The 55,387-nt window shown below is 74.6% G+C and carries 61 protein-coding genes and 1 pseudogene (1 of these 62 cut by a window edge); 29 read left to right on the forward strand and 33 right to left on the reverse strand.

What is annotated here, in order from left to right; all coding sequences use genetic code 11:
• Positions 1-342: integrase core domain-containing protein (locus tag BLS67_RS16705; protein WP_131801769.1), on the forward strand; the 342-nt coding region annotated here is incomplete at its 5' end.
• Here BLS67_RS16705 and BLS67_RS24900 read toward each other — a convergent pair.
• From BLS67_RS24900 to BLS67_RS16735, 8 genes and pseudogenes are all read right to left on the reverse strand, one after another.
• Positions 339-494: a benzoate/H(+) symporter BenE family transporter gene (locus tag BLS67_RS24900; protein ID WP_207500678.1), complete on the reverse strand. Its 156-nt coding sequence runs from the start codon at positions 492-494 to the stop codon at positions 339-341. The two genes, BLS67_RS16705 and BLS67_RS24900, sit on opposite strands and share 4 nt — an antisense overlap.
• Positions 495-514: 20 nt before the next feature.
• Positions 515-661: pseudogene (locus BLS67_RS25005) on the reverse strand (benzoate/H(+) symporter BenE family transporter); the annotation flags it as partial.
• A gap of 19 nt (positions 662-680) precedes the next feature.
• Complete coding sequence (locus tag BLS67_RS24790) at positions 681-935, reverse strand: benzoate/H(+) symporter BenE family transporter (protein WP_207500679.1); 255 nt, start codon at positions 933-935, stop codon at positions 681-683.
• A gap of 165 nt (positions 936-1,100) precedes the next feature.
• The gene (locus tag BLS67_RS16715; RefSeq protein WP_091247278.1) at positions 1,101-1,922 is read right to left on the reverse strand and encodes an alpha/beta fold hydrolase; all 822 of its coding nucleotides are present in this window, start codon (positions 1,920-1,922) and stop codon (positions 1,101-1,103) included.
• Positions 1,919-2,950 carry an alpha/beta hydrolase gene (locus BLS67_RS16720; RefSeq protein WP_091247280.1) on the reverse strand — a complete coding sequence of 344 codons (1,032 nt, stop codon included), beginning with the start codon at positions 2,948-2,950 and terminating at the stop codon, positions 1,919-1,921. Before BLS67_RS16720 ends, BLS67_RS16715 begins: the two co-directional genes overlap by 4 nt.
• Positions 2,951-2,994: 44 nt before the next feature.
• On the reverse strand, positions 2,995-5,868 hold the full coding sequence (locus tag BLS67_RS16725) for a dipeptide ABC transporter ATP-binding protein (RefSeq protein ID WP_091247282.1): 2,874 nt from the start codon (positions 5,866-5,868) through the stop codon (positions 2,995-2,997).
• Entirely contained in the window at positions 5,865-6,815 is a 951-nt protein-coding gene (locus tag BLS67_RS16730) for an ABC transporter permease (protein WP_207500680.1), read from the reverse strand. Before BLS67_RS16730 ends, BLS67_RS16725 begins: the two co-directional genes overlap by 4 nt.
• Before the next feature lie 4 nt (positions 6,816-6,819).
• Complete coding sequence (locus BLS67_RS16735) at positions 6,820-8,421, reverse strand: ABC transporter substrate-binding protein (RefSeq protein ID WP_165617630.1); 1,602 nt, start codon at positions 8,419-8,421, stop codon at positions 6,820-6,822.
• A gap of 115 nt (positions 8,422-8,536) precedes the next feature.
• Between BLS67_RS16735 and BLS67_RS16740 the strand changes: the two genes are divergently transcribed.
• From BLS67_RS16740 to BLS67_RS16755, 5 genes are read left to right on the forward strand one after another with little or no spacing between them, the layout of a single operon-like run.
• On the forward strand, positions 8,537-9,562 hold the full coding sequence (locus BLS67_RS16740) for a LacI family DNA-binding transcriptional regulator (RefSeq protein WP_091247287.1): 1,026 nt from the start codon (positions 8,537-8,539) through the stop codon (positions 9,560-9,562).
• Between the two features lie 49 nt (positions 9,563-9,611).
• Complete coding sequence (locus tag BLS67_RS23885) at positions 9,612-10,625, forward strand: polysaccharide deacetylase family protein (protein ID WP_165617631.1); 1,014 nt, start codon at positions 9,612-9,614, stop codon at positions 10,623-10,625.
• A 59-nt stretch (positions 10,626-10,684) separates the two neighbouring features.
• Positions 10,685-11,980 carry a sugar ABC transporter substrate-binding protein gene (locus BLS67_RS16745; RefSeq protein WP_165617632.1) on the forward strand — a complete coding sequence of 432 codons (1,296 nt, stop codon included), beginning with the start codon at positions 10,685-10,687 and terminating at the stop codon, positions 11,978-11,980.
• On the forward strand, positions 11,977-12,912 hold the full coding sequence (locus BLS67_RS16750; protein ID WP_091247289.1) for a carbohydrate ABC transporter permease: 936 nt from the start codon (positions 11,977-11,979) through the stop codon (positions 12,910-12,912). The genes BLS67_RS16745 and BLS67_RS16750 overlap by 4 nt, the downstream gene beginning before the upstream one ends.
• Positions 12,909-13,760 (forward strand): carbohydrate ABC transporter permease, encoded by an 852-nt coding sequence (locus BLS67_RS16755; RefSeq protein ID WP_207500681.1) that lies wholly within the window; start codon positions 12,909-12,911, stop codon positions 13,758-13,760. The genes BLS67_RS16750 and BLS67_RS16755 overlap by 4 nt, the downstream gene beginning before the upstream one ends.
• Positions 13,761-13,763: 3 nt before the next feature.
• Here BLS67_RS16755 and BLS67_RS16760 read toward each other — a convergent pair whose 3' ends face one another.
• Together BLS67_RS16760 and BLS67_RS16765 are read right to left on the reverse strand one after the other, a co-directional pair.
• On the reverse strand, positions 13,764-15,185 hold the full coding sequence (locus BLS67_RS16760; RefSeq protein WP_165617633.1) for a YcaO-like family protein: 1,422 nt from the start codon (positions 15,183-15,185) through the stop codon (positions 13,764-13,766).
• A gap of 43 nt (positions 15,186-15,228) precedes the next feature.
• The gene (locus BLS67_RS16765) at positions 15,229-15,690 is read right to left on the reverse strand and encodes an Lrp/AsnC family transcriptional regulator (protein WP_207500683.1); all 462 of its coding nucleotides are present in this window, start codon (positions 15,688-15,690) and stop codon (positions 15,229-15,231) included.
• Positions 15,691-15,822: 132 nt separating this feature from the next.
• Here BLS67_RS16765 and ald point away from each other — a divergent pair, with 132 nt between their 5' ends.
• Together ald and BLS67_RS16775 are read left to right on the forward strand one after the other, a co-directional pair.
• A complete protein-coding gene (gene ald, locus BLS67_RS16770) occupies positions 15,823-16,944 on the forward strand; it encodes an alanine dehydrogenase (protein ID WP_091247293.1) in 1,122 nt (373 codons plus the stop codon).
• Positions 16,945-17,135: 191 nt separating this feature from the next.
• Positions 17,136-17,459 (forward strand): hypothetical protein, encoded by a 324-nt coding sequence (locus BLS67_RS16775; protein ID WP_091247295.1) that lies wholly within the window; start codon positions 17,136-17,138, stop codon positions 17,457-17,459.
• A 42-nt stretch (positions 17,460-17,501) separates the two neighbouring features.
• On the opposite strand, the gene BLS67_RS16780 is transcribed toward BLS67_RS16775, so the two are convergent.
• From BLS67_RS16780 to aceB, 7 genes are all read right to left on the reverse strand, one after another.
• A complete protein-coding gene (locus BLS67_RS16780) occupies positions 17,502-18,281 on the reverse strand; it encodes an aquaporin (RefSeq protein WP_091247296.1) in 780 nt (259 codons plus the stop codon).
• Entirely contained in the window at positions 18,278-18,505 is a 228-nt protein-coding gene (locus BLS67_RS16785) for a hypothetical protein (RefSeq protein ID WP_091247298.1), read from the reverse strand. Before BLS67_RS16785 ends, BLS67_RS16780 begins: the two co-directional genes overlap by 4 nt.
• A 194-nt stretch (positions 18,506-18,699) precedes the next feature.
• Positions 18,700-19,206 carry a MarR family winged helix-turn-helix transcriptional regulator gene (locus BLS67_RS16790; protein ID WP_242654141.1) on the reverse strand — a complete coding sequence of 169 codons (507 nt, stop codon included), beginning with the start codon at positions 19,204-19,206 and terminating at the stop codon, positions 18,700-18,702.
• Entirely contained in the window at positions 19,196-20,011 is an 816-nt protein-coding gene (locus tag BLS67_RS16795; protein ID WP_242654142.1) for an SDR family oxidoreductase, read from the reverse strand. The genes BLS67_RS16790 and BLS67_RS16795 overlap by 11 nt, the downstream gene beginning before the upstream one ends.
• Positions 20,012-20,079: 68 nt before the next feature.
• Entirely contained in the window at positions 20,080-21,009 is a 930-nt protein-coding gene (locus BLS67_RS16800; RefSeq protein ID WP_165617634.1) for an ATP-binding protein, read from the reverse strand.
• A gap of 169 nt (positions 21,010-21,178) precedes the next feature.
• Positions 21,179-22,372, reverse strand: a complete 1,194-nt coding sequence (locus BLS67_RS16805) for a DUF6986 family protein (RefSeq protein ID WP_091247305.1) — start codon at positions 22,370-22,372, stop codon at positions 21,179-21,181.
• Positions 22,373-22,455: 83 nt separating this feature from the next.
• Positions 22,456-24,042 carry a malate synthase A gene (gene aceB, locus BLS67_RS16810; RefSeq protein ID WP_091247307.1) on the reverse strand — a complete coding sequence of 529 codons (1,587 nt, stop codon included), beginning with the start codon at positions 24,040-24,042 and terminating at the stop codon, positions 22,456-22,458.
• A gap of 43 nt (positions 24,043-24,085) precedes the next feature.
• On the opposite strand from aceB, the gene uraD reads away from it, so the two are divergent.
• From uraD to pucL, 4 genes are read left to right on the forward strand one after another with little or no spacing between them, the layout of a single operon-like run.
• A complete protein-coding gene (gene uraD / locus BLS67_RS16815) occupies positions 24,086-24,580 on the forward strand; it encodes a 2-oxo-4-hydroxy-4-carboxy-5-ureidoimidazoline decarboxylase (RefSeq protein WP_242654143.1) in 495 nt (164 codons plus the stop codon).
• Positions 24,577-24,894, forward strand: a complete 318-nt coding sequence (gene uraH / locus BLS67_RS16820; RefSeq protein ID WP_091247310.1) for a hydroxyisourate hydrolase — start codon at positions 24,577-24,579, stop codon at positions 24,892-24,894. Before uraD ends, uraH begins: the two co-directional genes overlap by 4 nt.
• A gap of 11 nt (positions 24,895-24,905) precedes the next feature.
• Positions 24,906-25,367, forward strand: a complete 462-nt coding sequence (locus tag BLS67_RS16825; protein ID WP_091247312.1) for a nuclear transport factor 2 family protein — start codon at positions 24,906-24,908, stop codon at positions 25,365-25,367.
• Between the two features lie 48 nt (positions 25,368-25,415).
• Positions 25,416-26,306 (forward strand): factor-independent urate hydroxylase, encoded by an 891-nt coding sequence (pucL, locus tag BLS67_RS16830; protein ID WP_091247313.1) that lies wholly within the window; start codon positions 25,416-25,418, stop codon positions 26,304-26,306.
• Positions 26,307-26,326: 20 nt separating this feature from the next.
• Here the strand turns inward: pucL and BLS67_RS16835 are convergent, their stop codons facing one another.
• Positions 26,327-26,701 (reverse strand): PIN domain-containing protein, encoded by a 375-nt coding sequence (locus tag BLS67_RS16835; protein ID WP_091247315.1) that lies wholly within the window; start codon positions 26,699-26,701, stop codon positions 26,327-26,329.
• On the reverse strand, positions 26,698-26,946 hold the full coding sequence (locus BLS67_RS16840; RefSeq protein ID WP_091247317.1) for a type II toxin-antitoxin system Phd/YefM family antitoxin: 249 nt from the start codon (positions 26,944-26,946) through the stop codon (positions 26,698-26,700). Before BLS67_RS16840 ends, BLS67_RS16835 begins: the two co-directional genes overlap by 4 nt.
• A 216-nt stretch (positions 26,947-27,162) precedes the next feature.
• On the opposite strand from BLS67_RS16840, the gene BLS67_RS16845 reads away from it, so the two are divergent.
• From BLS67_RS16845 to BLS67_RS16860, 4 genes are read left to right on the forward strand one after another with little or no spacing between them, the layout of a single operon-like run.
• A complete protein-coding gene (locus tag BLS67_RS16845) occupies positions 27,163-28,191 on the forward strand; it encodes a LacI family DNA-binding transcriptional regulator (RefSeq protein ID WP_165617636.1) in 1,029 nt (342 codons plus the stop codon).
• 18 nt (positions 28,192-28,209) lie between these two features.
• Positions 28,210-29,088, forward strand: coding sequence for a carbohydrate kinase family protein (locus BLS67_RS16850; RefSeq protein ID WP_091247319.1), 879 nt, complete (start codon positions 28,210-28,212; stop codon positions 29,086-29,088).
• Positions 29,085-30,008: a pseudouridine-5'-phosphate glycosidase gene (locus BLS67_RS16855; RefSeq protein WP_091247321.1), complete on the forward strand. Its 924-nt coding sequence runs from the start codon at positions 29,085-29,087 to the stop codon at positions 30,006-30,008. Before BLS67_RS16850 ends, BLS67_RS16855 begins: the two co-directional genes overlap by 4 nt.
• A 4-nt stretch (positions 30,009-30,012) precedes the next feature.
• A complete protein-coding gene (locus BLS67_RS16860) occupies positions 30,013-30,519 on the forward strand; it encodes a phosphoribosyltransferase (protein WP_091247322.1) in 507 nt (168 codons plus the stop codon).
• Here the strand turns inward: BLS67_RS16860 and BLS67_RS16865 are convergent.
• Positions 30,516-31,613, reverse strand: coding sequence for a class I SAM-dependent methyltransferase (locus tag BLS67_RS16865; RefSeq protein WP_091247324.1), 1,098 nt, complete (start codon positions 31,611-31,613; stop codon positions 30,516-30,518). The genes BLS67_RS16860 and BLS67_RS16865 overlap by 4 nt on opposite strands.
• 74 nt (positions 31,614-31,687) lie before the next feature.
• On the opposite strand from BLS67_RS16865, the gene BLS67_RS16870 reads away from it, so the two are divergent.
• Positions 31,688-32,110 (forward strand): hypothetical protein, encoded by a 423-nt coding sequence (locus tag BLS67_RS16870; RefSeq protein ID WP_131801771.1) that lies wholly within the window; start codon positions 31,688-31,690, stop codon positions 32,108-32,110.
• Between the two features lie 19 nt (positions 32,111-32,129).
• On the opposite strand, the gene msrA is transcribed toward BLS67_RS16870, so the two are convergent.
• Entirely contained in the window at positions 32,130-32,786 is a 657-nt protein-coding gene (gene msrA / locus BLS67_RS16875) for a peptide-methionine (S)-S-oxide reductase MsrA (protein WP_091247328.1), read from the reverse strand.
• A 73-nt stretch (positions 32,787-32,859) separates the two neighbouring features.
• On the opposite strand from msrA, the gene BLS67_RS16880 reads away from it, so the two are divergent.
• A complete protein-coding gene (locus BLS67_RS16880) occupies positions 32,860-33,867 on the forward strand; it encodes an NADP-dependent oxidoreductase (RefSeq protein WP_091247329.1) in 1,008 nt (335 codons plus the stop codon).
• On the opposite strand, the gene BLS67_RS16885 is transcribed toward BLS67_RS16880, so the two are convergent.
• The gene (locus tag BLS67_RS16885; RefSeq protein WP_091247332.1) at positions 33,857-35,641 is read right to left on the reverse strand and encodes a putative bifunctional diguanylate cyclase/phosphodiesterase; all 1,785 of its coding nucleotides are present in this window, start codon (positions 35,639-35,641) and stop codon (positions 33,857-33,859) included. The genes BLS67_RS16880 and BLS67_RS16885 overlap by 11 nt on opposite strands.
• Before the next feature lie 104 nt (positions 35,642-35,745).
• On the opposite strand from BLS67_RS16885, the gene BLS67_RS16890 reads away from it, so the two are divergent.
• From BLS67_RS16890 to BLS67_RS16905, 4 genes are read left to right on the forward strand one after another with little or no spacing between them, the layout of a single operon-like run.
• On the forward strand, positions 35,746-36,435 hold the full coding sequence (locus BLS67_RS16890) for an alpha/beta hydrolase (RefSeq protein WP_091247664.1): 690 nt from the start codon (positions 35,746-35,748) through the stop codon (positions 36,433-36,435).
• A 32-nt stretch (positions 36,436-36,467) separates the two neighbouring features.
• On the forward strand, positions 36,468-37,763 hold the full coding sequence (locus tag BLS67_RS16895) for an NAD(P)/FAD-dependent oxidoreductase (protein WP_242654144.1): 1,296 nt from the start codon (positions 36,468-36,470) through the stop codon (positions 37,761-37,763).
• Entirely contained in the window at positions 37,760-38,560 is an 801-nt protein-coding gene (locus tag BLS67_RS16900; protein ID WP_207500685.1) for a DUF1365 domain-containing protein, read from the forward strand. The genes BLS67_RS16895 and BLS67_RS16900 overlap by 4 nt, the downstream gene beginning before the upstream one ends.
• The gene (locus BLS67_RS16905; RefSeq protein WP_091247338.1) at positions 38,557-39,840 is read left to right on the forward strand and encodes an SAM-dependent methyltransferase; all 1,284 of its coding nucleotides are present in this window, start codon (positions 38,557-38,559) and stop codon (positions 39,838-39,840) included. Before BLS67_RS16900 ends, BLS67_RS16905 begins: the two co-directional genes overlap by 4 nt.
• A gap of 6 nt (positions 39,841-39,846) precedes the next feature.
• On the opposite strand, the gene BLS67_RS16910 is transcribed toward BLS67_RS16905, so the two are convergent.
• The 3 genes from BLS67_RS16910 to BLS67_RS16920 all read right to left on the reverse strand — a co-directional run bounded on the left by BLS67_RS16910 (position 39,847) and on the right by BLS67_RS16920 (position 42,127).
• Complete coding sequence (locus BLS67_RS16910; RefSeq protein ID WP_091247340.1) at positions 39,847-40,416, reverse strand: hypothetical protein; 570 nt, start codon at positions 40,414-40,416, stop codon at positions 39,847-39,849.
• Entirely contained in the window at positions 40,413-40,913 is a 501-nt protein-coding gene (locus BLS67_RS16915; protein WP_091247342.1) for a pyruvoyl-dependent arginine decarboxylase, read from the reverse strand. Before BLS67_RS16915 ends, BLS67_RS16910 begins: the two co-directional genes overlap by 4 nt.
• Before the next feature lie 212 nt (positions 40,914-41,125).
• A complete protein-coding gene (locus tag BLS67_RS16920; protein ID WP_091247344.1) occupies positions 41,126-42,127 on the reverse strand; it encodes a zinc-binding alcohol dehydrogenase family protein in 1,002 nt (333 codons plus the stop codon).
• 55 nt (positions 42,128-42,182) lie between these two features.
• Here BLS67_RS16920 and BLS67_RS16925 point away from each other — a divergent pair, with 55 nt between their 5' ends.
• Complete coding sequence (locus tag BLS67_RS16925; RefSeq protein WP_131801772.1) at positions 42,183-43,373, forward strand: MFS transporter; 1,191 nt, start codon at positions 42,183-42,185, stop codon at positions 43,371-43,373.
• Here the strand turns inward: BLS67_RS16925 and BLS67_RS16930 are convergent.
• Positions 43,370-44,137: an AraC family transcriptional regulator gene (locus BLS67_RS16930; RefSeq protein ID WP_091247347.1), complete on the reverse strand. Its 768-nt coding sequence runs from the start codon at positions 44,135-44,137 to the stop codon at positions 43,370-43,372. The genes BLS67_RS16925 and BLS67_RS16930 overlap by 4 nt on opposite strands.
• A gap of 110 nt (positions 44,138-44,247) precedes the next feature.
• Between BLS67_RS16930 and BLS67_RS16935 the strand changes: the two genes are divergently transcribed.
• The 3 genes from BLS67_RS16935 to BLS67_RS16945 all read left to right on the forward strand — a co-directional run bounded on the left by BLS67_RS16935 (position 44,248) and on the right by BLS67_RS16945 (position 47,443).
• Positions 44,248-45,258 (forward strand): ABC transporter substrate-binding protein, encoded by a 1,011-nt coding sequence (locus BLS67_RS16935; protein ID WP_091247350.1) that lies wholly within the window; start codon positions 44,248-44,250, stop codon positions 45,256-45,258.
• 122 nt (positions 45,259-45,380) lie between these two features.
• Positions 45,381-46,319 carry a hypothetical protein gene (locus BLS67_RS16940; protein WP_091247351.1) on the forward strand — a complete coding sequence of 313 codons (939 nt, stop codon included), beginning with the start codon at positions 45,381-45,383 and terminating at the stop codon, positions 46,317-46,319.
• Between the two features lie 107 nt (positions 46,320-46,426).
• The gene (locus BLS67_RS16945; RefSeq protein WP_091247353.1) at positions 46,427-47,443 is read left to right on the forward strand and encodes a hypothetical protein; all 1,017 of its coding nucleotides are present in this window, start codon (positions 46,427-46,429) and stop codon (positions 47,441-47,443) included.
• Between the two features lie 70 nt (positions 47,444-47,513).
• Here BLS67_RS16945 and BLS67_RS16950 read toward each other — a convergent pair whose 3' ends face one another.
• The 4 genes from BLS67_RS16950 to BLS67_RS16965 are packed head-to-tail and all read right to left on the reverse strand — an operon-like array spanning position 47,514 to position 51,485.
• Positions 47,514-48,239 carry a GntR family transcriptional regulator gene (locus BLS67_RS16950; protein WP_207500687.1) on the reverse strand — a complete coding sequence of 242 codons (726 nt, stop codon included), beginning with the start codon at positions 48,237-48,239 and terminating at the stop codon, positions 47,514-47,516.
• Between the two features lie 13 nt (positions 48,240-48,252).
• Complete coding sequence (locus BLS67_RS16955) at positions 48,253-49,032, reverse strand: glucosamine-6-phosphate deaminase (RefSeq protein WP_242654171.1); 780 nt, start codon at positions 49,030-49,032, stop codon at positions 48,253-48,255.
• A gap of 12 nt (positions 49,033-49,044) precedes the next feature.
• The gene (locus tag BLS67_RS16960; protein ID WP_207500689.1) at positions 49,045-50,136 is read right to left on the reverse strand and encodes an N-acetylglucosamine-6-phosphate deacetylase; all 1,092 of its coding nucleotides are present in this window, start codon (positions 50,134-50,136) and stop codon (positions 49,045-49,047) included.
• Positions 50,137-50,186: 50 nt separating this feature from the next.
• The gene (locus tag BLS67_RS16965; protein WP_091247373.1) at positions 50,187-51,485 is read right to left on the reverse strand and encodes a PTS transporter subunit EIIC; all 1,299 of its coding nucleotides are present in this window, start codon (positions 51,483-51,485) and stop codon (positions 50,187-50,189) included.
• Positions 51,486-51,609: 124 nt separating this feature from the next.
• Between BLS67_RS16965 and BLS67_RS16970 the strand changes: the two genes are divergently transcribed.
• On the forward strand, positions 51,610-51,840 hold the full coding sequence (locus BLS67_RS16970; protein WP_091247390.1) for a PTS sugar transporter subunit IIB: 231 nt from the start codon (positions 51,610-51,612) through the stop codon (positions 51,838-51,840).
• Positions 51,837-52,298, forward strand: a complete 462-nt coding sequence (locus BLS67_RS16975; protein WP_091247392.1) for a PTS sugar transporter subunit IIA — start codon at positions 51,837-51,839, stop codon at positions 52,296-52,298. The genes BLS67_RS16970 and BLS67_RS16975 overlap by 4 nt, the downstream gene beginning before the upstream one ends.
• 96 nt (positions 52,299-52,394) lie before the next feature.
• On the opposite strand, the gene BLS67_RS16980 is transcribed toward BLS67_RS16975, so the two are convergent.
• The 3 genes from BLS67_RS16980 to BLS67_RS16990 all read right to left on the reverse strand — a co-directional run bounded on the left by BLS67_RS16980 (position 52,395) and on the right by BLS67_RS16990 (position 55,031).
• Complete coding sequence (locus BLS67_RS16980) at positions 52,395-53,240, reverse strand: endonuclease domain-containing protein (RefSeq protein ID WP_242654145.1); 846 nt, start codon at positions 53,238-53,240, stop codon at positions 52,395-52,397.
• 97 nt (positions 53,241-53,337) lie between these two features.
• Positions 53,338-54,384: a 1-aminocyclopropane-1-carboxylate deaminase gene (locus BLS67_RS16985; protein ID WP_207500690.1), complete on the reverse strand. Its 1,047-nt coding sequence runs from the start codon at positions 54,382-54,384 to the stop codon at positions 53,338-53,340.
• Entirely contained in the window at positions 54,381-55,031 is a 651-nt protein-coding gene (locus tag BLS67_RS16990) for a GntR family transcriptional regulator (RefSeq protein ID WP_091247396.1), read from the reverse strand. Before BLS67_RS16990 ends, BLS67_RS16985 begins: the two co-directional genes overlap by 4 nt.
• Before the next feature lie 162 nt (positions 55,032-55,193).
• Between BLS67_RS16990 and BLS67_RS16995 the strand changes: the two genes are divergently transcribed.
• Positions 55,194-55,387, forward strand: partial view of a hypothetical protein gene (locus BLS67_RS16995; protein ID WP_091247399.1) — the beginning only. The gene runs 907 nt beyond the window's last position; the window shows 194 of its 1,101 coding nt (coding positions 1-194); the start codon lies at positions 55,194-55,196; its stop codon lies beyond the right edge, outside the window.

The raw sequence follows: 55,387 nt of genomic DNA on the forward strand, positions 1-55,387 counted from the left end.
TCAGTGGCCTGGTTCGCCGCCCGCGGGGTCACCGTCCAACGGGTGCTGTCCGACAACGGGTCTGCCTACCGGTCCTTCGCCTGGCGCGACGCCTGCGCCGGCCTCGGGATCGTGCACAAGCGCACCCGCCCCTACCGGCCACAGACCAACGGCAAGATCGAACGGTTCCACCGCACCATGGCAGAGGGCTGGGCCTACGCCCGCTTCTACGACTCCGAACAACAACGCCGCGACGCCCTGCCAGGATGGCTGCACTTCTACAACCACCACCGGCCCCACAGCGCCACCGGAGCCCTACCGCCGATCACCCGGCTGGACAACCTGCCTGGACATCACAGCTAGGTGAGAGTCGGCGCGGTGAGCTCGACGGCGGGCGCCAGCGACCCCACCGCACCGTCCGCGGTGGTCACGGTGACCACCGCGGCGGCCAGGAGGGCCAGCGGCACGGCCCAGCGCGGGGCGAACCGCAGCCCGAGCAGCCAGACGACGACCACCGGACCGACCGCTGCAGCCCGGTGACCGTCTGCAGGCAGATCTGCAGCAGGGCCCCGGCCAGCACCGCCTGCGCCACCGACGCCGAGATCCGGGCCACCAGCGCCCCGAGCTGCGGCACCAGGCCGGTCACCACCACCAGCACCCCGGTGACCAGGAAGGCCCCCACCGCCGCCGGCCAGCCCCGATCACACTCCCGGTGGTGACCAGCAGTGCTGCCCGGGGGTGGACCAGGCCGCGGCGATCGGCATCCGGGTGGACACCGACAGCACGACGCACGCCACGCCCGGGGTCACGCTGGCCGCGAGCAGCCCGCTGGACGCCTGGGCGGGGGTGGCCCCGACGGCGGCCAGCCCGGCCAGCAGGACGACGAACGAGCTGGTGAACCCGACCAGCGCGGAGACGACGCCCGCGGTGACCGGCGCCGTCAGCCCCTGCCTCACCCCACGGAACGTACGGCGGCGACCGCCCGCCGGCCCAGTGCCGCGCGGAGGTCGCGCCGTCCTCGTCGGCCAGCGCCGCCGTCCGCAGCCGGGCGAGCCGGGCGGCGTCGCCGTTCGCCGGCCGTGCGCCTTCGTCCACAGCGACGAGCCCGGACCCGTGGGCCCTCAGCCGCGCCGGGCGGCCATCGCCGTCTCGAGGAGCAGGCGCGCCACGGCCTCCGGGTCGTCGTACACCGGCATGTGCGCTGTGCCGGGCAGCACGACCAGCCGTGAGCCGCGGGCCAGCTCGTGGGTGGCGTGGCCGAACTCCTCGAGCGGCACGGCTCCGTCGTGCTCGCCCCACGCGACCACGGTCGGCACCGACCCGACGTCGAAGGGCTGCAGCCGGTGCCCGTCGAGCAGCCACGGCACCAGGTGCCGGCCGACATCGGCGAACGCCCCGTCGGCGAACAGCGACTCGAAGTCCGCCCGGGTCATCCGGTCCCCGTGGACGACGCCCCCGGTCAGCATCGTCCGGCGGACCCGGGCCGAACGGGCGCCGAGGAACACCATGGCCCTGGTCAGCCCGGGGACCCGGCCCAGCCGCGCGGCGGCCATGGCCCGCCCGTGGAAGGCGAGGAAGGACTCCGTCGACCCCCCGGACGGCCCGCAGAGGTTGACCGCCGAGCGGGCGCGGCCACGTCGCACGAGCTCCAGGGCGATGATGCCGCCCAACGAGTTGCCGGCGACGTGCACCGTGCCCAGTCCGGCCTCGTCGAGGTATGCCTCCAGGCAGTCGACGAACAGGTCGACGCCGACCGGGCCGGGCAGTGGCGGCCCACCGCGGTGCCCGGGGAGGGTGGGGACGAAGACCTCGTGGTGGGGCGTCAGCAGGTCCAGCACCGGGCGCCAGACGCGCCAGCTCGTCTCGGCCCCGTGCACCAGGACCAGTGGCTCGCCCGCACCGGCCCGGTAGGACGCCGCGGCCGCCACGACGCCGTCGCTCATGCCGTCTGCGCCAGGACGAGGCGGCTGTGCGTGATGACGTCGCGGACCCACTGCTCGGCGACCTCCGCCGTGGCGATGGAGTGCGTCATGTCGTAGCTGAGCAGCGTGCACTCGACACCACCCGCGGCCAGCGTCTCGGCGTGCAGGACGCCGTCGTCGTGCAGGGAGTCCCGGGTGCCCACGACGACGACCGTGGGCGGGAGCCCGGCGACGTCGGTGGCCAGCGCCGGGGACACCTCGGGGTCCTCGACCGCGGTGCCCGGTGCCAGGTAGAGCTCACGCAGCACGTCGGTGGCCAGCGCCTCGGGGTCTGCCTTGATGGAGTCGGACACGAAGCGCAGGTCCAGCACCGGGACCTGGAGCACGGCCAGGCACAGGGCCCGCTCGGAGCCGCGCAGCCGGTGGGCGAGGGCGGCGGCCAGGTTGCCGCCGGAGGAGATGCCGTAGACGGCCAGCCGGTGCGGGTCGATGCCCAGGTCCTCGGCGTGGCGCACCATCCAGTCGACCGCGGACTCCGCGTCGTCCAGGCCGGCCGGGAAGCGGTGCTCGGGGGCGAGCCGGTAGTCGAAGTTGACCACCACGACGTCCAGCTCCGCGGCCAGCCGGCGGCACAGCACGTCACCGATGGAGAACGCGGTCGCCCCGCCGCCCATCCACCAGGCGCCGCCGTGCAGCAGCAGCAGGCCCGGCCGGGCGCCCTCGCCGGCGGGCCGGTAGACCTTGGCGCCCTGCGCCCCCTCGCCGTCGGCGACCGGCACGACCGCCGCGCTGACACCCACGCCGGCCGCGGCCGGGTCCTCGCTGGGCGCCACCGGGGGCACGAGGGTCGAGAAGCCGATGGCCATCGCGTCGTGGTGCGCGCGGTGCGCGGCGACCTCGGCCGCCCACTGCCGCTCCGACTGACCCGGGGCAGGCGAGGCCGGCGGCCACTGCACCGTGGCGTCCATCGCCTGCATCGCGAGGGCGAGACGGGCGGCGAGTGCGGGATCTGGCGCCGTTGCGGCATGCCGGTCGTCGACGGTGGTCACGGCGGGTTCTCCTCCTGGTACGGGTCGGGTGGTGGACGGTGCGGTCACAGGGCCGCCCCCGCTCGCAGGGCGCGGCGCTGCTCGCGCCGGCGGGCCTGCACGGCGGGGTCGGGCACGGGAGCGCTGGCCATGAGCGTGCGGGTGTACGGGTCGGCGCTGTCGGTGCAGACCTGCGCGGCCGGGCCGACCTCGCGCAGCGTGCCGTGCCGCAGGACGGCGACGTCGTCGGCCATGTGCCGGACCACCTCGAGGTCGTGGCTGACGAACAGGTAGGCCAGTCCGAGGTCGGCCTGCAGCTGCTGCAGCAGGTTGAGCACCTGGGCCTGCACCGAGAGGTCCAGCGCGCTGACCGCCTCGTCGCACACGATCAGCCGGGGCTGCACGGCCAGCGCCCGGGCGATCGCGATGCGCTGCCGCTGACCGCCGGAGAACTGCGCCGGGTACCGGTCGGCGGCCTGGGCCGGGAGCCCGACCTGGCCCAGCAGCTCGGTCACCCGCGCGCAGGTGTCGGCTCTGGACAGGCCCAGGTTCAGCCGCAGCGGCTCCTCGAGGGTCTGCCGCACGGTGCGCACCGGGTTGAGGCTGTTGAAGGGGTCCTGGAAGACCACCTGGACCTCCCGGGTCAGCGCCCGCCGGTCGCGGCCGCCGAGGTGGGTGATGTCGCGGCCGTCGAACCGGATGGTCCCGGCACTGACCGGCACCAGCCCGAGGACCGCGGCCCCGATGGTGGACTTGCCGGCGCCGGACTCGCCCACCAGGCCCAACGTACGACCGGCGGCCAGCGAGAGGGAGACCCCCTCGACCGCGAGGTGGCCCGACCGGCCTGATCCGTAGCGGACGTCCAGACCCTCGATCTGCAGCAACGGCGCACCCGCCGGTGCCGCGACCCGGCCGGCGCGGATCGGCGTGGCTGGGGCTGCCTGCGCCGAGGCCAGCTCCGGGATCCGCAGGCAGCGGGCGCTGCGGGTGGGGCCCAGCTCCACCAGCGGGACGGGGCCCGCCGCGCAGTCAGCGGTGGCGAAGGCGCACCGGTCCTGGAACCGGCAGCCCACCGGCCAGTCGGCCGGTGCGGGCACCGACCCGCCGATGGCCGGCAGGGTCGAGCCGGCAGGGACCCCCGCAGGGTTGGACCGCAGCAGGGCCGCCGAGTAGGGCATCCGGGGGGAGGTCAGCAGGTCGGCGACCGGCGCGGTCTCCACGACCTCGCCGGCGTACATGACCACCGCCCGGTCGCAGATGTCGGCCAGCACGCCGAAGTCGTGGGTCACCAGCACCACGGCGAGGTCCTGGGTGCGGCGCAGCTCGTCGAGCAGGTCGAGGATCTCGGCCTGCACGGTGACGTCCAGTGCCGTCGTGGGCTCGTCGGCGACGAGCAGCCGCGGGTTCCCGGCCAACGCGGCGGCGATGCCGATGCGCTGGGCCATGCCGCCGGACAGCTCGTGCGGGTGCTTGCGGGCCACGGCGGCAGGGTCGGGGAGCCTGACGGACGCGAGCAGCTCCAGCACCCGCCGGCGGGCAGCCCGGCGGGACACCCCGGTGTGCCGCCGGACGACCTCGCCGAGCTGCTGGCCCACCGAGAAGGCGGGGTCCAGGCTCGCGATCGGCTCCTGGGAGATGAACGCCATGCCGTGGCCGCGCAGCGCCCGGCGCCGGCGGGACGGCATCCCGACCAGCTCCTCGCCGGCGAAGGTGATGGACCCCGCCTCGACCGACAGCCCCTCCCGCAGCAGACCGAGCACGGCCATGCTGGTGACGGACTTGCCGCAGCCGGACTCGCCGACCAGACCGACGACCTCACCGGCCCGGACGTCGAAGGAGACCTCCTGGACGACCCGCACCGGGCCCAGCGGTCCCGGGGTGGCGACGGACAGCCCGCGCACGCTCAGCAGCGCCGTGGGGTCCGCAGGCAGCGGGCCGGACGACGGGGCAGCGACCGGCACCGTCCCCGGGCGCGGGGTCCGGCCGCCGGAGCGGCGCGCCGCCGTCAGGTCGCGGGCTGCGTCGCCGACCAGGCCCAGGGCCAGCACGGTCGTGATGATCGCGGCGCCGGTGGGCACCAGCAGCCAGGGCTGCGTGTTGATGGCCTGGGACGCGGTGGCGACCAGGTTGCCCCAGGACGGCGCCGGCGGCGGGGTGCCGAACCCGAGGAAGCCCAGGGCGGTCTCCACCAGGATCGCGCCACCGGCGAACAGCGACGTCTGCACGGTGATCGGCCCGGCCAGGCGGGGCAGCACGTGCCGGCGCAGGATCTGGGGCTCGGTGAGCCCGGACGTGCGGGCGGCCCGCACGTAGAGCTCCTGCTTGACGGCCATCGTGCTGCTGCGCAGCACCCGGATCAGACCGCCGCTGGCCAGCACGCCGAGGGTGGTCATCGCGATCACCACGCTGTTGCCGAACACGGCCAGCATGACCAGCAGCAGGATGATGCCCGGGATCGCGAACAGCAGCTCGGAGACGAGCACGACGACCCGGTCCACCCAGCCGCCGAAGTACCCGGCCAGCACCCCGGCGGGGACGGCGACGGCCAGGAAGACCGCGACCGCGAGCAGGACGCCGGCCAGCGTGGGCCGACCGCCGACGAGCAGCCGGGCGAGCACGTCGCGGCCCAGCCCGTCGGTGCCGAGCCAGTGCTGGGCGGTCGGACCCGACAGCACGCTCGTCAGGTCCTGGTCCAGCGGGCCGTACGACAGCAGCGCCGGGCCCACGGTGACGCCGACCAGGACGACGGCCAACCAGCCCAGTGCCACCGCCGCGACCGGGTGGCTGCGCAGTCCGCGGAGGGAGCTGCGACCCCGGCCGCCGGCCGGCGGTGCCGGGTCGGCGATCACCGGGCCGGCGGGGAGCAGCCCGCCGGGGGTCCCGCCCGGGACGTCGTCGAGCGGCGCCGGGGCGGTCGTGCTGGTGCGGTGCGGGCTCATGCGCTGACCTTCGGGTTGATCCAGGCGTTGACGAGGTCGACGAGCAGGTTGACGGCGACCACGACGACGGCGAACAGGACGGTGACGCCCTGGATCACCGGCAGGTCGTGGCGCAGGGTGCTGGTCACGGCGAGCCCGCCCAGCCCGGGCAGGCTGAACACCGACTCGACCAGGACGGTGCCGCCGAGCAGACCGATGAGGAGGACGCCGAGGACGGTCACCACCGGCACGCCGGCGTTGCGCAGCGCGTGCTTGATCTGCACCGTCCACTCGGTGGCCCCGTGCGACCGGAGCACCAGCACGTAGTCCTTGCCGAGCTCGTCGCGCATGGCGTCCCGGGTCTGCTTGGCCACGATGGCGGTGCCGGCCAGCGCCAGGGTGGCCACCGGCAGCAGGATCGACAGGAACCAGGCGGCCGGGTCGACGGCCGGGGACGTGTAGCCCACCACCGGGACCAGCCGGAGGCCGACCGCGAAGACCGCGGAGAGCACCAGGCCCAGCCAGAACGGCGGGATGGCCGACCCGACGAGGGACGCCACGTCGACCACCCGGGCCAGCACGCCGGTGCTGCGCGCGCTGACCACCCCGAGGGCGACCCCGAGCAGGCCCGCGGCGAGCACCCCGCCGACGATGAGCGTCAGGGTCACCCCCAGCCGCTGGCCGATCAACGACGTGACCGCCTCGCCGGAGAACAGCGAGGCACCCAGGTCACCGTGCAGCGCGTCGGCCAGCCACGAGCCGTACCGGGTGAGCAGCGGTTCGTCCAGGCCCATCTGCAGGCGCAGGGCCTCGTACTGCTCCTGGGTGGCCGACTGGCCCAGGATCGTCCGGGCCGGGTCACCCGGGGTCAGCGACACCAGCACGAAGGTGAGGGCCGAGACCAGGAGGACCAGCAGGGTCGACCTCACCAGCCAGCGGGCGAGGAGCTTCGGGACCACGGTCGTCACCGCCTCAGCACTCGGTGCTGAACAGGTCGACGGGGTCCAGCAGCCGGTTCTTCTCGCTGACCACGAGGCCACCGGTGGTGGTGGAGCCGTAGTAGTAGACGGGGGTGAAGGTCACCGGGGCGAACCAGGCGAGCTCCTGGACCCGGGCGACGATCTGCTGGTTGAGCGCCGTCCGCTCCTCCGGCGCGGCGGCGGCGGCCTGGGTGTAGAGGTCCGCGAGCTCGGCGTCCTCGGTCCGGAAGGGGTTGAACGGACCGGTCGGGGCCACGGCCAGGGTGGCGCTGATGTGCACCGGCGGGGAGCCCAGCCCGACGGCGGCCGCCGGGTAGGACGCGGAGAACAGGTCGGTGATGTAGGAGTTGACCTCCTCCTGGACCAGGTTGACCGTGATGCCGACCTGCTCCAGCTGGCCGGCCACGGCCTGGCCCGCCGTCCCGATGCTGGCGAAGTCGGTGGACAGCACGTCCAGGGTGAAGCCGTCGGGGTAGCCGGCCTCGGCGAGCAGCCGGCGGGCCTCGTCGGGGTCGTAGGCGTAGCGGTCGGCGGTGTCCTCGTTGAAGTCATCGCTGCCCGGCAGCGCGATCTCCGACGTCGCGACGCCGTCGCCGGCGTAGAGCGCCGTGGTCACCGCCTCGCGGTCGATCGCGTAGTTGATGGCCTGGCGCACCCGCTGGTCGGCCAGCGGCGCCGAGATCGACCCGGCCCGGTCGAACAGGCCCAGGCCCTGCCAGACGGTGGGCTGCGCGGCGACCTGCAGGCCGGCGCCGCGGGCGGCCGAGGCCGTGGTGAAGTCACCGATGCCGGCGTCGACCTCGCCGGTCTGCATCGCGCTGAGCAGGCTGTTGGGGTTGGCGATCACCCGGATGGTCAGCTCGTCGTAGTGGACCGCCGAGGGGTCCCAGTAGTCGGGGTTGGCCGTGTAGACGTAGGTGTCACCGGCCACGGTGCGGGCGGGGTCGAGCACGTACTGACCGGCGCCGGCGGTGGTCGTGCCCAGCTCGGAGGGGTCCTGCAGCGCCACCGGGCTGATGACCATGCCGATGACCCAGTCCTGGGAGAGCAGCTCCTCGAGGATCGGGTTGGGCGCGGCCATCTGGATGGTGAGCTGCATCGGGCCGTCGACGGTGAAGGTCCACCCGGCCAGCAGGGCCGACGACGACCCGCCGGCCTGCTGCAGGTAGGTGAAGTGGTCCACCACGCCCTGGGCGGTCAGCTCGCCGCCGTCGGCGAAGGTGACCCCGTCGCGCAGCGTGAGCTGGAACGTGGTGTTGCCCTCGCCGACGTAGCCCCACTCGGTGGCCAGGGCGGGCACGTACTCGCCGTCCTGGTCGCGGCGGATCAGCGGCTCGTAGGCGGGCTGGATGTAGGTCGACGCGCTCTGGTCGATGGTGCCGGGGTCGAGGGTGGAGGGCCCGGCCCCGTTGGCGAAGACCAGGGAGTCGGCGACGCCGCACGGCTCGGCGGACGCATTCGGGGTGCCCTGCGGCTGACCGCCGTCCGCACCGCCCCCGCACCCGGCGAGGAGGACCGCCACGGCGGTCGTGGCCACGGCGGTGGCGGTCGTGCGGCCACGGGTCCTGAGCAGGTGTGCACGGCGCTTGGTCATCGCGGGGTCCTCCGGTCGGTGGGTGTCGACCGGGACCGTACGGTGACGCCGGGCACATGTAAAGCGATTCTGTAAAAGCACTTCTAAGTGTGCCGGAGGAGGCATGATGAGTCGCATGGGCCGAGCGAGCGTGACGATCTACGACGTGGCCGATGCGGCCGGCGTCAGCATCTCGACGGTCTCCAACGCCCTGAACCGGCCCGACCGGGTGCGCGAGGACACCCGGCGCCGCGTGCTGCAGGCCGCCCAGTCGCTGGGCTTCACGCCCAAGTCGGAAGCGGTGAACCAGGCCCGCAAGGGGGTCGGCCGGATCGGCGTGATCGCCCCCTTCGTCGCCTACTCCTCCTACATGCGCCGCTTGGCCGGCCTGCTGGAGGTGCTGAACAAGGCCAACCTCGAGGTCTGCACCTACGACGAGGAGTCCGCGGCCTCCCGCACCTCCCTCCTGCTGTCCCGGCTCCCCCTGGGCAGCCGGCTCGACGGGCTGGTGGTCATGGGCATCCCGCTGGACGACGAGGCCGCCGAGCGCCTGCTGGCCGCCTCCCTCCCGACCGTGCTCGTCGACTCCGAGGACGCCCGGTTCAGCTGCGTCGTCAGCGACAACGCACTCAGCGGCCGGCTGGTGGCCCGGCACCTGCTCGACGCCGGGCACACCCGCATCGGGTACCTGACCGAGGAGCACGAGGTGGCGGCACACCCCCAACAGGGGGTGCAGAGGTCCCAGGCGTTCGCCGCCGAGCTGGCTGCGGCCGGCCACCCGCTGGAGCTGCAGCGCGTCGTGTCGACCGCGCACTCCGTCGACGCCGCCCGGGTCGCCGCCGGCGGGTTGCTCGCCGACGGGTCGCTGACCGCGGTGGCCGCACACGACGACACGCTGGCCGTGGGGGTGCTGCACGCCGCCGCCGAGCGCGGGCTGCGCGTACCCACCGACCTGGCCGTGACCGGGTGCGACGACGGGGACGTCGCCGCCGCGGTCGGCCTGACCACCATCCGGCAGCCCTTCGAGGAGTCCGGTCGGCTGGCCGCGACCACCTTGCTCGAGCTCATGGGGGCCGAGCACCCCACCCGCCGGACCACGGTCCTCAGGCAGGATCTGGTCGTCCGGGGGTCGACCGGCGCCGCCCTCCCCGCGACCGTCTGATCCGCGGCGTCGCGGGCGGACGCCCTCGCTCGGTGGTTGCATCCGGCGGGTGACCACCGACGACGACCTGCTCGCTGCGGCCCGTGCGGTGGCCGCCGAGGACGAGGACCGGGCCGGCGTCGCGATGCTGGTCGCGCTGCTCGACCACACCGGGACGGCGACCACCGGCACACCCGACCCGGAGGACCGGGCGCTGGCCGGCCAGGTGCAGCGCGCATGGGAGGTGCTGCGCGACGCCGACCCCGACACGACCGTCCAGGACGCCCTCGCCGCGCTGGCCCACCTCCGGCTCCGCCCGACCCCCGACGTCCCGGTCAGCCCGGGTGCCGGGTCGTTGGCGGCGTGGCGGCCCGGCGACACCGACCGGCCCGACGCGGCCGCGCGCGACGCGGAGGCCAGCCGGGTGGTCGACGCCGTGCTGCACGGACGGCACCTGCGGGTCGTCAACTGGCACAACACCCCGGCCTCCCACGCCGCGGAGCTGCGCCGGGAGCTGGAGTGGTACGCCGAGCGCTTCTCCCCGGTCACCGAGGCCGCCCTGCACAGCGCGCTGGACACCGGCCGCTGGGCCGACCCGCGCCCGGGCGTCGTCCCCGCGTTCTTCGACGGGTTCGCCAGCGCCGCGCAGGTCGCGGCCCCGCTGTGCGAGGAGCTGGGCCTGGTCGGCTGGTTCTACCCGCCGACCGAGTTCCTGGACTGCCCGCCGGCGCAGCAGCGGGCCTTCGCGGCCGAGCACGACCTCGGGGTGCTCGACGAGGACCTGCCCGGCGACGCACCGCTGGCCATGACCTGGGACGCCCTGGCCGACCTGGCCACCCGGCACGTCGTCTGCGGGCACTCCGCCACCCACGCCAGCTCGGCGTCGGTGCGCACCCCGGCCGACGTCGAGCGCCAGGTGCACCGTCCGCTGGCCCGGCTGACCGAGGTGGTCGGGCGACGTCCGGCCGGGTGGGCCTGGCTGGGTGGCACGCCGTTCGACCCGACCGCACCCGGGGACGCCGCGGTCGCCGCGGCCGGCATCCGGCTGTGGACGTCGAACGCCGCGGTCGAGCGACTGGCCTGAGGAAACCCGCCGCACAAGATCGACTGGTGCGGCGCACAGCCAACCCCCAAGGTCAGCCCGTGATCAGGTCACCGCTCTCCCGACGAGGGTTCCTCGGCGCCTCGGCGGTCGGCGCGCTGGCGCTGGCCGGCTGCGGCACGGGTTTTGCCCTGCAGCGCGGCGACGGCACCGCCAGCCGCGAGGGCCGGCTCAGCTTCACGCTGTGGGCCGGCGAGGCCGAGCTGGCCGCGTTCCGCACCGTGGCCGAGCGCTGGACGGCGACCAGCGGGGTCCCGGTGGTGTTCAACGTGGTCCCGTTCTCCGAGGCGCTGACCGGGGTCGACGCCAACCTGGCCAGCGACCGCGGGCCCGACCTGTTCCGGGTCACCTACCAGGACATCGGCATCTACGCCGCCGGCGGCGCCCTGCTCGACCTCACCGACCTGCTGCCGGCGGGGTTCCTCGACGGGTTCGGCGACGCCTTCGTCTCGGCCGTCCGGAACGCGGACCGGGTGTACGGCGTGCCGCACCACACCGACACCTCGCTGGTGCTCTACGACACCGAGGCCCTCGCCGGTGCCCGCATCCCCACCAGCCTCGACGACGCCTGGAGCTGGGACGAGTTCCGGAGCATCGCCGCCGGACTGCCGACCGGCGACGCCCAGTTCGCCTTCGGGGTGAACTGGCAGCTGGCCGGGGCCTACCGCTGGCTGAACTGGGTCGACCAGCTCGGCGGCCGGCTGCTCACCGACGACCTCACCCAGCCCGCGGTCGACAGCCGCGCGGGCCGCGACGCGCTGGCCTTCACCCAGGGCTTCTTCACCGACGGGTTGGTCCCGCCCACGACGTCGACCAAGGGCTCCTACGTCGACGAGCTGTTCACCACCGGCACCATCGCGATGGTCTTCGCCGGGGACTTCCTGCTCCCGACCATCGACCCGGCGTTCGTGTCGGCCGGCCGGGAGTACGGCGCGACGTTCCTGCCGGCCGACGAGCGGGCCTCGGCCGACCTGGGCGGCAACGCCGTCGTGGCCACCGCGCAGTCGGTGAACCCCGAGGCGGCGGCGGACTTCCTGGCGTTCCTGTCCGACGACGAGCAGCAGGCGCTGTTCTGCGAGCAGGCCACCGTGCTGCCCACCCGCACCGCCCTGCTCGGCGAGCGGCTGGACTACGCCGTCCGCCCCGACCTCATGGAGCTGTTCGTGGAGCAGGCCACCACCATCACCCCCGAGCTGTCGGCCCAGGTGACCGTGCCGCAGTTCAACGCGGTCAACGCCTCGATGGTCGACCGGCTCGAGCAGGCCTTCCTGGCCGGCGACGACCCCGGCGAGGTGCTGGCCGCCCTGGCGGAGGACATCGCGGGGCGGCTCTCGTGACCACGGCGGCGCCCGCGGCCGTCACCGCCCCCGTGCCCGGGGACCCGCCGCCCCGCAGGCGCAGGGTCTCCCGGGACACGGTCGCCGCGTGGAGCCTGCTCTCCCCGAACCTGGTCGTCTTCGCCGTCTTCCTGTTCGTGCCGCTGCTGGCCACGGTGTGGCTGTCGCTGTACTCGTCGTCGGGCTTCGGGCCGCGGGAGTTCGTCGGCGCCGACAACTACGCCGAGCTGTTCGGCGACTCCACCTTCTGGCGGGCCACCGCCAACACCGGCCTCTACGCGCTGCTCACCGTCCCCGTGTCGCTGGTCATCGGGTTGGGCATCGCGCTGGCGATGAACCGGCCGCTGCGCGGGCGCGGGGTGCTGCGGGCGATCTACTACGTCCCCTACGTCATCAGCGGTGTCGTCGTCGCGGTCGCCGGCCGGTGGATCTTCAACGAGAACGTCGGCGTGGTGAACCGGCTGCTGCGCTCGTCCGGTCTGGACGGCGTCCCCTGGCAGTCCGACGCGGCCGGCGCGATGGGCTCGCTGGTGCTCATCAGCATCTGGACCAAGGTCGGCTTCGTCATGGTGGTCTACCTGGCCGGCCTGCAGTCCATCCCCAAGGAGTACCTGGAGGCCGCGCAGACCGACGGCGCGGGGAGGTGGGCGCAGCTCTGGTACATCACCGTCCCGCTGCTCAAGCCGACGACGATCTTCCTCGTCGTGCTCGGGGTGATCGAGAGCTTCCAGGTCTTCGACATCGTCTACGTGCTCACCGGTGGCGGGCCGGGCAACGCCACCGAGATGCTGGTGACCTACGCCTACGCCGAGGGCTTCGACGCCCGCCGGCAGGGCTACGCGGCGACCATCGGGGTGGTCACCTACCTGTTCATCGCCGTGCTCACCGCGCTCTGGTACCGCCGGCAGCGCGCCCAGGAGGCCGACCTGTGACCGCCGCACGACGGACCGGCCGGTCCCTGCAGAGCGGGGCCGGCTGGGCCTCGTGGCGGGCGGTGGCCCTGGTGGCCGGCGCCCTGGTCATGGTCTTCCCGCTGTACTGGATGGTCATCACCGCGTTCAGCGACCAGGGCGCGCTGACCAGCGGGCCGCTGCGCTTCTTCCCCGAGAACCCCACGCTCGACGGGTTCCGGCGCGCCTTCGACCTGCTCCCCTTCGGCCAGTTCTTCCTCAACTCGACCGCGATCGCGCTGGTGGCCATGGCGCTGTCGGTGACGCTGAACCTGCTGGCCGGGTACGTGCTGGCCAAGTACCGGTTCCGCGGCCAGCAGGTCGTGTTCGTGATGATCGTGTCGACGCTGATGATCCCGGTGCAGGTCGTGATGGTGCCGCAGTTCCAGCTGGTCGCCGGGCTGGGCTGGATCAACTCCTACTGGGCGGTGATCATCCCGCGGGCGGCCGAGGCGTTCGGCATCTTCCTGTGCCGGCAGTTCATGCTCGGCATCCCCGACGAGGTGCTCGAGGCCGCCCGGCTCGACGGTGCGGGCCACCTGCGGATCTTCTGGTCGATCGTCCTGCCCATGAGCCGGCCGCTGATCGCCGTCCTGGTGATCCTCACGTTCATGTACCGGTGGAACGAGTTCGCCTGGCCGCTGATCGTGCTCAACGACCAGCAGCTGTTCACCGTGCCGATCGGGCTGGCGTTCCTGCAGGGCGAGTACGGCACCGACTACCCGGCGCTGATGGGCATGGCCCTGCTGTCGACCCTGCCGGTGCTGGTCGTGTTCGCGATCTTCCAGCGCCAGTTCGTGGAGGGCGTCGCCCGCAGCGGCCTGCGCTGAGGCTCAGCCCAACCGCTGCGGGGCGTGCCGGCTGGGCTCGCGGTACAGCGGGTAGAGCGCACCGACCGTGCGCGCCACCGCGGCGACGTCCAGCCAGGCCGGGCCGCCGACCCGCTCGGTGGCCTCGGTCGTGAGCCGGACCGGCCGCCGGTCCGGGGAGGTCGGGACGCCGAGCCCGACCAGCGGCGACCCGCGGTCGAGCAGCCGGCGCAGCACCCGCTCGCCGATGCGGCCGTACGAGAGCGTCTCGACCTCCAGGCCCGGGACCAGCACCTTGGCCACGTGCACGTCGCCGACCTGCACCGGCGCGACCAGCAGGTCGAACCCGGCGAGCCGCTCCCGGTGCAGGGCCAGGGTGCCGGCCGGCCCGACGACGTCCGACGTCGGCAGGTCGGTGCAGGCCACCTCGGTGGTACGTCGCCAGAGCGGGGCCAGCAGGTCGTCCAGCTGAGGCGTCGTCAGCCCTCCCCACGCCGTCATCGCGGCGAGGGCACGGTCCTCCTGCGGGCCGAGGGGGACGGCGAGCTCGGCGGCCAGGTAGCCCGGGTGCAGCTCGCGCACGCGGTCCAGCGGCCCGAACGCGAAGGCCCGCCGGGCGCGGGAGGAGGCCAGCTCCAGCACCGCCTTGCGCACCGCCTCGGCCCGGTCGGGGGCGGCGGCCTCGCCGATCGCGCTGAGCACGACGGGCGGGTCGGCCGCGGCGTCGCGGGCCACCGCGTGGACGACGACGGCGAACTCGGTGCTGTCCAGCTTGACCAGCACCTCCAGGCCCCGGGCCCGCAGGTCGGCGAGCAGGCGGACCGTCCCGGGGTCGTCGATGCCGGTGATGACCCGCCCGGTGTCCAGCGCCCGGAAGTCGACCGTGTCGCCGTCGCGCTGCAGCAGCTCGCCGATGCCGTGCGCCACCGCCCGCTCGGCCGTGTCGCCGGCGCCCATGCCGTTGGTGATGGGGGTGACCAACCAGCCCCCCGGTGGCGGGGGTGCGGCGATGCCACCGGCGTGCGGGGCGACGAACTCGGCGGGGACCAGCACCTCCTCACCGGTGGCCCACCGGGTGGTCGGCAACCAGCGCAGCGGGCGGTCGGGGTCGACGTCCGCACCCGCCGGCAGCACCAGCGTGAGCGGATCGGCCACCCGGTCGGCGCCCCGCTCGCGCAGGAGCTCGCGGTGGGAGGCCGTGCGTGGTTCCACGTGGAGCAACGCGTCGTCGAGCAGCACCTGCTCGGCCAGCTCGCCCCACGCGCCGATCGCCGCGGCGGCCTCGGTGGCGCCGTAGCCGACCCCGTGGCCCGAGCGGGCGCCGTCGGCCGAGCGCCACACGGTCGCGGTGACCGGCACCCCGGTGCGGTCGTACCCGCGGAGGTCCAGCTCGGTGGTCCACCCGTCGGGCAGGGCGGCTCGGTAGGCGGCAGCGGGGTCGCTCACCCGGCCACTGTGCACCGCGCGCCGCGGGCCTGCAGTGCGCCGGTCAGCCGGGACCGCGGCCGCGGTCGTGCTCGAAGATCAGGCTGGTGTTGGTGGCCGCCACCATCGGCTGGGTGGAGATGCGGTCGGTGACGAAGTCGCGCAGGTGCGCGGTGTCGCGCGCCCGGACGTGCACGACGAAGTCCTCGGCCCCCGCGAGGTAGAAGAACTGCGTCACCTCGGGCAGGGCGCGCAGGCCGTCGGCGAAGGCGGTCAGCTGGTGGCGAGCGCCGGTGCGGATCCGCACCGACACCAGCGCCTGCAGCGGCCGGCCGAGCAGCTCGGGGTCGACGTCGACGGTGAACCGGGTGATCACGCCGTCGGCGACCAGGGCCCGCACCCGGGCCAGGCAGGTGGACGGCGAGACGCCCACCGCGGCGGCGAGCTGGTTGTTCGGGCGGCGCCCGTCGGCCAGCAGCAGCTCGACCAGCCGGCGGTCGACGTCGTCCAACGTGCGGCCACTCACCGCGGCGACCGGCCAGGACCGCAGATCCTGCGGCTGGGCGGTGGTTCCTTGCGCACTTGTTCGACTCCTCTGGCCCCGGACCGCAGGTGATGGGTGGATGGTGGCACAGCTCACCGACCCCAGGAGACCCCCGTGCTGATCGGCATCCCCCGCGAGATCAAGGACAACGAGCAGCGGGTCTCCCTGCAGCCCGACGGCGCCGCCGAGCTGGTGCACCACGGCCACCAGGTGGTCGTCGAGACCGGCGCCGGGGCCGGCTCCCGGTTCCCCGACGAGGAGTACGTCGCGGCCGGCGCCCGCATCGTCGCCGACGCCGACGCCGTGTTCGCCGAGGCCGACCTCGTCGTGAAGGTGAAGGAGCCGGTGCCCGCCGAGTACCACCGCTTCCGCGAGGGCCAGCAGCTGTTCACCTACCTGCACGCCGCCGCCGACCGGTCGCTGACCGACTTCCTCGTCGAGCGGCGGATCGACTCCATCGCCTACGAGACGGTGCAGACCCCCGACGGCCGGCTGCCGCTGCTCACGCCGATGAGCGAGGTCGCCGGCCGCATGGCCGTGCAGGCCGCCGCCCACCACCTGGAGAGCCCCGCCGGCGGCGCCGGCATCCTCATGGGCGGCGTGCCCGGCACCCCGGCGGCGAAGGTGACCATCATCGGTGGTGGCGTCTCCGGCACCGAGGCCGCCAAGATCGCCGTCGGCATGCGGGCCATCGTCCGGGTCTTCGACACCAACCCCTCGCGGCTGGCCTACCTCTCCGACGTCTTCGACGGCCGCCTGGACCTCGTCCAGCCCAACCGCTCGCGGTTGGCCGCCTACGTCGCCGACTCCGACGTCGTCATCGGCGCGGTCCTGGTGCCCGGCACCAAGGCCCCCAAGCTCGTGAGCCGCGAGATGATCGCCTCCATGCGGCCGGGCAGCGTCGCCGTGGACATCGCCATCGACCAGGGCGGCTGCTTCGAGACCAGCCGGCCGACCACGCACTCGCACCCGACCTACGTCGAGGAGGGTGTCGTGCACTACTGCGTCGCCAACATCCCCGGGGCGGTGGCCCGCACCTCGACCCTGGCGCTGACCTCGGCCACCCTGCCCTACCTGGTGACCGTGGCCGACCACGGCGTGCGCGGGGCCGCCCGCACCTCGCCGGTGCTGGCCAAGGGGCTGACCAGCCTGGGCGGGCAGCTCACCAGCGAGCCGGTCGCCGCCGCCCACGGCCTGCCCTGGACGCCGGGGGCGGAGCTGCTGGGCCGGTCCTGATCGGTTGCCCACGACAGACCTTGACCTCGGAGAGTGGTTCTCCCACTCCTCCGGGTGATCTCTTAGCCGTGAGGTATATCCACTCCATTGACGGGCACCAGGGCCCTGCCACACCGTGGATGCACACCCGTCCTCCCCCGGACGGCCAGCGACCCGGGTCGGCCGATGCCCCCGAGGAAGAGGAGTACCTGGTGGACAGCTTCGTGACCTGCGCGGTCGTGGAGACGACCGAGACGCACGCCTTCGAGCTCGGCCTCGCGCTGGAGCTGGACGTGCCGACCGGGGTCGTGGTCCGGGAGGACCCGCACGTCGCCGGGGTGTTCTACCTGGAGTCGGGCACCGAGGCCGAGGACGCCCAGCGGGCACTCGCCCTGGTCCTGCAGACCACCGCCGTGCTCGCGGCCCGGCTCGGCGTCCCGACCGAGGTCACCGAGGTCTCCGTCCTGAGCCTGGAGGGCGCGACCTGCTGGCTGGCCGGCGACGCCGTCCCGACCTCGGTCCTGCCCCCGCACTGACCCCGCACCCGGCCCGGGCGGCGATCCGCCCGGGCCGGTCGGTCACCTGCGGGAACCGGGCGTGGTCGGGTCCGGGGTGGACGTCGACGCGACCGCGGCGTGGCCGTCGTCCGCGCTCCACAGCACCCGGTGCAGCAGCGCACCGACCACGGCCCCGACCAGCGGGACCAGCACGAACAGCCACACCTGCGACAGCGCGGTGCCACCGGACAGCAGTGCCGGGCCGAGGCTCCGGGCGGGGTTGACCGACGTGCCGTCGACCGGGACCGCGACCAGGTGGGCCACCACCAGCGCCAGACCGATCGGGACCCCGGCCACCGCGGCGTTCGAGGTCCGCGCGGTGGCCGCGAGCACGACCATCACCAGGAGCGCGGTGAGCACGAGCTCGACCGTGATCGCGCCCCCGATGCCGTAGCCGCCCGACGACGCCTCGCCCCAGCCGTTCGTGCCCAGCCCGTCGGCGGCCAGGTCGAAGGACGGGTCCGAGCTGCGGAAGGCCAGCACGACACCGGCGCCGGCGATGCCGCCGAGCACCTGCGCGACGACGTAGACACCGGCGGCGGCCGGGGCGATCCGCCGGGCGACCAGGGCACCCAGGGCACCCAGCGTCACGGCCGGGTTCACGTGGCACCCCGAGACCGGGCCGATCGTGTAGGCGAGCACCAGCAGGGACAGGCCGAACGCCAGGGCGATCCCGACGGTGCCGGTCTGGGGGGCGGCGACGGCGGTGCCCACACCGCCGATGACCAGCAGTGCCGTGCCCAGGAGCTCGGCGAGGGCCCGGATCTGCAGCGGTGGCTGCGCCGGGGCGTCTGCGCTCATGCCGCGCGCCGGGTGCCGGTTGCGGCGTCGGTGGCGGTCGCGGCGCCCGTGCGGGCCACCCGACCGGTCAGGTCACCGGCCTTGCGCAGACCGCGGGACAGACCGCTGGGACCGCGCTTGGCCTCCAGCCGCTGACCGGCGCCGCGGAGCAGCCGGGAGACGAGCGGGACGGCGACGGTCAGCAGCACCCAGGTGCGCAGTCGACGGGACAGCAGGGCCCACACGGGGTTCCTCCAGGGGACGGGGCCGCCCCGGGCGCAGGGCACGGTGACGGGTACGGGCAGGACGGCCCCGCGCCGTCGGTCGGCGGGGTGCCATCGGATCGCCCGTCACGGTTCCTACACCGTAAGGCTCGCCGACCCGTGGTCACTACGCCGTAAGGCGGCCCCGCAAACCTCGGCCGATCGAGAACCCGACGTCAGGCCTCGGGCGGGGTGCGGCCCAGGGAGACCAGGAACCGGCGCAGCAGGTCGGCCAGCTGGGCCTGCTCGGCGGCGGTGAGCCCGGTCAGCATGCCGTGCTCGGTCTCGAGGTGGTCGGGCAGCGCGGCGTCCAGGGCCGCCCGCCCGGCGTCGGTCAGCGTGACCACGACGGCGCGGCCGTCGGACTCGCTGCGGCCCCGGGTGATCAGGCCGCGCTCCTCGAGCCGGTCCAGCCGCTGGGTGATCGCCCCGCTGGTGACCAGCGCCGTGCGCATGAGCGCGGTCGGGGTGAGCTGGTAGGGCGCACCGGCCCGGCGGAGCGCGGCGAGGACGTCGAAGGACGGGGCGTCCAGGTCGTGCCGGGCGAAGGTGGCCCGCTGGGCCAGGAACACCTCGCGCTGCAGCTGCGATATGCGCCCGATGACCCCCATCGGGGCGCAGTCCAGGTCGGGTCGCTCGCGCGCCCACTGGGCCAGGATCGTGTCCATCGCGTCACCGGTCACGGGGCAGCTCCTCGAGGTGCTGGGCGTAGCTGCGCGGCGGGCGCCCCAGCAGGCCGGTGAGCACCCGGGGACTGCCGGTGAACCCGTGCGCCCGGTAGTGCTCGAACATCGTGCGCAGGCACCGCCCGGCGTAGCTGTCCTGCTCGGGGGCGCGGGTGTCGACGGCGGTCACGGGCCGCCCCAGGTGCTCGGCCATCGCGGCCGCGAGGTCGGGAGCGGTCAGCGGCTGCGGCCCGACCGCCTCGAAGGTGCCGCCGTCCAGGCCGTCCTCGGTCAGCAGCACCGCGGCGGCCGCGGCGACGTCGCGCAGGTCGACCAGGGACTGGGCCTGCTTCAGCCCCCAGGCGCTGCGCAGCTCGCCGGTCTCGGCGGCGGCGGCGAGGGCGCCGTCCAGGTTGTCGGCGTAGGCACACGGCTGCAGCACCCGCCACGGCACCCCGGCGGCGTCCAGGGCCTCCTCGGTGCGGTCCTTCGCCGCGTGGTGCGGCATCGCGCGCAGCTGCGGGCGGAGCACCGAGTGGTAGACCACCCGGCCCACGCCGGCCTCGCGGGCGGCCCGGAACGCGGTCGGGGCACCGGCGGCCTCGGTCGGCTCGAAGTTGGGCCAGATCAGGTACAGCGCGTCGGCACCGGCCAGCGGCAGGCCGGCCGGGTCACCGACCAGGTCGCCGACCACGACCTCGGCCCCGAGCTCGTCGAGCTCCGGCCTCGGTCGGGCGCTGCCGACGACGGCGCGCACCTCCAGGCCGCGCGAGCGCAGCTCGCGGACCACCGCCGTCCCCGTGCTGCCCCCGGCAGCCGTCACCACGATCACACCACTACCTCAGCGGTGAGCTACCCCGGAGTCAAGCCGCCCCGCGAACTGCCGGCCCGTCAGCTGCGGACGGCGGTGGTCAACCGGACCGTGAACCCCTCGGGCCCTCGCCAGGTGTCGACGTGGTCGCACAGCTTGCGGGCCAACCACAGGCCCATGCCGCCGCGGGAGAGGTCCGCCCCGTGCGCCGGTGCGAACCCGGACAGGCAGCCGTCGAAGCGGGTGCCGGAGTCGGAGATGGTGACGACGACGCGTTCCCCGTCGGCCCACACCCTCGCCGAGATGAGGTCCCCGCCGTGGCGGAACGCGTTCGCGGCGATCTCGCTGGCCGCCAGGTGGACGTCCTCGTCGAGATCGGGGCTGCCCAACCGGCCGGCCAGCGCCGCCTGCAGGGCGTGCCGCAGCTCCGGCAGCGACCGGGCGCCGTCCACCGCGAGCACCGGGGTGGTCTGCTGGACCGGCTCCGCGGGGACCGGCAGCGCGGCCATGAGCTCGGCCGGGGGCCGGTGGGCGTCGTTGACCCGCACCGCACCGTCGACGAGCACCTCCGGGTGCGCGAGCAGGGCTGTGGCCAGCACCTCGGGCGGGGTGACCCGCCGGTCGTACACGCACAACGAGGCCATCGCGGCGTCGGCCCACAGGTGCTGGTGGGCGATCTCGCCGCGCAGCCGCTCGTCCCACGCCCGGGGCTGCCGCTCGCGGACCTGACCGAGCAGCCGGAGCCGGCGGCCCTCGGCCGTGGCCTGGGCCAGCAGCTCGGTGTGCGCGGCCACCGTCTCGGGCTCCCGCGGGGTGGCGGCCGGGTAGTCCACGACCAGCACGCCCGGCAGCTGGTCGCGCACGTGGGCGGCCGGGGCGGGGGCGAGCAGGGCGACCACCAGGTCACCGGCGGCCAGGCCCTCGCGCAGGTAGGGGAGGCAGACGGCGATCAGCTCGTCGTCGGTCCGGACGACGGCGATCCGGTGCGTGCGCACGGCGGTGTCGGGCACTCCACGTCCTCCCGCCGTCCGGGGCCAGCCGGACTGACCGTTCCGGGACATCATGGAGGATCCGGCCGCGCACAACGCATCAGGGCCGTGCGCGCGCACAGGTCGACCGCCCGACCCGTCGCTGAGCAGCGGTTTCGCTGCTGCGGGCGGTCCGGTCGGCGTGTCGGGATCAGGCGCGACCGGCCAGTGCGTCCAGGGCGGGGCGCCGCAGCCCGCTCGCGGCCTCGACCTCGGCGACGTCCAACGCCCCGCAGTCCAGCCCGCGCAGCACCACCGTGGCCAACGCCCGCGCCGTGGCCGGCTCGTCCAGCACCCCGCCGTCCACCCGGGAGACGTAGGCGGCCAACCGTGCTCCGGCGGCCGGCAGCGCGGCCCGGAAGAAGGCGTAGGTGGCGGTGTAGCGGGTGACCAGCTGGGCCGGGTGCAGGTCCCAGCCCTGGTAGAAGCCGCGCTCCAGGGCCCGGCGGACCAGCCCGGCGTGCAGCTGCCAGCCGTGGTGCACCTGGTCGCGCGGACCCACCGGCAGCACGTTGGTCGAGCCGTCGACCGCCCGCGCCCCGGTGCCGGCGACCGCGACCTGCATCGTCGCCTTGGCGTGGTCGGCGGCAGGGTGGTCGCTGGCCTGGTGCGCAGCGGCGATGCCCAGGGACGCCGAGTAGTCGTAGGTGCCGTAGTGCAGCCCGGTGACCCGGCCCTGCCCGGCGTGCAGCATCGCCGCCAGGGTGGCCGTGCCGTCGGCCCCGAGCACCGCCTGGGGTGTCTCGACCTGCAGCTCGAGGTCCAGGCCCAGGCCGTGCGCCTGCTCCAGTGCGTCGAGCACCGGCAGGAAGGCGGCGACCTGCTCGACCGCGGTCACCTTCGGCAGCGTGACGACCGCCCGGCCGCGGGCGGCCAGCCCGCCGAGGAACAGGTCGAGGGACCGGACGCCGCGGCGCCGCGTCGGGCCCTCCAGCGACTTGGCCCGGGTGCCCCAGAACGGCGGCAGGGTCTGCTCGGCGGCCAGCACCTGCGCCGCCGTCCGCACGTCGTCGTCCTCGCGGTCGAGCGGGCCGCGGTAGCCGTCCTCGGAGTCGACCCGCAGGTCCTCGACCGGCTCGCGGGTCAGCTTCTCGCGGACCCGCGGCAGCACCTGCTCGACCAGCGCCGGGTCGAGCCCCAGGTCGGGCAGGCCGTGCTCGTCGAGGGCGGCCAGCGCCTGCTCGCCCCACGACGCGACCAGCCCGGGGACGACGGCGTCGGCGGGCACGTAGCAGGTGTGCACCGGCTGCCGGGTCGACCGCTCCCCCGGGTAGGCCGCCAGGCGCGCGTCGTCCACCGGCCCGAGCCTGCGGTCCAGCTCGGCGAGGACTGCCTCGGGGATCACCGCGCAGCTCCGTCGTGCAGGTCGGCCCCCGCGCAGGGGCCCGCGGCGAGCGTGCAAGTCGTGGGGGGCACGGGGGTCCTTCCTCAGTCGACGAGGGAGTAGGCGGGGAGGGTGAGGAAGTCGGGGAACTCGTCGGCCAGCGCCACCTGCTCGAACAGCCGGCGGGCGTCGTCGACCCGGTCGAGCTCGCCGATCCCGGCGACCTCGTCGGCGATGATCCGGTGCACGAGCTCCGCGGTGACCGTCTCGCCGGTGTCGTCGAGCACGACGCCGGTGCGCAGCCACTGCCAGACCTGGGAGCGGCTGATCTCGGCGGTGGCGGCGTCCTCCATCAGGCCGTGGATGCCGACCGCGCCGTTGCCGGCCAACCAGGCGGCCAGGTAGCGGATGCCGACCTCGACGTTGGCCCGCAGCCCCGCCTCGGTGCGGTCGCCGGGGACACCGGCGACGTCGAGCAGCTGCTCCCGGGTCACGTGGACGTCGTCCCGCTGCTTGGTCAGCTGGTTGTCGGCGTCGCCGAGCACGCCCTCGAACACCTCGCGGCAGATGCCGACCAGGTCGGGATGGGCGACCCAGGAGCCGTCGAAGCCGTCGCCGACCTCGCGGGTCTTGTCCTCGCGCACCTTGGCCAGCGCCTTCTCGTTGGCCTCGGCGTCGCGCCGGCTGGGGATCGCCGCCGCCATGCCGCCGATGGCCATCGCGCCGCGGCGGTGGCAGGTGGCCACCAGCTGCTCGGTGTAGGCCCGCATCATCGGGGCGGTCATGGTGACGGCGGAGCGGTCGGGGAGCACGAACTCGGCCCCGGCGTCGCGGAAGACCTTGACCACGCTGAACAGGTAGTCCCAGCGGCCGGCGTTCAGCCCGGTGGCGTGCTCGCGCAGCTCGTAGAGCATCTCCTCCATCTCGAACGCGGCCGGGATGGTCTCGATCAGCATCGTGCAGCGGATCGAGCCGCGCGGGAGCCCGAGCTCGCGCTCGCAGTGCACGAAGACGTCGGCCCACAGCCGCGCCTCGAGGTGGGACTCCATCTTCGGCAGGTAGAAGTAGGGTCCGCTGCCCCGGCTCAGCTGCTCGGCCGCGTTGTGGAACAGGTAGAGGCCGGCGTCGACGAAGGCGCCCACCACCGGGTCGCCGTCCACGAGCACGTGCCGCTCGTCCAGGTGCCAGCCGCGGGGGCGCGGGACGATCGTGGGCAGCACGGCGTCGGGCCGGACGGCGTACTGCTTGCCCTCGGGGCTGGTGAACTCGAGGCTGCCGCGGACGGCGTCCTTGAGCACCAGCTGCCCGGTGACCACGTTGCGCCAGTGCGGGGTGTTGGCGTCCTCGAGGTCGGCCAGCCAGACGTCGGCACCGCAGTTCAGCGCGTTGATCGCCATCTTGGGCTCGGTGGGCCCGGTGATCTCGACCCGCCGCCGGGTCAGCCCGGGCGGGGGCGGCGGGACGGACCAGTCACCCTCGCGGACGTCGGCCGTCTCGGGCCGGAAGTCCAGCGGCTCGCCGTCGGCGATTGCCTGCCGGCGCAGCGCTCGGGTGGCGATCAGCTCGTCGCGGCTCGCGCCGAACAGGTGCTGCAGCCCGGCCACGAACTGCAGGGCCTCGGGCGTCAGCACCTCCGCCGACCGCTCGACCTCGGGTCCGACCACCTGCACATCTACACCGACGTCGACCATGCGCACTCCTCCGGACGGGGCTGGTCCTGGCATCCTCGCAGCCGTGGACCTCCAGAGCTTCAACAGCACGGCCCCCGAGGACGTGACGCCCGCCGTGCACGCCTGCAACGCGGCCGAGTCCTTCGCCCCGGCCGTGGTCTCGGGCCGGCCCTACGAATCGGTGGACTCCCTGGTCGCGTGGGCGGGAGAGGTCTCCCGGGCGCTGCCCTGGCCCGAGGTCGAGCAGGCGCTGGCCGCGCACCCGCGGATCGGCGACCGGGTGTCCGGGGACTCGGCGGAGGCGTCGTCGTCCCGTCGGGAGCAGGCGGCGATGTCCACCGCGGCCGACGACGTCCGCGTCGCCCTGGCCCAGGGCAACCGGGACTACGAGGACCGCTTCGACCACGTCTTCCTGATCCGGGCCGCCGGGCGCACGCCTGCGGAGATGCTCGCCGAGCTGCAGCGCCGGCTGACCCACTCCCCGGAGCAGGAACGGCCCGAGGTGCTGGAGCAGCTGGCCCAGATCACCGAGCTCCGGGTGCGGGGGCTCATCGCATGAGCGTCTCCACGCACGTGCTGGACGCCGTCCTGGGGCGGCCGGCCGCCGGGATGGTGGTCCAGCTCCTCGCCGGCGACGAGCTGCTCGCCGAGGGCGTGACGGACGCCGACGGCCGGTTCCGGCTGGCCGACCGGGACACCGCCACCGGCACGCACCGGGTGGTGTTCGGCACCGGGGCCTGGTTCGCCGAGCAGGGCCGCGAGACCTTCTACCCGTCGGTGACCCTGGAGTTCAGCGTGGTCGACGGCGCCGCGCACCACCACGTGCCGCTGCTGCTGTCGCCGTTCGCGTTCAGCACCTACCGCGGAAGCTGAGAGGACCACCCGTGGACGAACCCCGCCCGCCGTTCCCGCCCTTCGACGCGCAGACCGCGGCCACCAAGGTGCAGGCCGCCGAGGACGCCTGGAACAGCCGCGACCCGCAGCGGGTCAGCCTGGCCTACACCGAGGACACCGTGTGGCGGAACCGCGACCGGTTCCTCACCGGCCGGGCCGAGGTGGTCGCGTTCCTCGCCGACAAGTGGGCCCGTGAGCTCGACTACGCCCTGCGCAAGAGCCTCTGGTCGTTCACCGACGACCGGATCGCGGTGCGGTTCCAGTACGAGTGGCACGACGCCGACGGCCAGTGGTGGCGCAGCTACGGCAACGAGCTGTGGGAGTTCGACGAGCAGGGCCTCATGCGGCGCCGCGAGGCGAGCATCGACGATGCGGCGATCGCCGAGGCCGACCGGCGGATCACCGGCCCGCGGCCCGAGGCCGAGCGGGGCCGGGACATCCCGCTGCACTGACGTTCCACGTGCAACACCGCTGACACACCGATCGGAGAGGGTGCGCCCATGGCGATCGTGCTCGGACCCAACCAGTACGGGAAGGCCGAGGTGCGGGTGGTCGCGGTCGACCGCTCCACCCCGCAGCACTCCCTCGTGGACCTCAACGTCAGCTCGGCGCTGCGCGGTGACTTCTCCGCCGCGCACCTGACCGGCGACAACGCGCACGTGCTGACCACCGACGCGCAGAAGAACACCGTGTTCGCCTTCGCCCGCGACGGCATCAGCAGCCCCGAGGCGTTCGGGCTGCGGCTGGCCACCCACTTCGCCGGCTCGTACGACTGGATCAGCGGCGCCCGGGTCGAGCTGGAGTCCTACGGCTGGGACCGGATCGCCGTCGGCGGCGCCCCGCACGACCACGCGTTCCGCCGGGCCGGGGGCGAGGTGCGCACCGCCGTCGTCACCGCCGACGGCGACGACCTCCACGTGGTCGCCGGGCTGACCGACCTCGTCGTCCTCAAGTCCACCGGGTCCGAGTTCTGGGGCTTCCCGCGCGACGCCTACACGACCCTGGCCGAGACCCGGGAGCGGATCCTCGCGACCGCGGTGACCGCCCGCTGGCGCTACGTCGGCAGCGACCTGGACTGGCACGCCACCTACGACACCGTGCGGACGACGATGCTCGAGGCCTTCGCGTCGACGCACTCGCTCGCGCTGCAGCAGACCCTCTTCGCGATGGGCACCGCCGTCCTGGAGACCGTGCCCGAGGTGGCCGAGGTCCGGCTGTCCATGCCGAACAAGCACCACTTCCTGCAGGACCTCACCGCGTTCGGCCTGGACAACCCGGACGTCGTCTACCACGCCGACGACCGCCCCTACGGCCTCATCGAGGGCACCGTGCTGCGCGACGACGTCGCCCCCGCCGAGGTCGCCTGGCAGGGGACGCCAGGCTTCGTCTGAGTCCCCGGCGGTACGAGCCCTCAGCCGACGTAGCGCGACTCGACGAGCGGCAGTCGAGCCTGCCGCTCGTCGGCGGTCACCAGCACGAGGCCGTGGGCCAACGCCGTGGCCGCGATCCAGAGGTCGTTGCTCGCCATGCGTGACACCGATTGCCGCAGCTCTGCGTACGCGCTGGCCACCTGCCGGTCGACAGGGAGCACGAGCGGTCCTCTGGCGAGCGCGACGAGACGGCGGAGACGCTGCGATCGGGTTCGACCGTCGGGGGCCAGCAGCACGCCGGCCTCGAGCTCGCCCGAGGTCACCGCACTCATCGCCCACCCCTCGTCCAGGGTCCCCGGGGGGAGCGGACGCGGCTCGGCGTCGGCGAGCAGGCTGGTGTCCAGCAGCGCCCTCATCGCCAGGGGTCGACAGCGGCCTCGTCGTCCTCGGCCCGCATCGCGGCCAGGTCGCGGGCCCAGGCATCGTCGACCGGCGGCAACGCGGCGAAATCGGCCGCAGTACCCCACCGGTCATCGCCCCGGGGCGACAACTCCGCGACAGGCCGGCCGTCGACGGTGATGGTGAACCGCTCACCGGCCTCGGCACGCCGCAGGACGTCGCTGACGTTGTTGCGCAGTTCGCGCTGCGGGATGGTCGTCACGAACCCAGGGTAGGCGTGGCGTAGACAATGCGCTACGGCTTGCGACCCCCTGCTGGGCGACTTCCGCCTCCCTCGAAGGCCGTCCTCGCACAGGAGGTCTGGTGGAGGGGGACCGGCTTCTGTGCACCCCCTGATCAACGCCGCGACGGCCGGACCGGCGTGCTGGACTACGTTCCGACACGCACCCGGCACCTGGTGCGACGACGAGGGGGCCCGATGAGCAGACCGTTGCGGCGCGCCCGGGCCGTCGACGTCGCCGCGCGGGCCGGGGTCTCGGTGGCCACGGTCTCCTTCGTGGTCAACGGCAAGGCCGAGGGCCGGGTCTCCCCCGCCACCCGCCTGCGGGTGCTCGACGCCATCGCGGCCCTGGGCTACGTCACCGACGCGTCGGCGCGGGCCCTGGCCACCGGACGCCGCCGGCAGGTCGCCCTCCTCGCCCACGACATGACCAACCCGTTCACCGCCCAGGTCGCCGCGGGTGCCGCCGCCGGGATCGCCGAGGCGACCGAGGGCACCGGCCACCTGCTGCTCCTGCTCGCGGCGGGGCTGGCCGAGCCCGACGTCGAGCCGGTCGGCGCGGCCACCGTGGACGGCGTCCTCATCAACTACCCGGGCACCCTCCCGGCGGGCCGGCCGGATCTCCCGGTGGTCCACCTCGACGACCCCGCCGCCGGTGGGCACCAGGTCTCGCTGGACGTCGCGGTCGGGGCGCGCGAGCTGGCCGGCCACCTCGCGGACCTCGGCCACCGGCACGTGCTCTACCTCGACGGCAACCGACCCTGGTCCACCTTCGTCGAGCGCCGCGCCGCCTTCGCCGCCGAGTTCGCCGCCCGCGTCCCCGGCGCGGTGGTCGCCGACGACCGCTGCGACATCGACCTGGGCTCGGCGCTGGACCTCGCGACCCGGCGGTCGGCGGACTGGCGGCGGTCCGGGGCCACCGTGGTGGTGGCCGCGACCGACGTCCAGGCGCTCGGGGTGCTGGCCGGCCTGCACGCGGCCGGCGTGGCGGTGCCCGCCCAGCTGTCCGTGGCCGGGTTCGACGACATCCCGTTCGCCGCGGTCTCCGCGCCACCGCTGACCACCGTGGCGCTGCCCGCACGCGAGCTGGGTCACCGCGGTGCGGTGCTGCTGGCCGGCGTGATCGAGGACCCCGACGCACCCGTGGGCGCCCCGACCGTGCTGCCCGCCCGGCTCGTGGTCCGGGGTAGCACCGGCCCACCTGCTACGGTGACGTTAAGCGCTTAACCCACCCCGGAGGTCCGTGTGCTGGTCTGCATCGGCGACGTCGTCGAGGACGTCGTCGTCTGGACCGAGGCCCCGCTGCGCGCCGGCACCGACAACCCCGGCCGGGTCGTGCGCACCCGCGGGGGCAGCGCGGCCAACGTCGCGGTGTTCGCCGCGGCCACCGGGTCGGCCAGCCGGTTCGTCGGCCGGGTCGGCGACGACGCCCTGGGCGCCGTCCTCACCGCCGACCTCGAGCGGGCCGGCGTCGAGGTCCGGGTGCAGCGGGCCGGGCGCACCGGCAGCATCGTCGTCCTGGTCGACCCGGCCGGTGAGCGCACGATGGTCCCCGACCGCGGCGCCGCTGCCGACCTCGCCGACCCGCCGCCGTCCTGGGTGGCCGGTGCCGCCGTCGTGCACGCCCCCGCCTACGCCCTGGCCACGCCCGGCCCGGCCACCGCGGTGCGCACCCTGTTCGCCGCCGCCCGCGACACCGGGGCGCTGACCAGCATCGACGTCTCCTCCGTCGACCTGGTCACCCGGCTGGGCGCCGAGGTGCTGCGTGCCGCGATCGCCCGGCTGGCCCCCGACGTGCTCATCGCCAACGCCGAGGAGGCCGCCGCGCTGGGCCCGGTGCCCGGCGCCCGGACGACGGTGGTCAAGGCCGGTTCCGCCCCCACCACGGTCACCGGCCCCGACGGCGCCGTCGTCCGCGTCCCGGTGGCCCCGGTCGACGCCGTCCGCGACACCACCGGGGCCGGCGACGCCTTCGCCGCCGGCTTCCTCACCGCCTTCGCCACCGGCCGCGACCCGGTCGCGGCCTGCCTGGCCGGTCACGCCCTCGCCGCCCGCGTCCTGCAGCAGCCGGGCGCGAACCTCTCCGCCGACCCCACCCTCGAACCCACGGGAGCACCCGCATGACCTCCACCGCCGAACGCATCGGGCTCGTCGTCGCCGACGAGGTCGCCACCGCCCTGGCCGAGGGGCGCCCGGTCGTGGCCATGGAGTCCACGATCTTCTCCAACCTCGGCCTGCCCGCCCCCGGCAACCGCGAGGCCTTCGACCGGTGCGAGGCCGCCGTCCGCGCCGGCGGTGCCGTGCCGGCCGTGACCGCCGTCCTCGACGGACGCCCGCGGGTCGGGCTGACCGCCGCCGACGTCGACCGGGTGCTCACCGGCAGCGCCAAGGTCGCCGAGCGCGACGTCCCGGTGGCGATCGCGCAGCGCTGGGCCGAGGGCATGACCACGGTCTCGGCCTCGGTCGCGCTGGCGCACGCCGCGGGCATCGAGGTCTTCGCCACCGGCGGCATCGGCGGCGTGCACCGCGGCGTCGAGACCAGCGGCGACGTCTCCGCCGACCTCGACGCGCTGGCCAGCCACCCCGTGGTCACCGTGTGCGCCGGCGCCAAGGCGTTCCTCGACCTCCCCCGCACGCTGGAGCACCTCGAGGCCATCGGCGTCCCGGTCCTCGGCTGGCGGCACGACTGGTTCCCGGCCTTCTACTCCCGCTCGGTCGGCCTGCCCGTGCCGCACCGGGTCGAGGACGCCGCCACCGTGGCCGGCGTGCTGCGCAACCGGCTGCGCGAGGACACCGGCGTGCTGCTCGGCGTCCCGATCCCGGAGTCCGCCGAGATCCCGGCCGAGGAGATCGAGGCCAAGATGCTGCGGGCGCTGGCCGCCGCCGCCGAGGCCGGGGTCACCGGCCCGAAGGTCACCCCGTTCATCCTGGCCCGCATCGAGGCCGAGACCGACGGCGAGTCGATCCCCGCCAACCTGGCGCTGGCCGAGAACAACGCCGCCGTCGCCGCGGAGGTCGCCACCGCGCTGTCCGCCGCCCGGTGACAGCATGTCCGGTGTGACGGCACCGGTGCGCGAGACGCTGACCTACGAGATGTTCGGGACCGCGGGGCGGGAGCTCGCCCAGCAGGTGGCCGACGACGGCTACGAGCCCGACCTGATCCTGGCCATCGCCCGCGGTGGCCTGTTCCTGGGCGGCGCGCTGGGCTACGCGCTGGACGTGAAGAACCTCTTCGTGATGAACGTGGAGTTCTACACCGGCGTCGACGAGCGGCTCGAGCTGCCGGTGATGCTGCCGCCGAACCTGGACCGGGTCGACCTGACCGGCGCGAACGTGCTCATCGCCGACGACGTCGCCGACACCGGGAAGACCCTCGAGCTGGTGCGCGACTTCTGCGCCGGCTACGTCGCCGAGGTCCGGTCGGCGGTGGTCTACGAGAAGCCGCGCTCGGTCGTGAAGTGCGACTACGTCTGGAAGCGCACCGACGACTGGATCGACTTCCCCTGGTCGGTGCAGCCCCCGGTCGTGAACCGGCGCGGGGGTCTCGCGCACTAGAGCTTCGTGGACGCCGTCACGGTGAACTTCGGGTCGCGGGACACCTGCCGGGTGGGGCCGACGACCCGCCGCAGGGCGTCGCGGTGCGGCAGGTGCGAGTTGTAGACGGTGAGCAGCTGGCCACCCGGTCGCAGCACCCGCGCCGCGGCCTCGAACAGGCGGTCGGCGATGCCGGCGTGCACCGTCGTCCCCTGGTGGAAGGGCGGGTTGCAGGCGACCAGGTCGACGCTGCCCGGCTCGACGCCGGCCAGGGCGTCGTCCCGCACGACGGTCACCCGGTCGGCCACCCCGTTGCGCTCCGCGGTCGCCCGTGCCGAGAGCACCGCGGCGGCCGAGGCGTCCGACGCCAGCACGGCGTAGCCCGCCCGGGCCAGGGCCACGGCCAGCACGCCGGTGCCGCAGCCCAGGTCCACCGCCGCGCCGCTGCCCTGCGCGGGGAGGGCCCGCAGCAGCGCCCGGGTGCCGATGTCGACCTTGGTGCCGGCGAACGCGGCGCCGTGCGCGGCGACGGTGATGCCGAGGTCGGGGTGCTCGACGACCCGCGGGAAGGACGACGCCCCCGGGCGCGGGCCGGTGGCGACCAGCACCCGGGACTTCTGCCGGGCCAAGGTGGCGTGCACGTGCTCGAAGGAGTCGCCGAGGACGCCGTTCATCGCGTGCGTCATGTGCTTGACCCGCCCGCCGACGTAGAGCGTGACGGAGCGGTCCGCACCCGCGGCCACGGTCTCGGCGATCTCCCGCAGCGCGTCCAGCGACTTGGGCGCCTGCACCAGCACCACGCGGGCGCCGGCGGCGTCCAGCTCCGGCAGCACCGTGAACCCGGCGGTGCCGGTGCGCTCGGCGTTGGCGGCCAGGGCCAGCTCGGCGAGCCGCAGGTCGGTGTACGCCCGCACCCCGCTCGCGCCGTGCAGTGCGACTGCGCCGAGGGTGAGCGCGCCGTGCGTGTCGTCCACGGTGAGGACGCCGTCCGGGTGGGCCGCGATGCCGGCCGCCGCCTCGTCGAGCAGCAGCCGGTCGGTGGCGTCGACCGCGACCAGGTCGGGCGCCTCGACGTCGGGGAACCTGCTCAGCTGGTCGAGGAAGGGATCAGGCACCGGACCACTGTCCCCCACGGCCGTCGGGCATGATCTGGTCCCCCGCGGCGGGCGCTGCGGGGAGGAGGGACGACGTGGACGCAGGAGTCAGTGCCCGGCCCAGTGTGCCGCTGTTCGTGCTGGCCGCCGCCGGTGTGGCCTTCGCCCTCGCGCTGGGCACCGGGGCGGTGGACTGCGGCGGCCTGACGATGTCACCGGGCGACAGCTGCTTGGTCAACGGCACCGAGCAGAGCTACGGCGACCGGGTGTCGATCATGCACAACCAGCTGGTGGGGGGCCTCGTCGTCGGCGTCCTGGCCTTCGTCGGCGCCTTCGTCGTCGGCGTCCTGCGCCGCCGGCGCGCCGACCCGAAGCGGCGCATGCAGTTCGAGGCCGCGGCGGCGGAGCGCCGGGCGACCTTCACCGACCCGATGACGCTGGAGGCCTACGACGCCCGGATCGCCAAGGAGCGCCGCAAGCAGTTCTTCCTGCCCCCGGACGCCGTCCCCCCGGTCTGAGGGGACGGCCTCCGGGCCCTCAGACCCCGGTGAGGCCGACCGGGCAGCTCACGCCGGTGCCGTTGACCGGGCAGTAGCCGTTCGGGACCTTGTACAGGTACTGCTGGTGGTAGTCCTCGGCGTAGAAGAACTCGCCCAGCGGCAGGATCTCGGTGGTGATCTCGCCGTAGCCCGCCGCGGTCAGCCGGGCCTGGTACTGGTCGCGGGAGGCCTCGGCGGCGGCCTGCTGCTCGGGGCCGGTCACGTAGATCGCCGAGCGGTACTGGGTGCCGACGTCGTTGCCCTGGCGCATGCCCTGGGTGGGGTCGTGCTCCTCCCAGAACTCCTTGAGCAGCACCTCGTAGGACACGACGGCCGGGTCGAAGACGACCAGCACCACCTCGGTGTGCCCGGTGCGCGCCGAGCAGACCTCCTCGTACGTCGGGTTCGGGGTGAAGCCACCGGCGTAGCCCGCCGCGGTCGAGTACACGCCCGGGTGCTGCCAGAACACCTTCTCGACGCCCCAGAAGCAGCCGGCGCCGAACACCGCGGTCTGCAGGCCGTCGGGGAACGGCGGCTGGATGCGGTTGCCGTTGACCGCGTGGAGCTCGGGGATGTGCGGGAGCACCTGGGAGCGGCCCGGCAGGGCCTCCTCCGCGGTGACCGACTGGGTCTTGGCGCGGGAGAAGAACGACATGCCCCGAATGTAGGACGACGCCGCAACCGCGGCGGTCGGGAACATCCGGCCGCCCGGGGGCACTGCACCGGGCATGCCGATCACCACCCGCGAGGTCCAGCTGGCCGCCCGCCCGCACGGCGTGCCCACCCCCGACGACTTCCGCACCGTCGAGCTGCAGCGCCCCGACCCGGCCCCGGGCGAGGTGGTGGTGCAGAACCTGGCGATGTCGGTCGACCCGTACATGCGCGGGCGGATGAACGCCGGCCCCTCGTACGCCCCGGCCTGGGAGATCGGCGAGACGATGCAGGGCGGCGCCGTCGGCCGGGTCACCGCCTCCCGGTCCGACCGGGTCCCCGAGGGCGCCCTGGTGCTGTCCAACGCCGCCTGGCGGGACGTCGCGGTGCTGGCCGACTCCGCCGTCTCGGTGCTGCCGGAGGCCGACGACGTCCCGGTCACCTGGCACCTCGGCGTGCTGGGCATGCCCGGGCTGACCGCCTGGGCCGGGTTGATGCGGCTGGCCGACTTCCGGGCCGGGGACGACGTCTTCGTCTCCGGCGCCGCCGGGGCGGTCGGCAGCCTGGTCGGCCAGTTCGCCCGGTTGTCGGGCGCCGGGTCGGTCGTGGGCAGCGCCGGGACACCGGAGAAGGTGCGCTGGCTGACCGACGAGCTGGGCTTCACCGCGGCCTTCGACTACCACGACGGCCCGGTCGCCGACCTGCTCGCCGCGGCCGTACCCGGCGGCATCGACGTCTTCTTCGACAACGTCGGCGGCGACCACCTGGAGGCCGCCCTGGGTGCGTTCCGCGAGCAGGGCCGGGCCGCGCTGTGCGGCGCCATCTCCGGCTACAACGCCGTCGAGCCGCCGCCGGGGCCGCGGAACATGTTCCTGGTCGTGGGCAAGCGGCTGAGCCTGCGCGGGTTCATCGTGGGCGACCACGCCGACCTGCGCCCGCAGTTCCGCGAGAGGGTCACCGGCTGGCTGCGCTCGGGCGAGCTCACCGCCCGCGAGACCGTGCGCGAGGGTCTGGACGCCGCCGTCCCCGCCTTCCTCGACCTCCTCGGCGGCGCGAACACCGGGAAGATGGTCGTCACGCTGTGACGGTCGGGGCCCCCTGCGGCACCGGGTCGGCGACCCGTGGGGCGGGGCGGCCGAACAGGTAGCCCTGGGCGTAGGCGCAGCCCAGGTCGGTCAGCACGTCGCGCTGCGCGTCGGTCTCGACGCCCTCGGCGACGACGTCGAGGGCCAGGCTGCGGGACAGCTCGACGATCGAGGCGACCAGTGTGGTGGCCGATCCGCCGCGGGCGAGGTCGGTGACGAAGCTGCGGTCGATCTTCACGATGTCGGCGGGCAGCCGCCGCAGGTAGGCCAGGCTCGAGTAGCCCGTGCCGAAGTCGTCGATGGCGATCTTGACCCCGAGGTCGCGGATGGCCTGCAACCGGTCGCAGGCGGCGTCCAGGTCGTCGGCCAGCAGGCTCTCGGTCACCTCGAGCACCAGCCGGTCCGCGGGCAGCCCGCTGTCGGCCAGGGCCGCGCGCACCTCGCCGACGAACCCCTCGTCGGCCAGCTGGACGGCGGAGACGTTGACCGCCACCTTGCTGGGACCGGGCTCGCCGCCCAGCCCGGCCACGGCGTCACGGGTCGCCCGGCGCAGCACCCAGGTGCCCAGCGCCACCACGGCCCCGGTCTGCTCGGCGATGGGGATGAACTGCATCGGCGGGACCGCCCCCCGCGTGGGGTGCGTCCACCGCAGCAGGGCCTCGTGCCCGTGCACCACGCCGTCGGGCAGGGTCACGACCGGCTGGTAGTGCACGGCCAGCTGGTCGCCGGCGGCCATCGCCGCGGTCAGGTCCTCGGCCAGGGCCGCCCGGTCGGCGACGGCGTCGGCCATCCCCGCGACGAACTCGACCACGCGGTTGCGACCGGTGGTCTTGGCCCGGTGCATGGCCACGTCGGCGTTGCGCAGCAGCTCCTCGGCGTCCCGGCGGGCCGCCGTCCCCGTGGTCGCCACCCCGATGCTCGCGGTCACCGTGACCGGTCGACCGGTGAGCGGCACGGGCACCTGCATCGCGGCCTGCAGCCGGCGGGCGACCTCGGCGGTCTGCGCGGGCCCACCGGGCACCAGCACGGCGAACTCGTCCCCGCCGAGCCGGATGACCAGGTCACCGGTGCGGACACCGGCGCGCAGCCGGTCCGCCACCTCGACCAGCAGCTGGTCGCCGGCCAGGTGGCCGCGCCCGTCGTTGACCGCCTGGAACCCGTCGAGGTCCAGCAGGAGCACGCCCAGCGGCTCGCCCTGGCGCAGCAGCCGCGCCGCGGCCTCGGCCAGCCGGCGGCGGTTGCCCAGCCCGGTCAGCGGGTCGGTGCGCGCCTCGTCCTCGGCCAGCTGCCAGGAGCGGTGGTGCACGAGGCAGACCAGCAGGGTGGCCACCACGGGGAGGAGGTCGTAGGGGTCGGTCGCGCCCGGCCGGTAGACCACCACCGCGAAGTCGACGACGGCGACCACCACGGCGGTGGGCACGATCACCCGGTCCCGGTAGAGGGCGCACACCGCGATGGCCAGCAGCATCCAGCTGAACGCCTCGCCCTGGCCGGTGACCGGCACCAGGGCCGCGGCCCCGCCGGTGAGGCTCAGCGTGGCCAGCACGGTGCGCAGCCGGGCGGGCCAACCGGCCCGGAGGGCGAGGACGGCAGGCAGCCCGACCAGCAGCAGCACCAGGACGGTGCGAGCCGGCCCGTGGCCCAGCACCGCGGTCAGCGCCCCGACCGCGAGCGCCTGCACCAGGGCAGCGCGGACGACCCACCGGTGCCGCAGCTGCCACTCGGCGGTGGCCAGCGACGTCCCGGTGAGCCGGCCGCCCAGCCACGAGGTCATGACTCCTCCTCGGCAGCGCGACGCGGATCACACAGCCCACCGAGGACACGATCACCCTTCGGGGTGCAGCCGAACCGGTTCCGGCCGACGATCGAACGGTGCCCGTGACCGACCCCCAGCTCGAACGCCACCCCGTCGACGGCGAGACCCGCGGGGTCGCCCTGTTCTGCCACGGCGGCACCGCCGCGAGCGAGGCCCCGCCGAAGGACCGGGCGCTGTCGCTGGTGCGCATGCGGGCCTTCGAACGCTTCGTCCGCGACGACCTCGGCGGCCGTGGCGTCGCGACGGCGCTGGTGCGCTACCGGGTGGCCGGGTGGAACGGCGAGGCCGCCGACGCCTACCAGGACGTGCAGTGGTCGATCGAGCAGCTGCGCGCCGACCTGGGCAAGGACGTGCCGGTCGTGCTGGTCGGGCACTCGATGGGCGGCCGGGCCGCCCTCAAGGCCGGGGGCGACCCGCAGGTCACCGCCGTCTGCGCGCTGGCCCCGTGGACGCCGCCGGGCGAGCCGGTGATGCAGCTGCGCGGCCAGACCGTGGCGATCCTGCACGGCTCGGGTGACCGCTGGGTGCCGGCCAAGCTCTCGGCGGACTTCGCCGTGCGCGCCCGCCGGGCCGGGGCCCGGGTGGCCCGCTTCACCACCCCGGGCGGGCACAGCATGCTGCGCCGGGCCGGCCGGTGGCACGAGTTCGCCCGGGACATCGTGCTGGCCGGCACCGGTCTCGAACCGATGCGGGCCGACGTGGCGAACGCTCTCCAGCTGCCGAGCCCGGAAGGACTCGCCGTCCGGCTGTAGGCGCTGTCCGTCGAGGGGAAACAATGTCCGCCGTGCGCAACCGACCGACCGCCGCCGTCGTGGGATCCGGGGTCTCCGGCCTCACCGCCGCGCACCTCCTGCAGCGCACCCACGACGTGACGCTGTTCGAGACCGACGGCCGCCTCGGCGGCCACGCGCACACCCACGACGTCGAGACCCCCGACGACCGGGTCATCCCCATCGACACCGGGTTCATCGTGCACAACGAGCGCACCTACCCGAACCTGCTCAAGCTCTTCGCCGAGCTCGGGGTGGCCACGCAGCCCACCGAGATGAGCATGTCCATCGTCTGCGAGGGCTGCGGGCTGGAGTACGCCGGTGCCCGCGGGCTGCCCGGCGTCTTCGCGCAGAAGAAGCAGCTGGCCAACCCGGCCTACCTGCGCATGCTGGTCGAGGTGAAGAAGTTCCACCGGCAGGCCCTGCGGCTGGTCGAGCTGGCCGGCGGCGACAGCCGCGGCGGGGGCACCACCGAGCTCGACGGCCTGACCCTGGGGGCGTTCCTGGCCATCGGCGGCTACTCGGACTACTTCGTCCGGCACTTCATGGTCCCGGTGGTCTCGTGCGTGTGGTCCTCGGGCACCGGGACGTCGCTGCAGTACCCCGCCGTCTACCTGTTCCGGTTCCTGGCCAACCACGGGATGCTCTCGGTCAGCGGCTCCCCGCAGTGGCGCACCGTCACCGGTGGCTCCCGTGCCTACGTCGAGAAGGCCGCCAAGGGCCTGACCAACGTGCAGACCGCGACCGGCATCCGGTCGCTGACCCGGCACGTGGACGGCGTCGAGCTGACCGACGTCGACGGCGAGCGGCACGCGGCCGACGTCGTCGTCGTGGCCACCCACCCCGACCAGGCCCTGCAGCTGCTCGGCGACCCGACCGACGACGAGCGCGCCGTCCTCGGGGCCTTCTCCTACTCGCGCAACGAGACCCTGCTGCACACCGACAGCTCGATCATGCCGGCGGCGCAGGCGGCGAGGGCCTCCTGGAACTACCGCATGCCCGGCTGCGCCACCGACACCTCCGCCGTCCAGGTCACCTACTGGATGAACAAGCTGCACGCGATCGACGAGCCGGTCGACTACCTGGTGTCGCTGAACGCCACCGACCGGATCGACGAGGCGACCGTGCTGCGCCGCATGGTCTACGACCACCCGGAGTACACCCCCACCTCGGTCGCCGCCCAGCGCCGGCTGCCGGCGCTGAACACCGGTCGGACGGCGTTCGCCGGCGCCTACCACGGGTGGGGCTTCCACGAGGACGGCTGCGCCTCGGGCGTCCGGGCGGCGGAGTCGCTGGGCAGCGGATGGTGACCACGGCGGTGCAGGACTGGACGGCGACCACCCTGCCCGCGCTGTACGACGTCCGGGTCGGGCACCGCCGCTCGCACCCGCTGGAGAACGCCTTCGAGTACGGCGGCTACCTCTGGGCGGTCGACCTGGACGACCTGCCGCAGCTCCCCCGCGGCCTGCGCTGGGCGGCCCGGTTCGACGCCGCCGACCACCTCGGCGACCCGGCGTCGACGATCAAGGACAACGTCGTGCGGTTCGCCGCGCTGAACGGTGTGGACGACGTCGCCCGGGTCGTGATGATGGCCAACGCCCGCAGCGGCCCGCACGTGTTCAACCCGCTGTCCACGCACTGGTGCTACCGGGCCGACGGGTCGCTGGCCTGCATCGTCGCCGAGGTGCACAACACCTACGGCGAGCGGCACGCCTACCTCCTGCACCCCGACGACGCCGGGCGCGCGGAGGCCGAGAAGGACTTCTACGTCTCGCCGTTCAACACCGTCGACGGCCGGTACCTCATGCGGTTCTCCGGCCCCGGCGAGCAGCTGCACGTCACGATGGCGCTGCAGGTGGGCGGCCGGACGCCGTTCGTGGCCACCCTCCGCGGACGGGCCCGCGCGGCGAGCGCAGGTGCCGTCGTCCGTACCCTTCTGCGCTGGCCGTTCATGAGCCTGTGGGTGGCCACCCTCATCCGGTGGCAGGGCATCCGGCTCTGGGCGCGGAAGTTGCCGGTCGTGCCCCGACCGACACATGATCCGCTGCCGGGGGTCGCTGCGAACACCTCCCGGAACGCAACGGACCGGACGAAGGACGGGTCATGACCACGGTGCACCACAACGCCAGCCGGACCGAGGACGCACGGTTCCCCGTGCCCCGCCCGGACGAGGCGCACTGGCCGGGCCTGGCCACCCCGCCCCGCTCGCCCGTCCGCGCGGCGGTCGCCGAGCGGCTCTTCCGGCACGCGGTGTCGACCCTGCCCGTGCGGGCGGTCTTCCCCGACGGCACGGTGCTGGGTGCCGGCGACCGGCACGCCCCGGTGATGCGCCTGGTCCGCCCGGCCAACTTCTTCCACCGCCTGGGCGCCGACGCCAAGATCGGCTTCGGCGAGGCCTACATGACCGGCGACTGGACGACGGGCCCGGGCACCGACCTGGCCGACCTGCTCAGCCCGTTCGCCGCCCGCATGTCCTCGCTGATCCACCCGGCGCTGCAGCGCATGCGGCACCTGGTCGAGCGCACCCAGCCGATGGGCGAGGAGAACACCAAGGAGAACAGCCGGCACAACATCAGCCGGCACTACGACCTCTCCAACCAGCTCTTCGAGGCCTTCCTCGACGAGACCATGAGCTACTCCTCGGCCTGGTTCGAGCCCGGTGACTCCCTGGTCGACGCGCAGCTGCGCAAGGTCGACGGCGTGCTGGACCTCGCCCGCGTGGGCGAGGGCATGAGCGTGCTGGAGATCGGCTCCGGCTGGGGCGCGCTGGCCATCCGCGCCGCCCAGCGCGGCGCCCGGGTGACCACGCTGACGCTGTCGTCGGAGCAGCAGGCGCTGGCCCGGGTGCGGGCCGCCGACGCCGGGGTCGCCGACCTGGTCGACGTCCAGCTGTGCGACTACCGCGACGCCCGCGGCCGGTACGACGCCGTCGTCTCGGTCGAGATGATCGAGGCGGTCGGCGAGAAGTTCTGGGCCACCTACTTCTCCGCGCTGGACTCCCTGCTGGCGCCCGGCGGGCGGGTCGGCCTGCAGTCGATCACCATGCCGCACGACCGCATGATGGCCACCCGGCGCAGCTACACCTGGATCCACAAGTACGTCTTCCCGGGCGGGATCATCCCCTCGATCCGCTCCATCGAGGACAACCTGACCGCCCACACCACGCTGTCGGTCGTCGAGCGGCGCGACCTCGGCCCGCACTACGCCGTCACCCTGCAGATGTGGCGCGAGCGCTTCATCGCGGAGTGGCCCTCGCTGGAGGGCGCCTTCGACGGCACCTTCCGCCGCATGTGGGAGTTCTACCTGGCCTACTGCGAGGCCGGCTTCCGCTCGGGCTACCTCGGCGTCAGCCAGCTCGGCCTCGCCCGGGACCCCTTCCCCCGCTGACCCGGGTCAGGCGGCGGCTGCTGCTGCTGCGACCTTGGGGCCGTGGACCTGGAGGGAGTAGTAGGTCTGCACGTCCTGGGGCTGCATGCTGATGTCGCACGCGGCGCTCATCGAGCGCTCGATGCCGCGGCTGAGGTGCCGCACCGTGTCGTTGTGCGCGCAGATGTCGAAGGCGACGACGCCGCGGGCGGCCACCATGCGGTCGACGATCGGCTGCAGCGTGGCCCGGAAGACCCGTCCCCGCTGGGCCCGCGGGTCGGTGAGGGTGAAGCCCAGGTAGAAGATCGCGTCCCGCGCGGCGTGCTCGGGGTGCCGGGCGGCGAAGTAGGCCGGCTCGATCCACGGCACCGCGGTGAGGTCGCCGGTGAACGTGGTCAGCCCGACCGCCGTCCCGTCGTCGTCGAAGGCCACGTACTTGTCGATGCGCTCGTCGGCCATCTCCTCGGCGAACTCGGCCGGGGTGAGCACGTGCCGCGCCGCGGCGAGCGTGCGGAGCGGTTCGAAGGCGTCGGCGTAGAGCACGTAGAAGCCGTCGACGAGGTGCTCGGGGACCGTCTGCAGCCGCTCGACCCTCATCGGGTGAACCCCCAGCCCGCGGTCTCGTAGGCCGCCACGACCATCGCGCAGACCGGTTCCTCGGTGCAGGTGACCCCGGTGCGCACCTGCTGCACCGGCCCGAACTCCTCGGGCCGCCCGGCGACGAGGTCGGCCAGGCTGAGGTCGATCAGCTTGGTGACGATCTCCTCGGAGTCGCCCTCGTGCTCGACGAACAGCCCGCCGGCGCCGTCGACGCGCTGCACCCAGCCGACCCCGGCCCACGCCTGCTCGCCCGGCACCGACGCCCGCTGCTCGGCGTACACGCAGTAGAGCCGGTCGCCCCAGGCCCCGTCGGGGATCGGCGTCGCCCCGGTGGTGTCGACGACGGTGTGCGGCGGGACCACCGACGACAACCGGACCAGGTTGAAGTTGGCCACCCCGGCGTCGCGCAGGGCGGCGTCGAACGCCGACAGCTCCGTGCTGCCGGTACCGGTGCCGGTGACCACCGGGATGGTCGGGGACTGCCGCTGGTTCATGACGCTCCGTACTGGCTCGTGGCGCCGGTGGGCCCCGAACGGGGCGGTGGCGACCTCTGCAGCTACCGATCGTGATGAGACCTGCGGTTCTCGCCCAGGCCTGCGCCCGATGGTGTGAACGACGTCCGCCGTCCGTGGCGGACCCCCCACCCCGGGAGGAGGAGCGGGACCGGCGACGCGCCCACCATCGGGCGCGACCGCCGTCACCCGGCTCACCCGCGCGAGAGGACCACCTTGCCGACCACGGTGCCGGCGTCGACCAGCCGGTGGGCCTCGCGCAGGTTCTCCTCGGTGATGCCGTCGAACCGCACGGTCGCCGTCGTCCGCAGCTGCCCCGCGTCGACCAGCCGGGCGACCTCGGCGAGCAGCTCGTGCTGCGAGGAGTCCTCGGGCAGGTGCAGCGGCCGGGCGAACATGAACTCCCAGTGCCACGTCTGCGCCTTGGACTTCAGCGGCATCAGGTCCAGCCCCACCGGGTCGTCGATGGCCACGACCGCCCCGTGCACCGGCAGCAGCTCGGCGTAGGCCTCGACGTTGCCCGCGGAGAAGGCGGAGAAGACGTGGTCGACGCCGTCGGGGGCCACCGCGCGGACGGCGGCGACCAGGTCGTGGTGGTCGACCACGTGGTGCGCGCCCATCCGGGTCGCCCACGCCACCGACTCGGGACGGGCGCCGGTGGCCACCACGGTCAGCTGCGTCCGGGCCCGGGCCAGCTGGGCGATCATCGAACCGACCCCGCCGGCGCCGCCGACGACGAGGATCGTGCCGGTGCTCCCGGCACCCAGGCCGAGGCGGTCGAACAGGGTCTCCCAGGCGGTGATCGTGGTCAGCGGCAGCGCCGCGGCGTCGGCGTGCGACAGCGAGGCCGGCTTCGGGCCGACCACCCGCTCGTCGACGACGTGCAGCTGCGCGTTCGTGCCGGGTCGGGCGATGGAGCCGGCGTAGAAGACGTCGTCGCCGACGGCGAACCGTGTCACGGCCCCGCCCACCGCGGTCACCGTGCCCGAGGCGTCGAAGCCCAGCACCTTCGGCGCCTGGTCGGGGTCGAAGGAGGACCGCACCTTGCCGTCGACCGGGTTCACCGACACCGCCCGGACGTCGACCAGCAGGTCGTGCGGGCCCAGCGGCGGGAGGTCCAGCTGCACCGTGGCGAACGAGTCGGGGGCGTCGGCGTCCCCCGGTCGCAGGGAGGCGATGGCGGTCGTGGAGGTCATGCGGGATGCCAACCCGGGTCGGGGTCGACGGCTTCCCCGGGTCTAGCGTCGCGCCGTGCGGGGACGGGTGTCGGTCGGGCTGGTCGTGTGGGTCTTCACCGCCGTCATGCTGGGCGGGACGGTTCCGGCCCCGCTCTACCCGTTCTACGTCCGGTCCCTCGGCCTCTCCGAGCTGCAGGTGACGCTGGTCTTCGCCGCGTACGCGGTCGGCACGCTGACCGCGCTGCTGCTCGGCGGCGGGCTCTCCGACCGGGTGGGCCGGCGTCCGGTGCTCGCCCTGGCGGTCGGCATCGCCGTCGCCTCGACGGCGGTCTTCCTGCTCGCCCCCACCCTCCCGGGGCTCCTCGTCGCCCGGGTGCTGTCCGGGTTGTCGGTCGGGCTCACCACGGGGACGGCGACCGCGGCGATCGCCGAGCTGCACGACGACCGCCGGACGGCGACGACCCTGGCCACCGTGGCCAACATGGGCGGCCTCGGCCTGGGACCGGTGGTGTCCGGCGTCGTCGCCCAGCACCTGCCCGGGCCGACCGTCGCGCCCTACCTCGCCTTCCTGGTGCTCCTGCTGCCGGTGCTGGCGCTCGGGCTGGTCCCCGAGACCCGCCCGCGCACCCGCACCCTGGCCGGCGCCGTCCGGCCGCAACGGCTCGCCGTCCCCCGGGCGACCCGGGCCCGGTTCGTCGCCGCGGCCGTCGGCGGGTTCGCCGCGTTCGCCGTCCTGGGGCTGTTCACCTCGCTGACGTCCTCGTTCCTGGGGCAGGAGCTCGGCGACCCGGGGCCGCAGCTGGTCGGGCTGTCGGTGGCGGTCATGTTCGCCGCGGCGGTGGCCTGCCAGCTGCTGGCGCAGCGGTGGGACCCCGACCGGGCCGCCCTGGTCGGCGCGCTCCTGCTGCCGGTGGGCACCGCGTCGGTCGTCGGCGCGCTGGCGGCCGGGTCGCTGCCGGTGTTCCTGCTCGCCGCGGTGGTCGGCGGCTCGGGCGTCGGGTTCTCCTTCCAGTCCGCCGTGGCGCGGGTCGGCGGGCTGGCCTCCGCCGACGAGCGGGCGGCGGTGACGTCGAGCTTCTTCGTGGTCGCCTACCTCGGCATCACCGTGCCGGTCGTCGGCGTCGGCGAGATCGCCACCGCGACCTCGCTGACGGCCGCCGCGGCCGCCCTCGCCGTCCTGGTGCTGGTGCTCTCGGCGGCTGCCGCCGTGCTGACCCGGCGGCACCCCACCCCGGCGCAGCGCCCGGCGCCCAGCTCGGCCTAGGTGCGCCAGGCCCCGGGGCTGGTGCCGTAGCGGCGGCGGAACGCGGTGCCGAAGCCGTGCACCGATCCGTACCCCACCCGGCCGGCGACCGCGGCGACCGGCAGGCCGCGCTCGAGCAGCGGGAGGGCGGTCTGCAGCCGGGCGCAGCTGCGCCACTCGGTGAACGTCAGGCCGGTGCCGGTGACGAACGCGCGGCGCAGCGTGCTCTCGCCGACCCGCAGCCGCGCCGCCCAGTCGGCCAGCGGGGTGTCGTCACCGGGGTCGGCGAGCAGCCGGGCGGCGACGGCGGCGGCCCGCGCATCGGCCGGCAGCACCAGGCCGTCGTCGGCGACCACGGCACCGGCCACCTCGTGCAGCACGAGCGCCAGGGTGGGTCCGCCCACCGGACCCTCCCCGCCGCCCTGGCCCAACGACAGCAGCAGCTCCCGGAGCAGCCCGGACACCGCCAGCACGGTGGGTCGGGTCCACGGCAGCCCGCAGGCCCGGGGCCAGACGTAGAGGCAGTGCAGCGCGGCGGGCGGACGGAGGGCCACGTCGTGGGGCGTCCCGCCCGGCACGAACAGGGCCCGCGACGGCGGCAGCACCCAGGACCGACCGCCCGCCTCGGCCCGCGCCGACCCGACCGCCGTCCAGACCAGCTGGTGCTGGTCGTGCCGGTGCATCCCCCACGCCCCCGGTTCGGCGGGGTCGAACGCGCAGGTCCAGGCGTCCCGCTCCGCCGAGTCGTGGTGGTCGACGGTGCGGACGGCGTCGAGGGCGGTCACCGGGCCTCCTGAGCGCTGGGCGTCGTCGTCGGGACGCTGACGGACTGGGCAGCGTGGATAGGGCAGCCTAACCTCAGCGAGCCATCCCGTCGTCGTCCCCTGGAGTCCCCGTGCGCCCGTCCCCGTCCCGCCTCGCCGTCGTCGCCCTCGCCGGGCTGCTGCTCGCCGGCTGCGGCTCGCCGGCCGACGACCCCGCCGCCGACGGGCCGGCCGACGGCGGCGGAGTCTTCCCCGTGACGGTGGAGCACGCCTTCGGCAGCACGACGGTGGAGTCCGAGCCCACCCGGGTGGTCAGCGTCGGGTACACCGAGCAGGACACCCTGCTGGCCCTCGGCGTCGTGCCCGTCGGGGTGACCGAGTGGTACGGCGAGCAGCCCTACGCCACCTGGCCGTGGGCCCAGGACGAGCTCGGGGACGCCGAGCCGACGGTGCTGACCACCGACGACGGCCTCCAGTTCGAGGCCATCGCGGCGCTGGACCCCGACCTCATCGTGGCCACCAACGCCGGGCTCGACCAGGAGGACTACGACACCCTCTCGGGGATCGCGCCGGTCGTCGCGCACTCGGCCGAGGCCTACTTCGAGCCGTGGGACGTGCAGACCCTCGCCATCGGCACCGCCCTCGGCAAGGCCGACGAGGCGCAGGAGCTGGTCGACGGCATCGAGGCGCAGTTCGCCGAGGCCGCGGCCGAGCACCCCGAGTTCGCCGGCACCCCGGCGGTGTTCCTGCAGAACGCGGTCTACGAGGGCGACCTGATCGCCTACCAGGAAGGGTTGTCGACGGCGTTCCTCACCGACCTCGGGTTCACGGTCCCGGCCGTGCTCGACCAGTTCGCCACCGAGGGGCAGGCCTACATCCCGCTCGAGCAGGCGCCGGTGCTGGACGAGGCCGAGGTGCTCATCTGGGGCACCGAGGCGCCGGCCGACCGGGCCGCCCTGGAGTCGCTCGGGGTGTACCGGTCGCTGTCCGCGGTGCAGGGCGGGCACCTCGTCTTCACCGACGGCACGCTGGCGGGGGCCATCTACTTCACCAGCCCGCTGTCGCTGCCGTACGTGCTCGACCAGCTGGTGCCCGCCCTGGCCACCGCCGTCGCCGGGGATCCCTCCACCGTCCCGGCCTGACGGAACGTGACCGTCCGGTCACCTTCTCCACCCATCGAGGGACCCTGCCCGGCCCACACGGAACGTCGCCGTCCGGTTGACTGTTCGTAGTCACCCGATGACCATGCGTGGAGGTGAGCAGGATGTCCGCATCCCGTCCTCCTGCCCGCCTGTGCCGCATCGCCGGCCGTGCGCTCACCGTCGCCGGCCTCGGGGTCGGGGTGTGGTTGGCCGGTCAGGCCGCTGCGTCCGCCTCGGCCGAGGAGCCCGCCGCCGGTTCGCTGCTGTCGGGCGTCACGGCCCCGGTCGCCGACCTGGTGGGCGAGGTCGCGGCGCCGGTCTCGCAGGTGGTCGCCCCGGTCTCACAGGTGGCAGCCCCGGTCGTCGCGCCGGTGGCGCACACCGCGGCGCCCGTGGTGCAGGCCGTCGCGGCACCGGTCGCACCGGTCATCGCACCGGTGGCGCAGGCCGTGGCGCCCGTGGTCCGCGCGGCGACCCCTGTGGTCGCCCCGGTGGTGGCCCCGGTGGTCTCGGCCGTGCAGCCCGTGGTGGCCGCCGTGACCCCGCTGACCAGCGCTCTCGCCCCCGTGACCAGCGCCCTGAGCCCGATCACGCACGCACTGACCCCCGTCACCGACGCCCTCGCCCCGGTCGCCGAGGCGTTGGCGCCGGTCGTCGGCACCCCGGGTCCGGTCGCCGGCCCCCTGCTCGCATCGCCCTCCGCCGGTCCCGTCGCCCCCGGCGAACCCACGGCCACCTCGTCCGATGTGGCGGCCGGTGGCAGCTCGGCCGCCACGGGCACCGCCCGCGGGTCCGGCGTCACCGCCGGCCCGGACCCGGTCACCGCCGTCCCGACCGTGCCCACCGACGGCCCGGCCTCCCCCGCCGCCCCGGCCCCGGCCTTCCCCGGCGCGGGCGGGTCGACCGGCAGCGCCTCCGGTGGCCTTGACGCCGACCAGACCGCGGCCGACCTCGCCGCTGCCGTCCTGGCCGCCGACGCCTCCGGGCTCGCCGCGGCCGCGCACACCGCCCGCGACGCCGCGGGCAACACCGCCTTCGACCCCTCCTTCTCGCCCGACTGACGGACGCCCGCTCAGCCTCTGCGCGCTGAGCACGGCCCGACCCGGCCCGCCCGCTGTGCGGGACCGGTCCCCCTCAGTCCGGCACCACTCCCGAGAAGGACCTCGTCATGAACATCTGGATCACGCGCGGCCTGCAGACGGCGCTGCTCACCGGTGGCCTCCTGGCCGTCGGCAGCGGCATCGCCTCCGCCGACGACAGCATCGACCTGACCGTCCCGGTCACCGTCTCCGACAACGCGATCGCGCTGCTCGGCACCGCGACCACCGCACCGACGGCCCCGGCCGCACCCGCGGCCGACCTGTCCGTGGACCTGGGCGCGATCAGCGTCTCGGTGCCGGTCACCGTCAGCGGCAACGCCGTCGGCGTCCTGGGCGACACCGCCACCACCGGCAGCGCCACCCCGACGCCGGCACCCACGTCCGCGGACGGCGGCGGCACCGACGTCGACCTGCCGATCACCGTCACGGGCAACACGGTCGGCGTGCTCGGCGACGCCACCGCCCAGGGCACCGCCCCGGCCGGCACGACCGGTGACGACGGCGGCGGCATCGACGTCACCGCACCGGTCCTGGTCGGCGGCAACGCCGTCGGGGTCCTGGGCGACGCCACCGCCGGCACCACCACCCCGGCCGACACCGGCACGGGCACCGGCACCGGCACCGGCGCCGGCAGCAGCGGCGGCGGCGTCGACGTCACCGCACCGATCACCGCCTGCGGCAACGCCGTCGGGGTCCTCGGCGACGCCGCCGGCACCTGCACCCTCCCCGCCGGCACCCCCGGTGGTGGCGGTGGCATCGACGTCGACGTCCCCGTGACCGCCTGCGGCAACGGCATCGCCCTGCTGGGCGACGCCTCGGCCACCTGCGGCACCCCCGGTACGCCGACCACCCCGGTCCCGCCGATCACCGGTGACCCCCAGGGTCCCCGGACCGACGGCCCGCTGGGGATCACCCCGGTCGCCCTCCAGGGCACGCCGACGGCCACCGGCACCCCGGTGACCGGCACGACCGACGCCGGCTCGCTGGCCTACACCGGCAGCGACCTCGGCACCCCGCTGCTGGCCGGTCTGCTCGCCCTGCTGCTCGGGGCCGCGCTCAGCACGGTGCGGCGCCGCACCAGCTGACCGGCACCGCCCCGGCCCGGCCGTCCTCGCGACGGCCGGGCCGTCGGCATGCCCGGATGTTCCACGTGGATCAGGTGCCGAGCTCGACCGTCATCTGCACCTCGTACCGCTCGCCGTGGTAGGTCGAGATGTCGTGCTCGACCGGCCGTCCCCGGCTCCACGAGATGCGGTCGAAGACCAGCACCGACCGGCCCGCGGCCAGGCCCAGGTGCACCCCGGTCGCCCGGTCCACCTCGGCGGCGCGGACGGTCTGCTCCGCGCGGTCGATCGGGCAGCCGTACTCCTCGGCCAGCAACGTGTACAGCGACCCGCTGAGGTCGCGCTCGCCCAGGCCGGGCAGCAGGTCGGCGACGTACCAGCCGTCGTCCACCGACATCGGCTGGCCGTCGGCCAGCCGCACCCGGCGGACGTGCCAGGCCGGGGCCCCGGCCGGCAGCTCCAGCGCCCGCCGGGTCGCGGCCGGCGGCACGGCGCGCTCGACGTCGAGCACCACCGTGGACGGCGTGAGCCCCAGCCGGCGCATGTCCTCGTGGAAGGAGGCCAGGTGGAGCTTCGACCGCGCCTTGCGCTCGGCCACGAACGTGCCCTTGCCGCGCACCCGCACCAGCACGCCCTCGCTGACCAGCTGGCCGATGGCCTCGCGCACGGTGATCCGGCTGACCCCGTGCTCCACGCACAGCTGCCGCTCGCCCGGCAGCGGGGTGCCCGCCGGCAACCGGGCGGCCAGCTCGGTCAGCCGTCCGCGCAGCTGCTCGTGCTTGGGCACCAGGCCGTCGACGATCAGCGGCTCGGTCACGGCGCTCATCGTGTCACCAGCCCTGCGTCGCCAGCTTGTGCGCCAGCACGTACCGGTAGTACTCGGCCCGGGCCAGCCGGGACGCCGCCGCGTCGTCGACGACCACCGTGACGTGCGGGTGCAGCTGCAGCACCGAGCCGGGGCACGACGCGCTCACCGGGCCCTCGACGGCGTCGGCCACCGCGGCGGCCTTGGCCTCGCCGGTGGCCACCAGCACCAGGTGCCGCGCCTCCCGGATCGTGGCCAGGCCCTGGGTGATGACGTGCCGCGGCACGGCCTCGACGTCGTCGCCGAAGAAGCGGGCGTTGTCGAGGCGGGTGCGCTCGGTGAGCGTCTTGACCCGGGTGCGGCTGGCCAGCGACGAGCCCGGCTCGTTGAACCCGACGTGCCCGTTGCCGCCGATGCCCAGCACCTGCACGGCGACCGGCCCGGCCGCCTGCAGCTGCGCCTCGTAGTCGACGGCGGCCTGCACCGGGTCGGCCGCGGAGCCGTCGGGACCGTGCACCTCCAGGCCGAGCTCGTCGGTGCACTCGCGCCGGATCACCTCGCGGTAGGACTCCGGGTGCCCCGCCGGCAGGCCCACGTACTCGTCGAGCAGGAACGCCCGGACGCCGTCGGCCGTCCACTCCCCCGCACGGTGCCGGGCCTGCATCTCGCGGTAGGCCAGCAGCGGCGAGGACCCGGTGGCCAACCCCAGCGCCACCGGACCGCCCCCCGCCTGGGCCGCGGTCACCGAGGCGATCACCGCGTCGGCGACGACGCGCCCGCAGTCCTCGGGGGTGGGCAGCAGCACGAGCTCCAACGGTCAGTCCTCCATCAGGGGGTGACCCGCGGCGAGGACCGCCACGGGCACGAGGTCGGCATCGGTGACGAGCACGTCGGCCCGGGCGCCGGGGGTCAGCCGGCCGACGTCGGTGCGGCCCAGCAGGTCGGCCGGGGTCTGCGTGGCGGCGAGGACGGCGTCGGCCAGCGGGACTCCGGCGGCCACCGTGCAGCGGACGACGTCCAGCAGCCGGGCGGTGCCGCCGGCGATGGCCCCGCCGTCGGACAACCGGGCCACACCGGCGGCGACGGTGACCGGCAGCCCGCCCAGCTGGTAGCCGCCGTCGGGCATCCCGGCCGCGGCCATCGCATCGCTGACCAGCGCGACCTGAGCCGGCCCGACCAGGTCGAAGACCATGGCCACGGTCTCGGGGGCGAGGTGCACGCCGTCGGCCACCAGCTCGAGCACCAGCTCGCCGCGACCGGCGGCGGCGAGGCAGGCACCCACCGGGCCGGGCGCCCGGGACAGCAGCGGCGGCATGCCGTTGAACAGGTGGGTGGCCGACACCCGACCGGTCGCCGCCGCGGACCGGACGGCCGCGGTCGTCACCGCCGCGGTCGCGTCGGTGTGCCCGAAGCTCGGCAGCGCACCGTGCTCCCGGAGGACGGCGACCAGCTCGTCGGCGTGCGCGGTCTCCGGCGCCAGGGTCGTGGAGACCACCACGCCGGCGGCCAGCAGCTCGCGCAGCAGCGCCGGGTCGCCGGGCAGCAGCGCGGCCGGGTCCTGCGCGCCGCACCGGGCGGTGGACAGGAACGGCCCCTCGAGGTGCACCCCGGCCAGCTCGCCGGACCGCACCAGCGGGGCCAGCAGCGCGATCCGCTCGTGCAGCGTCGCCGGCGGGGCCGAGACCAGGCTCGCGACCAGGGTCGTCGTCCCGTGCCGGCGGTGGTGGTCCGCCGCGGCACGCACCCCGGCGACGTCGCCGTCCGGGAAGCCGTGCCCGCCGCCGCCGTGGCAGTGCAGGTCGACCAGGCCGGGCAGCAGCAGCCGGTCCGGCGCCGCCGGGGGCAGGGCGCCGGGGAACCCGGCGGCCGGTCCGGCGTACCCGACCCGGCCGTCGACGACGGTGACCACACCGTCGTCGACGACCGAGCCGCCGGTGACCAGCCGGCCGCGGAGAACGGTCAGGACGTCGTCCCGTCGGTCGCGTCCGTCGCGCCGGCGGTGACCGTCGCGGGGGTGGCGGCGGGGGCGGCGGCGTCCGTGCTGGCGACGACGGCCTCCGCGTCCTGGGTGGCCTCCTCCTCGCGGCCCGGGGTCTTCAGGTTCCACTTGCGGATCACGAAGCGGAACAGCACGTAGTAGACCGCCGCGTAGGCCAGCCCGATCGGGATGATCAGCAGCGGCTTGGTGGCCTGGGTGAAGTTCAGCGCGTAGTCGAAGAACCCGGCGGAGAAGGTGAACCCGTCGTGGATGCCCAGCGCGTTCGTGAGCGCCAGCGAGGTGCCGGTGAGCACCGCGTGGATCAGGTAGAGCGGCCACGCGACGAACAGGAAGGAGAACTCCAGCGGCTCGGTGATGCCGGTGAGGAACGCGGTCAGCGCGGTGGACAGCATGATGCCGCCGACGATCTTGCGCTGCTCGGGCTTGGCCTCGTGCCAGATGGCGATGGCGGCGGCGGGCAGGGCGAACATCATGATCGGGAAGAAGCCGGTCATGAAGGTCCCGGCCGACGGGTCACCGGCGAAGAACCGGTTGATGTCGCCGGTGGCGCCGTTGTAGTCCCCGATCACGAACCAGACGACCGAGTTGAGGATGTGGTGCAGGCCCAGCGGGATGAGCAGCCGGTTGACGGTGCCGAAGATCCCGCCGCCGACCACGGCGTTGGCGTCGACGGCCTCGCCCAGGTTGGTCAGGCCGGTGTTGAACGCGCTGTAGACCAGCGACATGAGGACGCCGACCACGATCATCGTCAGCGAGGTGATGATCGGGACGAACCGCCGACCACCGAAGAAGGCCAGGTAGGTGGGCAGCTTGATCCGGTAGAACCGCTGCCACAGCACCGCGGCGATCAGCCCGGTGACGACACCGCCCAGGACGCTGAAGTTGATCAGCTCCTGGGTCTCGCCGTCGGCCGCGGCACCCAGCACGATCGGGCTCATGGCCTTGAACACGCCCTGCAGCACCAGGTAGCCGACGACGGCGGCCAGCGCGGTCGAGCCGTCGGCCTTCTTCGCCCAGCCGATCGCGATGCCGACGGCGAACAGCAGCGGCAGGTTGTCGAACAGCGCACCGCCGGCCCCGGCCAGCACCGAGGCGGTGCCCTCCAGCCAGCCGAACGAGCCGAGCATGTCGGGCTGGCCCAGCCGCAGCAGCAGGCCGGCGGCCGGCAGCGCGGCGATCGGCAGCATGAGGCTGCGGCCCAGGCGCTGCATGCCGCCGAGCCCTCGCACTCCGCTCGGTGGGGCGTTGAGGAAGCTCATCTCGATCTCCGGGTTCTCTTCGCGGGTGCCGGCCGGTACGGTCCGGTCATGACCAGTTGACGGGGAGAATGGCGAACCTGTTCGCTCCCTGTCAACCACCCGTCCAGATCCCCGGAGGAATTTCGTGAGCAAGGCCGAGCAGATCGTCGCCGGACTGGGCGGGGCCCAGAACATCGAAGAGGTCGAGGGGTGCATCACCCGGCTGCGCACCGAGGTGCGTGACCCCTCCCTGGTCGACCAGGTGGCGCTCAAGGCCGCCGGTGCGCACGGCGTGCTGGTCGCCGGTTCGGTGGTCCAGGTCGTCGTCGGGCCCGAGGCCGACAGCCTCGCCGACGACGTCAACGACCTGCTGTGAGCCTGCTGGTCGGCGCCCCGTTCGCCGGCACGCTGCTGGCGATCGAGGACGTCCCCGACCCGGTGTTCGCCGCGTCGATGGTCGGCGCGGGGGTGGGGGTCGAGCCGGGTCCGGACGCCGGGCTGGTCGATGTCGTCGCGCCGGTGACCGGGCGGCTGCTCAAGGTGCACCCGCACGCGTTCATCGTGCTCACGCCCGAGGGGCGCGGCGTGCTGGTGCACGTCGGCATCGACACCGTGAAGCTCGACGGCGCCCCGTTCACGCTGCACGTCACCGAGGGCGACGAGGTGGCCGCCGGCGACCGCGTGGTGACCGTGGACGTGACCGCGGTGCGCGCGGCGGGGATGTCCCCGGTCAGCCCGGTGGTGGTCATGGACGCCGCCGCCGACACCATGCCCGAGGTCGCCGCAGGCACGCAGGTCGAGCCGGGCGCCGAGCTCTTCACCTGGCCCCGCTGAGGCCCAGCTCTCCGGACGGCGAGTGTGCAGTTGTCGGGGTCGGCGGGCCCCGACGCGGCCCGACAACTGCACACTCGACCCCGTGGCCGTAGGTGGTCAGCCCAGCAGGCGGGCGAGGCGGGTCAGGAGTGCGGTCGGGTCGCGACGGTCGGCGGCGGTCGCGAAGGTGACCCGCCACCCCGCGTCGGCGAGGGCGTCCAGCCGCCGTCGGTCGCGGGCGAGCTGACCGGGTTCACCGTGCCAGGCGCCGTCGTACTCCAGGGCGACCCTGCGCTCCGGCCAGGCGAAGTCGACCCGGGCGACGAACCGCCCGCCGGCCTGCCGCACCACGAACTGGGCCACCGGCGCGGGTAGCCCGGAGCGCAGCACGAGGAGTCGCAACCAGGTCTCCGGCGGCGACTCGGCCAGCCCGTCGGCCAGGTCCAGGGCCTCGCGGGCCCGGGCGCAGCCCCGACCCGTGCGCCCGGCAGCGGCCGCGCGCAGGGCGTCCAACCGCAGCGACCCCGACGACGTCCACCGGTCGGCGAAGGTCACGCCCTCGTCCAGCGACAGCCGGCCGAGCACCTCGAGGGCCGCGGCGTCGGCGCTGAGGAACCGCAGGCCGAGACCGGACACGACGTCGTCCGGGTGCAGGACCGCACGGCGGACCCGACACCCGGCCGCCCGGACCGGGTGCGTGCCCGGTGGCCGGGTCAGCTCCAGCAGGTCCTGGTCCCGGTCCGGGACGGGCAGCCGCCAGATCTGCAGCGCGGACGAGCCGGTCACCACGGCGTCGGGCCAGCGCACCAGGGCGGCCCGGGACCGCAGGAGCGGGTCCTCGGGGACGTCCGCGGCGACGTGCACCCCGCGCAGGAGCACACGGACACGGGGGCCGCGGAGCACGTCCGTGGTCAGCCAGCCGGCTCGCACGGCGTCGGCACCGCGGAAGGGTTCGTCGAGCACCCGGGCAGCCTCACCCACCGAATGGCCCGCACCGGGGTTGCCCACAGGTCCCGGCCCCCGGAGAGGACCGCGGACCCGCCGCGGCAGGCGCCCCTGGTCAGCTGAAGAGGGCTGAGTAGCCGTTCAGCGCCGGCTGGCCGCCGAGGTGGGCGTAGAGCACCGTCGCGTCCCTCGCGATCTCGCCCGTGCGCACCAGCTCGATGGTCGCGGCCATCGACTTCCCCTCGTACACGGGGTCGGTGACCATGCCCTCGGTGCGGGCGGCGGTCTCCATCGCGCGCAGGGTGGTGTCGTCCGGGATGCCGTAGATGCCGGCGTGGAAGCGCTCGTCGAGCTCGACGTCGTCCAGCGTCAACGAGCGCTGGAGCCCGATCGCGGCGGCGGTGCGCTGGGCGATGCGCAGCACCTGGTCGCGGGTCTCGGCGGGCTTGGCCGAGGCGTCGACGCCCAGCACCCGGCGCGGGCGGCCGCCGTCCTCCTCGAGCTTGGCGAACCCGGCCACCATGCCGGCCTGCGTCGACCCGGTCACCGAGCAGACGACGACGGTGTCGAAGAAGACGCCGAGCGCGGCCTCCTGCTCGGCCACCTCGTAGGCCCAGCCGGCGAAGCCGTGGCCGCCGAGCGGGTGGTCCGACGCCCCGGCCGGGATGGCGTAGGGCTTGCCGCCGCGGGCCTCGATCTCGGCCAGCGCGGTCTCCCACGACTCCTTGAACCCGATGCCGAACCCGGCCTTCACCAGCCGGACGTCGGCGCCGGCCAGCCGGCTGATGAGGATGTTGCCGACCTTGTCGTAGACCGCGTCGGGCCAGTCGACCCAGCTCTCCTGCACGAGCACGCACGCAAGGCCCAGGTGCGCGGCGACCGCGGCGACCTGCCGCGTGTGGTTGCTCTGCACCCCGCCGATCGAGACCAGGGTGTCGCAGCCCTGGGCGAGGGCGTCGGCGACCAGGTACTCGAGCTTGCGGGTCTTGTTCCCGCCGTAGGCGATGCCGGAGTTGCAGTCCTCGCGCTTGGCCCAGACCGCGGCGCCGCCCAGGTGCTCGGTCAGCCGGTCGAGGCGGTGCACGGGCGAGGGCCCGAACAGCAGCTTCGTGCGGGGGAAGTCGGCCAGCGTGGTCGGTGCAGTGGTCGATGCAGTGGTCACTCGGTCTCCTCGGTCAGCTCGGACAGCAGCGCCGTCCAGATGGCGGTCGTGGTGGCGACGGCGACGGCCACGTCGCCGTCCTGGCAGGCGGTGATCAACTGGTCGTGCAGCTCGACCGAGGCGGCTCCGTGCGCCGCCGCGAAGCGTTGCCGCTCCAGCCGCCGCACGAGCGGGGTGAAGCGGTCGATCGTGGCCCGCACGGCACCGTTGCCGGCCCGGACGACGAGCACGTCGTGCAGCGCGTCGTCGCTGGTCAGCGCGTCGTCCACGGCTCCAGTGCGGACGGCGCGCGCGAACGCCGCGTTGGCGTCGCGCATGGCCGCGACGTCGTCGGCGGTGACGTGCGGGACGGCGGTCCGCACGGCCAGTTCGTGCATGGCCGCGACCACCGCGGCGGCGTCCCGCACGATCCCGGGGACGACGGCGGTGACCCGGGTGTGGCTCTGGGGGACCGACTCCACGAGGCCTTCGTCCGCGAGCCGGGCGAGCGCCGCCCGCACCGGTGCGACCGACAGGTCGAGCCGGGTCGCCAGCTCGGCGTCCTTGACCACCCCACCGGGCGGCAGCTCACCGGTGACGATCGCCTCGCGCAGCCGCGCGAGCGCGACGTCGCGGAGCAGGAGACGGGGCGCGGGCACAACTGACATCTCAGATGTCAGAAGCGGTCCTGTCAAGACCGGACAGTGTTCGCAACCACCCCCGATACCGGTTCACCTCGACCGCGTGTCGAACGGAACTGGACGTTACCCATGGGTAATGTCCAGTTCTGGGTAGCGCGCTCTCCGAGCTCGCACCTACCGTCGAGTGCGATGGCGATCACACGGGGGTGTGCGAGCGACCAGCAGGCCGAGCGCCGCTGGTCGTGGACCCGCCGTGCGCTGGCCACCCTCGGCATGGGGGTGGGTGCCTACGCAGCCATCGCCCTCGGCGCCGGTGCGGCCTCGGCCGACGAACCCCCGCCCGACGGCGGCGCGGTGGCCCAGGTCGTGGCCGGCGTCGGCGA

Origin of the sequence: Klenkia soli, assembly GCF_900103975.1 — a bacterium.
Lineage (GTDB): Bacteria > Actinomycetota > Actinomycetes > Mycobacteriales > Geodermatophilaceae > Klenkia > Klenkia soli.

Excerpts from the sequence above, each read along its gene's own strand:
- pucL (WP_091247313.1), top strand. The coding sequence starts at position 25,416 with ATGGCGATCGTGCTCGGACCCAACCAGTACGGGAAGGCCGAGGTGCGG.
- BLS67_RS16725 (WP_091247282.1), bottom strand. The coding sequence starts at position 5,868 with ATGAGCCCGCACCGCACCAGCACGACCGCCCCGGCGCCGCTCGACGAC.
- BLS67_RS16855 (WP_091247321.1), top strand. The coding sequence starts at position 29,085 with ATGACCTCCACCGCCGAACGCATCGGGCTCGTCGTCGCCGACGAGGTC.
- BLS67_RS16860 (WP_091247322.1), top strand. The coding sequence starts at position 30,013 with ATGTCCGGTGTGACGGCACCGGTGCGCGAGACGCTGACCTACGAGATG.
- BLS67_RS16780 (WP_091247296.1), bottom strand. The coding sequence starts at position 18,281 with ATGAGCGCAGACGCCCCGGCGCAGCCACCGCTGCAGATCCGGGCCCTC.
- BLS67_RS16965 (WP_091247373.1), bottom strand. The coding sequence starts at position 51,485 with ATGAGCTTCCTCAACGCCCCACCGAGCGGAGTGCGAGGGCTCGGCGGC.
- aceB (WP_091247307.1), bottom strand. The coding sequence starts at position 24,042 with ATGGTCGACGTCGGTGTAGATGTGCAGGTGGTCGGACCCGAGGTCGAG.
- BLS67_RS16945 (WP_091247353.1), top strand. The coding sequence starts at position 46,427 with ATGAACATCTGGATCACGCGCGGCCTGCAGACGGCGCTGCTCACCGGT.
- uraH (WP_091247310.1), top strand. The coding sequence starts at position 24,577 with ATGAGCGTCTCCACGCACGTGCTGGACGCCGTCCTGGGGCGGCCGGCC.
- msrA (WP_091247328.1), bottom strand. The coding sequence starts at position 32,786 with ATGTCGTTCTTCTCCCGCGCCAAGACCCAGTCGGTCACCGCGGAGGAG.
- BLS67_RS16920 (WP_091247344.1), bottom strand. The coding sequence starts at position 42,127 with ATGACCTCCACGACCGCCATCGCCTCCCTGCGACCGGGGGACGCCGAC.
- BLS67_RS16715 (WP_091247278.1), bottom strand. The coding sequence starts at position 1,922 with ATGAGCGACGGCGTCGTGGCGGCCGCGGCGTCCTACCGGGCCGGTGCG.
- BLS67_RS16845 (WP_165617636.1), top strand. The coding sequence starts at position 27,163 with ATGAGCAGACCGTTGCGGCGCGCCCGGGCCGTCGACGTCGCCGCGCGG.
- BLS67_RS16885 (WP_091247332.1), bottom strand. The coding sequence starts at position 35,641 with ATGACCTCGTGGCTGGGCGGCCGGCTCACCGGGACGTCGCTGGCCACC.
- BLS67_RS16990 (WP_091247396.1), bottom strand. The coding sequence starts at position 55,031 with ATGTCAGTTGTGCCCGCGCCCCGTCTCCTGCTCCGCGACGTCGCGCTC.
- BLS67_RS16735 (WP_165617630.1), bottom strand. The coding sequence starts at position 8,421 with ATGACCAAGCGCCGTGCACACCTGCTCAGGACCCGTGGCCGCACGACC.
- BLS67_RS16905 (WP_091247338.1), top strand. The coding sequence starts at position 38,557 with ATGACCACGGTGCACCACAACGCCAGCCGGACCGAGGACGCACGGTTC.
- BLS67_RS16740 (WP_091247287.1), top strand. The coding sequence starts at position 8,537 with ATGGGCCGAGCGAGCGTGACGATCTACGACGTGGCCGATGCGGCCGGC.
- BLS67_RS16915 (WP_091247342.1), bottom strand. The coding sequence starts at position 40,913 with ATGAACCAGCGGCAGTCCCCGACCATCCCGGTGGTCACCGGCACCGGT.
- BLS67_RS16880 (WP_091247329.1), top strand. The coding sequence starts at position 32,860 with ATGCCGATCACCACCCGCGAGGTCCAGCTGGCCGCCCGCCCGCACGGC.
- BLS67_RS16910 (WP_091247340.1), bottom strand. The coding sequence starts at position 40,416 with ATGAGGGTCGAGCGGCTGCAGACGGTCCCCGAGCACCTCGTCGACGGC.
- BLS67_RS16835 (WP_091247315.1), bottom strand. The coding sequence starts at position 26,701 with ATGAGGGCGCTGCTGGACACCAGCCTGCTCGCCGACGCCGAGCCGCGT.
- BLS67_RS16940 (WP_091247351.1), top strand. The coding sequence starts at position 45,381 with ATGTCCGCATCCCGTCCTCCTGCCCGCCTGTGCCGCATCGCCGGCCGT.